General features: G+C 74.1%; 56 protein-coding genes. 28 read left to right on the top strand and 28 right to left on the bottom strand.

Features of this window, described 5'->3' with window-relative positions:
* Positions 1-79: 79 nt before the first annotated feature.
* Both ACI8AP_RS19140 and ACI8AP_RS19135 read right to left on the bottom strand, forming a co-directional pair.
* Positions 80-913 (bottom strand): flagellin N-terminal helical domain-containing protein, encoded by an 834-nt coding sequence (locus ACI8AP_RS19140; protein ID WP_456590958.1) that lies wholly within the window; start codon positions 911-913, stop codon positions 80-82.
* 128 nt (positions 914-1,041) lie between these two features.
* Positions 1,042-1,962 carry a sigma-70 family RNA polymerase sigma factor gene (locus ACI8AP_RS19135; protein ID WP_456590957.1) on the bottom strand — a complete coding sequence of 307 codons (921 nt, stop codon included), beginning with the start codon at positions 1,960-1,962 and terminating at the stop codon, positions 1,042-1,044.
* Positions 1,963-2,215: 253 nt separating this feature from the next.
* Here ACI8AP_RS19135 and ACI8AP_RS19130 point away from each other — a divergent pair, with 253 nt between their 5' ends.
* The 9 genes from ACI8AP_RS19130 (at position 2,216) to ACI8AP_RS19090 (ending at position 9,166) form a co-directional block, all read left to right on the top strand.
* Positions 2,216-2,710 carry a flagellar protein FlgN gene (locus ACI8AP_RS19130; protein ID WP_456590956.1) on the top strand — a complete coding sequence of 165 codons (495 nt, stop codon included), beginning with the start codon at positions 2,216-2,218 and terminating at the stop codon, positions 2,708-2,710.
* 1 nt (position 2,711) lies between these two features.
* Positions 2,712-4,112 (top strand): flagellar hook-associated protein FlgK, encoded by a 1,401-nt coding sequence (flgK, locus tag ACI8AP_RS19125; protein WP_456590955.1) that lies wholly within the window; start codon positions 2,712-2,714, stop codon positions 4,110-4,112.
* Between the two features lie 5 nt (positions 4,113-4,117).
* Positions 4,118-5,008 (top strand): flagellar hook-associated protein FlgL, encoded by an 891-nt coding sequence (flgL, locus tag ACI8AP_RS19120; RefSeq protein ID WP_456590954.1) that lies wholly within the window; start codon positions 4,118-4,120, stop codon positions 5,006-5,008.
* Complete coding sequence (fliW, locus tag ACI8AP_RS19115) at positions 5,008-5,451, top strand: flagellar assembly protein FliW (RefSeq protein ID WP_456590953.1); 444 nt, start codon at positions 5,008-5,010, stop codon at positions 5,449-5,451. The genes flgL and fliW overlap by 1 nt, the downstream gene beginning before the upstream one ends.
* Positions 5,452-5,543: 92 nt before the next feature.
* Complete coding sequence (gene csrA / locus ACI8AP_RS19110; RefSeq protein ID WP_456590952.1) at positions 5,544-5,846, top strand: carbon storage regulator CsrA; 303 nt, start codon at positions 5,544-5,546, stop codon at positions 5,844-5,846.
* A 201-nt stretch (positions 5,847-6,047) separates the two neighbouring features.
* Positions 6,048-6,554: a hypothetical protein gene (locus ACI8AP_RS19105; protein ID WP_456590951.1), complete on the top strand. Its 507-nt coding sequence runs from the start codon at positions 6,048-6,050 to the stop codon at positions 6,552-6,554.
* A gap of 71 nt (positions 6,555-6,625) precedes the next feature.
* The gene (locus ACI8AP_RS19100; RefSeq protein WP_456590950.1) at positions 6,626-7,726 is read left to right on the top strand and encodes a flagellar biosynthesis protein FliA; all 1,101 of its coding nucleotides are present in this window, start codon (positions 6,626-6,628) and stop codon (positions 7,724-7,726) included.
* A gap of 328 nt (positions 7,727-8,054) precedes the next feature.
* Complete coding sequence (locus ACI8AP_RS19095; protein WP_456590949.1) at positions 8,055-8,402, top strand: hypothetical protein; 348 nt, start codon at positions 8,055-8,057, stop codon at positions 8,400-8,402.
* Positions 8,399-9,166, top strand: a complete 768-nt coding sequence (locus ACI8AP_RS19090; protein WP_456590948.1) for a hypothetical protein — start codon at positions 8,399-8,401, stop codon at positions 9,164-9,166. Before ACI8AP_RS19095 ends, ACI8AP_RS19090 begins: the two co-directional genes overlap by 4 nt.
* A gap of 21 nt (positions 9,167-9,187) precedes the next feature.
* On the opposite strand, the gene ACI8AP_RS19085 is transcribed toward ACI8AP_RS19090, so the two are convergent.
* The 4 genes from ACI8AP_RS19085 to ACI8AP_RS19070 form a co-directional block, all read right to left on the bottom strand.
* A complete protein-coding gene (locus ACI8AP_RS19085) occupies positions 9,188-11,323 on the bottom strand; it encodes an NlpC/P60 family protein (protein ID WP_456590947.1) in 2,136 nt (711 codons plus the stop codon).
* A gap of 169 nt (positions 11,324-11,492) precedes the next feature.
* The gene (locus tag ACI8AP_RS19080; protein ID WP_456590946.1) at positions 11,493-11,684 is read right to left on the bottom strand and encodes a hypothetical protein; all 192 of its coding nucleotides are present in this window, start codon (positions 11,682-11,684) and stop codon (positions 11,493-11,495) included.
* 140 nt (positions 11,685-11,824) lie between these two features.
* Positions 11,825-13,126, bottom strand: coding sequence for a citrate synthase (locus ACI8AP_RS19075; RefSeq protein ID WP_456590945.1), 1,302 nt, complete (start codon positions 13,124-13,126; stop codon positions 11,825-11,827).
* Between the two features lie 127 nt (positions 13,127-13,253).
* Complete coding sequence (locus tag ACI8AP_RS19070) at positions 13,254-14,684, bottom strand: class II fumarate hydratase (protein ID WP_456590944.1); 1,431 nt, start codon at positions 14,682-14,684, stop codon at positions 13,254-13,256.
* Between the two features lie 171 nt (positions 14,685-14,855).
* Here ACI8AP_RS19070 and ACI8AP_RS19065 point away from each other — a divergent pair, with 171 nt between their 5' ends.
* Positions 14,856-15,518 (top strand): hypothetical protein, encoded by a 663-nt coding sequence (locus ACI8AP_RS19065; protein WP_456590943.1) that lies wholly within the window; start codon positions 14,856-14,858, stop codon positions 15,516-15,518.
* 58 nt (positions 15,519-15,576) lie between these two features.
* Positions 15,577-16,242, top strand: a complete 666-nt coding sequence (locus ACI8AP_RS19060) for a DUF1707 domain-containing protein (protein ID WP_456590942.1) — start codon at positions 15,577-15,579, stop codon at positions 16,240-16,242.
* A 71-nt stretch (positions 16,243-16,313) separates the two neighbouring features.
* Here the strand turns inward: ACI8AP_RS19060 and glpX are convergent, their stop codons facing one another.
* Positions 16,314-17,366 carry a class II fructose-bisphosphatase gene (gene glpX / locus ACI8AP_RS19055; RefSeq protein WP_456590941.1) on the bottom strand — a complete coding sequence of 351 codons (1,053 nt, stop codon included), beginning with the start codon at positions 17,364-17,366 and terminating at the stop codon, positions 16,314-16,316.
* 173 nt (positions 17,367-17,539) lie between these two features.
* Here glpX and ACI8AP_RS19050 point away from each other — a divergent pair, with 173 nt between their 5' ends.
* Entirely contained in the window at positions 17,540-18,166 is a 627-nt protein-coding gene (locus ACI8AP_RS19050; protein WP_456590940.1) for a DUF4245 domain-containing protein, read from the top strand.
* 206 nt (positions 18,167-18,372) lie between these two features.
* A complete protein-coding gene (locus tag ACI8AP_RS19045) occupies positions 18,373-18,555 on the top strand; it encodes a hypothetical protein (protein WP_456590939.1) in 183 nt (60 codons plus the stop codon).
* Positions 18,556-18,605: 50 nt separating this feature from the next.
* Here the strand turns inward: ACI8AP_RS19045 and ACI8AP_RS19040 are convergent, their stop codons facing one another.
* The 3 genes from ACI8AP_RS19040 to ACI8AP_RS19030 all read right to left on the bottom strand — a co-directional run bounded on the left by ACI8AP_RS19040 (position 18,606) and on the right by ACI8AP_RS19030 (position 21,419).
* On the bottom strand, positions 18,606-18,824 hold the full coding sequence (locus ACI8AP_RS19040) for an exodeoxyribonuclease VII small subunit (protein WP_456590938.1): 219 nt from the start codon (positions 18,822-18,824) through the stop codon (positions 18,606-18,608).
* Positions 18,821-20,083: an exodeoxyribonuclease VII large subunit gene (gene xseA, locus ACI8AP_RS19035; protein WP_456590937.1), complete on the bottom strand. Its 1,263-nt coding sequence runs from the start codon at positions 20,081-20,083 to the stop codon at positions 18,821-18,823. The genes ACI8AP_RS19040 and xseA overlap by 4 nt, the downstream gene beginning before the upstream one ends.
* 76 nt (positions 20,084-20,159) lie before the next feature.
* Positions 20,160-21,419: a hypothetical protein gene (locus tag ACI8AP_RS19030; RefSeq protein WP_456590936.1), complete on the bottom strand. Its 1,260-nt coding sequence runs from the start codon at positions 21,417-21,419 to the stop codon at positions 20,160-20,162.
* Positions 21,420-21,564: 145 nt separating this feature from the next.
* Between ACI8AP_RS19030 and ACI8AP_RS19025 the strand changes: the two genes are divergently transcribed.
* On the top strand, positions 21,565-22,536 hold the full coding sequence (locus tag ACI8AP_RS19025) for a 4-hydroxy-3-methylbut-2-enyl diphosphate reductase (protein ID WP_456590935.1): 972 nt from the start codon (positions 21,565-21,567) through the stop codon (positions 22,534-22,536).
* A 15-nt stretch (positions 22,537-22,551) separates the two neighbouring features.
* Here ACI8AP_RS19025 and ACI8AP_RS19020 read toward each other — a convergent pair whose 3' ends face one another.
* From ACI8AP_RS19020 to ACI8AP_RS19000, 5 genes are all read right to left on the bottom strand, one after another.
* Positions 22,552-22,752 (bottom strand): hypothetical protein, encoded by a 201-nt coding sequence (locus tag ACI8AP_RS19020; protein WP_456590934.1) that lies wholly within the window; start codon positions 22,750-22,752, stop codon positions 22,552-22,554.
* Positions 22,753-22,805: 53 nt separating this feature from the next.
* Positions 22,806-23,468: a DUF6542 domain-containing protein gene (locus ACI8AP_RS19015; protein ID WP_456590933.1), complete on the bottom strand. Its 663-nt coding sequence runs from the start codon at positions 23,466-23,468 to the stop codon at positions 22,806-22,808.
* 186 nt (positions 23,469-23,654) lie between these two features.
* Entirely contained in the window at positions 23,655-24,737 is a 1,083-nt protein-coding gene (locus ACI8AP_RS19010; RefSeq protein ID WP_456590932.1) for a DNA recombination protein RmuC, read from the bottom strand.
* Positions 24,738-24,778: 41 nt separating this feature from the next.
* Positions 24,779-25,318 (bottom strand): methylated-DNA--[protein]-cysteine S-methyltransferase, encoded by a 540-nt coding sequence (locus ACI8AP_RS19005; protein WP_456590931.1) that lies wholly within the window; start codon positions 25,316-25,318, stop codon positions 24,779-24,781.
* Positions 25,318-26,799 (bottom strand): DNA-3-methyladenine glycosylase 2 family protein, encoded by a 1,482-nt coding sequence (locus tag ACI8AP_RS19000; RefSeq protein WP_456590930.1) that lies wholly within the window; start codon positions 26,797-26,799, stop codon positions 25,318-25,320. Before ACI8AP_RS19000 ends, ACI8AP_RS19005 begins: the two co-directional genes overlap by 1 nt.
* 154 nt (positions 26,800-26,953) lie before the next feature.
* On the opposite strand from ACI8AP_RS19000, the gene ACI8AP_RS18995 reads away from it, so the two are divergent.
* The 6 genes from ACI8AP_RS18995 (at position 26,954) to ACI8AP_RS18970 (ending at position 32,238) form a co-directional block, all read left to right on the top strand.
* The gene (locus ACI8AP_RS18995; protein WP_456590929.1) at positions 26,954-27,853 is read left to right on the top strand and encodes an ABC transporter ATP-binding protein; all 900 of its coding nucleotides are present in this window, start codon (positions 26,954-26,956) and stop codon (positions 27,851-27,853) included.
* A complete protein-coding gene (locus tag ACI8AP_RS18990) occupies positions 27,850-28,692 on the top strand; it encodes an ABC transporter permease (protein WP_456590928.1) in 843 nt (280 codons plus the stop codon). The genes ACI8AP_RS18995 and ACI8AP_RS18990 overlap by 4 nt, the downstream gene beginning before the upstream one ends.
* Positions 28,689-29,936 (top strand): sensor histidine kinase, encoded by a 1,248-nt coding sequence (locus ACI8AP_RS18985; RefSeq protein ID WP_456590927.1) that lies wholly within the window; start codon positions 28,689-28,691, stop codon positions 29,934-29,936. Before ACI8AP_RS18990 ends, ACI8AP_RS18985 begins: the two co-directional genes overlap by 4 nt.
* Positions 29,933-30,580: a response regulator gene (locus ACI8AP_RS18980; RefSeq protein ID WP_456590926.1), complete on the top strand. Its 648-nt coding sequence runs from the start codon at positions 29,933-29,935 to the stop codon at positions 30,578-30,580. The genes ACI8AP_RS18985 and ACI8AP_RS18980 overlap by 4 nt, the downstream gene beginning before the upstream one ends.
* A gap of 271 nt (positions 30,581-30,851) precedes the next feature.
* A complete protein-coding gene (gene ychF / locus ACI8AP_RS18975; protein WP_456590925.1) occupies positions 30,852-31,925 on the top strand; it encodes a redox-regulated ATPase YchF in 1,074 nt (357 codons plus the stop codon).
* A gap of 115 nt (positions 31,926-32,040) precedes the next feature.
* A complete protein-coding gene (locus tag ACI8AP_RS18970; protein WP_456590924.1) occupies positions 32,041-32,238 on the top strand; it encodes a hypothetical protein in 198 nt (65 codons plus the stop codon).
* Positions 32,239-32,245: 7 nt separating this feature from the next.
* Here the strand turns inward: ACI8AP_RS18970 and ACI8AP_RS18965 are convergent, their stop codons facing one another.
* From ACI8AP_RS18965 to ACI8AP_RS18925, 9 genes are all read right to left on the bottom strand, one after another.
* A complete protein-coding gene (locus tag ACI8AP_RS18965; protein ID WP_456590923.1) occupies positions 32,246-33,400 on the bottom strand; it encodes an RNA polymerase sigma factor in 1,155 nt (384 codons plus the stop codon).
* The gene (locus tag ACI8AP_RS18960) at positions 33,397-33,804 is read right to left on the bottom strand and encodes a YciI family protein (protein WP_456590922.1); all 408 of its coding nucleotides are present in this window, start codon (positions 33,802-33,804) and stop codon (positions 33,397-33,399) included. Before ACI8AP_RS18960 ends, ACI8AP_RS18965 begins: the two co-directional genes overlap by 4 nt.
* A gap of 114 nt (positions 33,805-33,918) precedes the next feature.
* Positions 33,919-35,103 carry an NAD(P)/FAD-dependent oxidoreductase gene (locus tag ACI8AP_RS18955; RefSeq protein WP_456590921.1) on the bottom strand — a complete coding sequence of 395 codons (1,185 nt, stop codon included), beginning with the start codon at positions 35,101-35,103 and terminating at the stop codon, positions 33,919-33,921.
* Positions 35,104-35,137: 34 nt separating this feature from the next.
* A complete protein-coding gene (locus ACI8AP_RS18950) occupies positions 35,138-36,007 on the bottom strand; it encodes an RNA polymerase sigma-70 factor (protein ID WP_456590920.1) in 870 nt (289 codons plus the stop codon).
* Positions 36,004-36,597: a carboxymuconolactone decarboxylase family protein gene (locus ACI8AP_RS18945; RefSeq protein WP_456590919.1), complete on the bottom strand. Its 594-nt coding sequence runs from the start codon at positions 36,595-36,597 to the stop codon at positions 36,004-36,006. Before ACI8AP_RS18945 ends, ACI8AP_RS18950 begins: the two co-directional genes overlap by 4 nt.
* Positions 36,598-36,681: 84 nt before the next feature.
* Positions 36,682-37,014 carry a hypothetical protein gene (locus tag ACI8AP_RS18940; RefSeq protein WP_456590918.1) on the bottom strand — a complete coding sequence of 111 codons (333 nt, stop codon included), beginning with the start codon at positions 37,012-37,014 and terminating at the stop codon, positions 36,682-36,684.
* Positions 37,015-37,125: 111 nt separating this feature from the next.
* Complete coding sequence (locus ACI8AP_RS18935; protein ID WP_456590917.1) at positions 37,126-37,626, bottom strand: hypothetical protein; 501 nt, start codon at positions 37,624-37,626, stop codon at positions 37,126-37,128.
* A 124-nt stretch (positions 37,627-37,750) separates the two neighbouring features.
* Entirely contained in the window at positions 37,751-37,987 is a 237-nt protein-coding gene (locus tag ACI8AP_RS18930) for a hypothetical protein (RefSeq protein WP_456590916.1), read from the bottom strand.
* Between the two features lie 71 nt (positions 37,988-38,058).
* The gene (locus ACI8AP_RS18925) at positions 38,059-38,598 is read right to left on the bottom strand and encodes a dihydrofolate reductase family protein (RefSeq protein WP_456590915.1); all 540 of its coding nucleotides are present in this window, start codon (positions 38,596-38,598) and stop codon (positions 38,059-38,061) included.
* A 149-nt stretch (positions 38,599-38,747) separates the two neighbouring features.
* Here ACI8AP_RS18925 and ACI8AP_RS18920 point away from each other — a divergent pair, with 149 nt between their 5' ends.
* The 6 genes from ACI8AP_RS18920 (at position 38,748) to ACI8AP_RS18895 (ending at position 44,828) form a co-directional block, all read left to right on the top strand.
* On the top strand, positions 38,748-39,200 hold the full coding sequence (locus tag ACI8AP_RS18920) for a nuclear transport factor 2 family protein (protein ID WP_456590914.1): 453 nt from the start codon (positions 38,748-38,750) through the stop codon (positions 39,198-39,200).
* Between the two features lie 94 nt (positions 39,201-39,294).
* Positions 39,295-39,636 carry a PspC domain-containing protein gene (locus ACI8AP_RS18915; RefSeq protein WP_456590913.1) on the top strand — a complete coding sequence of 114 codons (342 nt, stop codon included), beginning with the start codon at positions 39,295-39,297 and terminating at the stop codon, positions 39,634-39,636.
* Between the two features lie 109 nt (positions 39,637-39,745).
* Positions 39,746-40,363, top strand: coding sequence for a hypothetical protein (locus ACI8AP_RS18910; RefSeq protein ID WP_456590912.1), 618 nt, complete (start codon positions 39,746-39,748; stop codon positions 40,361-40,363).
* Between the two features lie 142 nt (positions 40,364-40,505).
* The gene (locus tag ACI8AP_RS18905; RefSeq protein ID WP_456590911.1) at positions 40,506-41,495 is read left to right on the top strand and encodes an LLM class flavin-dependent oxidoreductase; all 990 of its coding nucleotides are present in this window, start codon (positions 40,506-40,508) and stop codon (positions 41,493-41,495) included.
* 46 nt (positions 41,496-41,541) lie between these two features.
* Positions 41,542-42,447: a DUF1028 domain-containing protein gene (locus ACI8AP_RS18900; RefSeq protein ID WP_456590910.1), complete on the top strand. Its 906-nt coding sequence runs from the start codon at positions 41,542-41,544 to the stop codon at positions 42,445-42,447.
* Positions 42,448-42,539: 92 nt separating this feature from the next.
* Positions 42,540-44,828 (top strand): putative bifunctional diguanylate cyclase/phosphodiesterase, encoded by a 2,289-nt coding sequence (locus ACI8AP_RS18895; RefSeq protein ID WP_456590909.1) that lies wholly within the window; start codon positions 42,540-42,542, stop codon positions 44,826-44,828.
* Here ACI8AP_RS18895 and ACI8AP_RS18890 read toward each other — a convergent pair.
* The 4 genes from ACI8AP_RS18890 to ACI8AP_RS18875 all read right to left on the bottom strand — a co-directional run bounded on the left by ACI8AP_RS18890 (position 44,812) and on the right by ACI8AP_RS18875 (position 49,319).
* Positions 44,812-45,771 (bottom strand): hypothetical protein, encoded by a 960-nt coding sequence (locus tag ACI8AP_RS18890; protein WP_456590908.1) that lies wholly within the window; start codon positions 45,769-45,771, stop codon positions 44,812-44,814. The genes ACI8AP_RS18895 and ACI8AP_RS18890 overlap by 17 nt on opposite strands.
* Positions 45,772-45,878: 107 nt before the next feature.
* Positions 45,879-46,676, bottom strand: a complete 798-nt coding sequence (locus ACI8AP_RS18885) for a succinate dehydrogenase/fumarate reductase iron-sulfur subunit (RefSeq protein WP_456590907.1) — start codon at positions 46,674-46,676, stop codon at positions 45,879-45,881.
* Positions 46,677-46,696: 20 nt separating this feature from the next.
* Positions 46,697-48,643, bottom strand: a complete 1,947-nt coding sequence (locus ACI8AP_RS18880) for a fumarate reductase/succinate dehydrogenase flavoprotein subunit (protein ID WP_456590906.1) — start codon at positions 48,641-48,643, stop codon at positions 46,697-46,699.
* A 13-nt stretch (positions 48,644-48,656) separates the two neighbouring features.
* Positions 48,657-49,319, bottom strand: a complete 663-nt coding sequence (locus tag ACI8AP_RS18875; RefSeq protein ID WP_456590905.1) for a succinate dehydrogenase cytochrome b subunit — start codon at positions 49,317-49,319, stop codon at positions 48,657-48,659.
* A 207-nt stretch (positions 49,320-49,526) separates the two neighbouring features.
* On the opposite strand from ACI8AP_RS18875, the gene ACI8AP_RS18870 reads away from it, so the two are divergent.
* On the top strand, positions 49,527-50,135 hold the full coding sequence (locus ACI8AP_RS18870; RefSeq protein WP_456590904.1) for a sulfite oxidase-like oxidoreductase: 609 nt from the start codon (positions 49,527-49,529) through the stop codon (positions 50,133-50,135).
* Positions 50,128-50,949: FAD-binding oxidoreductase (locus ACI8AP_RS18865; protein ID WP_456590903.1), on the top strand; the 822-nt coding region annotated here is incomplete at its 3' end. The genes ACI8AP_RS18870 and ACI8AP_RS18865, both read left to right, overlap by 8 nt.

Below are 50,949 nucleotides of genomic sequence, written 5' to 3'. Positions count from 1 at the left end.
AGTGAGGGGGGAGGCCCGAAGGCCTCCCCCCTCACCGGGGTGGTGCTGAGGGGCGTGCCTCAGCTGCTCGGTGCTGGGATCAGCGGAGCAGCGAGAGGACGCTCTGCGAGGCCTGGTTGGCCTGGGCGAGCATGGCGGTGCCGGCCTGGGACAGGATCTGGGCGCGGGTGAACCCGACCATCTCCTGGGCCATGTCGGCGTCGCGGACGCGGCTCTCGGAGGCGGAGAGGTTCTCGATCGCGACGTTGAGCGAGTTGATGGTGCTCTCGAAGCGGTTCTGCGAGGCACCCAGGGTCGCCCGAGCGCTCGACACCGTCTGGATCTCGGCGTCGATGGCGTCGAGGTCGGCATCCGAGGTGGTGTAGGTGCCGGCCTTGAGGTTCGTCACGACTGTTCCGATGGCGGTCGCGACGTCCTTGATGTTCTCCAGGCTGACCGAGACGGTTTCGCCGCCGTTGGCGCCTGTCTGGAAGCTGAGCGTCGCAGCGCTGCCGTTGAGCAGCTTGGTGCCGTTGAAGTCCGTCCGGTCGGCGATGTTGTCGAGCGCGCCCTGCAGCTCCTCGACCTCTTCGGCGATGTAACCGCGGGCGGTCGTCGTGACCACGCCGGTGTTGGAGGCCTGCACGGTGAGGTCACGCACCCGCTGGAGGATGGAGTGGACCTCCGTCATGGCGCCTTCTGCAGTCTGGACGACCGAGACACCGTCCTGGGCGTTGCGGACGGCCACCTTGAGCCCGCCGACCTGCGAGCGCAGGCCCTCGGAGATCGCCAGGCCGGCCGCGTCGTCGGCGGCGCGGTTGATGCGGAAGCCGGAGGAGAGCTTCTCCAGCGACTTGCTCATCTGGCTGTCGGTGATCGACAGGTTGCGGTGAGCGTTGAGCGCCGCGATGTTCTGGTTGATGCGCAGACCCATGGTGATCCTCCTTGGACGGGGTCGTACTCGTCGGTCCCGCTGCGTCCGTGCTGCGGGTGAGCAAGGAGGATCACGGCAGGAAGGGCCCGCAACTTGAGGAGGGCTGCGTGTCTACCCGCAAAGGTCACTCATGCGGGTTGTGCGACCGCCCCCGACGGCCCCGACGGCCACCCGGCCGCCCGGGGGTGGGGGAGTGGCGTGTGTCGTGCAGCCCCGGTAGCCGTTCGGCCGGTCACGCGGTCGACGTACGCGCGTTGCTGGTTGCGTGCGCGCACCCCGCCGTCCGCGGGGACCGTCCTGCCTTCCCAGATCTCGCTCATGGCGGCGTGCAGGAGGGTGAGTGCCCGTGCGCGCATCTGGGAGACGCGCGACAGCGTCACTCCGAGGTCTTCCGCGATGTCGGTCAGTGATTCATCACCGAAGAAATTCCGCTCGACGACCTCGTCGAGCCGGTCGGGCAGCGCCCGGATCGCCGCGTGCAGGTGCCGGGCGCGTTCCCCCCGCAGGACCGCGCGTTCGGGCGACTCGCCGCTGTCGGGCAGGTCGAGCGCCGTCCCGTCGGGGCCGGCCTCCGCGTCGATGCTGACCATCACGGCCCGGTGGACGTCGACCTGCAGGTGATCCAGCTCGCTGCGGGCGACACCCAGGCTCTGCGCGAGCTCCTCGCGCGTGGGCGGCCGGCCCAGGCTGATGGTCAGCGCGTCGGCGGCGGCGTCGGTCCGCCGGGCCGCGGCGCGCACCGATCGGCTGGCCCAGTCCCCGGAGCGCAGCTCGTCCAGGACCGCCCCCTGCAGCCGCGCCAGGGCGTAGGTGGCGAAGGAGGCGCCCGCGTCCGGGTCGAACCGTCGTGCCACCTCGACCAGGGCCACGTGGGCGCAGGACAGCAGGTCCTCCCGGCTGACGTGGCCGGGGAGCGAGATGCGGGAGGCGACGGCGTTGACGGCGAACGCCGCCAGCGGCAGGTGTTCGGTCACCAGCGCGTCGACCTCCTGCGGGGAGCGCCCCTTGACCGGGTGCGGGACCCGGCCGTTCTGGGGGCGTTCGCGCAACGGCCGGTCGTGGGCGGGCCGCTCACGGAGGGGTCGCTCGGTCGCGAGGGAACGGACTGGGGTCACGTCCGTATCTCTCGGCGGTCGGTACCGAGGTCGGCACCACCCGTCGGCACAAATCCTGTCGAACTTGAGCGCCAGTTCCGCCCTTCGGCTCAACCCCTTCCGGACGGGTGCCGATGCCAGCTCCGACAGCGGGTCGTCCTGGCCGGGGGCCGGGGGACCGCGAGCACGAGCGAGACGACGGAAGGCGGTGGACGGAGTGGACTACCAGCACCTGTCGACGTTGCTGTGGCGGGAGCAGGAGCTCCTGGACCTCCTGCTCTTCAAGGCCGAGGAGAAGCAGTACCTGATCCTCACGGGCAAGAGCCGGTGGCTGGCGCGCATCGCGCACGAGATCGAGGTGATCCTCGACCAGCTGCGCACCCTCGAGGTGGAGCGGTCCGCGGCCACCGAGGCGATCGCGGGGACGCTCGGCCTCGCGAGCGACCCCTCCCTGCGGCAGGTCGCCGACGCCGCCCCCGCCCCCTGGAACGACCTCCTGGCCCAGCACCACGAGGCGTTGCTGGTGCTGATCACCGAGCTGCGCAGCCTGTCCGACGCCAACCGGGAGCTCATCGAGGGCGGCCTGTCGGCCATCGGGGACGCGCTCACGCGGACGCGGTCGTCCTCGGCCGGCACCTACGGCGCGACCGGCCGGCACTCCGACGGCACCTACCGCGCGGTCACCCTGGACGGAGCACTCTGACGTGAGCACCTTCAGCCTCCTGAACACCGCGACCACGTCCCTCTGGGCGCAGCGCCGGGCGCTCGACGTCACCGGCCAGAACATCTCCAACGTCAACACCGACGGGTACTCCCGCCAGCGGGTCGACATGCAGGCGATCGGCGGCAGCGCGGTCCCGGCTTTCTACTCCACCGGCGACGGCATCGGTGGTGGGGTGAACGCCGACGAGGTGACGCGGATCCGTGACGCCTTCCTGGAGGGGCGCGGGCACACCGAGCACGCCAACCGGGCGCAGCTGACCGCCGAGACCGACGCGTACCAGCTCGTGGAGCAGGCCTTCCGCGAGCCGGGCACCACCGGCCTGCAGAACCTCATGGCCGACATGTGGCGCGGATGGCAGGACGTGGCCAACAAGCCGGAGGACCCGGCTGCGCGGGGACAGGTGCTCAAGCGGCTGGAGACGCTCGTCGGGGGACTGCACTTCAGCAGCGCGCAGCTGGACGGGCAGTGGCAGCAGACCCGCGAGAACCTGGGCGTCCTCGTGGACGACGTCAACGCGGCGGCCGACACGATCGCCCAGCTGAACACGGCGATCCTGCGCGCCTCGCAGAGCGGCCTGCCGGCCAACGACCTCACCGACCAGCGTGACCTGCTGGTCATGAAGCTCGCAGACCAGGTGGGGGTGTCGGTGCGGCCGCGGGACGGTGGCGTCGTCGACGTGCTGGTCGGCAGCGTCACGCTCGTCGCCGGTGGGACGGCGTCGAAGCTCGCCGTCCAGGGCACGATCGACCCCGCCGGTACCGCCGGCGACCCGCCGCGCATCGTGACCGCGACCGGGGGGCTCGCGGTCACCGTCGGAGGAGCCGCCGGAGGGCAGCTGCACGTGCTGAACTCCATCCTGCCGACCTACCGCACCGAGCTCGATGGCGTCGCCTCGTCCCTGGCCGCCGCGCTGAACACCGCGCACGCCGACGGCTACGATCTCGACGGCCTCCAGGGCGGTCCGCTGATCGGCTCCTCGGGCGGACCGGTGACGGCCTCGTCCATCACCGTGGTCCTCACCGACCCGCAGAAGGTCGCGGCATCGTCCATCGGCCCGGGCGTCCCGAACCTCGACCGCGGGAATGCGGACAAGCTCGCGCAGCTGGGCAACGGTGTCGCCTCACCGGACGCCGCCTACCGCAAGATGATCGTCGAGCTGGGTGTCCAGTCGGCGGTCTCGCAGCGCAACCTCGGCATCCAGTCGGTCATCACCGGGCAGGTGGACGCCGCCCGGGAGTCCGTGGCCGGGGTCAACCTCGACGAGGAGATGACCAACATGCTGTCCTTCCAGCACGCGTACTCGGCCGCGAGCCGGCTGGTCTCGGCGATCGACGAGATGCTCGACGTCCTGATCAACCGCACCGGCCGCGTGGGGCTGTGATCTGAGTGCGCATCACGCAGAAGGCCGTCGCCCTCACCAGTCTGCAGGGCCTCAACCGTAACCTCGACGCGTTCGGGAAGCTGCAGCAGCAGCTCACCTCGGGCAAGCTCATCAACGCGCCGTCCGACTCGCCGACCGGTACGAACAAGGCGATGCAGCTCCGGTCGGAGCAGGCCGCGGTCGAGCAGTTCGGCCGCAACATCTCCGACGCCGACAGCTGGCTGTCGATCACCGACTCCACGCTGCAGAACATGCTCGACGTGACCCGGCGGGTCCGGGACCTCACCGTGCAGGGGGCCAGCACCGGCAGCTCGTCCGAGGCCAGCCGGCGGGCGCTGGCCACGGAGGTGGCGTCGCTGCGCGAGAGCCTGCTCGGGCTGGCGAACACCACCATCCAGGGGCGCCCCGTGTTCGGCGGGGTGACCACCGGCACCACGGCCTACAGCGACGCCGGGGTCTTCCAGGGCATCGCGGGGGCCGACGGCGCAGACGTCATGCGGCGGGTCTCGTTCACCGAGGAGGTCCGTGTGGACCTGACCGGGCCGGAGGCCTTCGGGCCGGCCGGGGCCGACCTGTTCGCCCTGGTCGCCCGGATCGCCGACGACCTCGTGAACGACCCCGCCGCCCTGGACCAGGGGCTGGTGGACCTGGACGCGGCGATGAAGCGGATGCTCGGCGGGGTCGCCGACGTCGGTGCCCGGGCGGCGCGGGTCGAGCGCGAGCAGCAGATCAACAGCGACCTCGCGCTCAACCTGGAGACCCAGCTCGGCGGGGTCGAGAACGTGGACCTGCCGAACACCATCATGCGGCTGCAGATGCAGCAGGTCGGCTACCAGGCGGCGCTGCAGGCCACGGCGAAGGCCATCTCGCCGACGCTCATGGACTACCTGCGCTGATGACCATCCTCGCCGACAGCCCCGCAGTGGGCCCGATGACGACGGCGCCGGCTCCGCCCCCGGTGCAGGTGCTGTCGTTCACCGAGCCGCTGCCGGGGTTCCCGGACCACTCCGACTACGTGCTGGTCGCCGGGGACGCCGCCGGGCTGCTCTTCTGGCTGCAGGCGGTCTCGCCGGACGGTCCCCGGTTCCTCGCCGTGCCGGCGCGGGAGTTCTTCCCGGAGTACGCCCCGGTCGTCCCGGCCGACGTCCGGGCCGGTCTGGGTCTGAGCGACCCGGCCGATGCCCGGGTCTACTGCCTGGTCAGCGTGCCCGGTGGCGACGTCGCCGAGGCCACGGCCAACCTGCGGGCCCCGGTCGTCGTCGCCCCCGCGACGCACCGGGCGCAGCAGGTCGTGCAGACCGACGGTGCGCATCCTCTTCGTCGGCGCCTGCGCCGATAACCTCAGTGCCGCCGCGTCGGGGACGCGGCCCCGTGCCCGCAGCCGCGGGCACCGCCACGGACGGCCACCCACACACCCATGGAGGGGTACTCGTGCTCACACTCACCCGCAGCGTCGGCGAGACGATCCGCATCGGCGACGACATCGAGGTCCACGTCGTCGAGGTGCGCGGAGGCACCGTGCGACTGGGCTTCAAGGCCCCGCGCGAGGTCACCATCCACCGCGAGGAGGTCTACCGGCAGATCGCCGAGGCGAACCTGCTGGCGGCCCAGGTCACCGCGGACGCGCTCGGCGCGCTGGCGGCGTTCGCGCCCACGGCCCAGTCGGACGCCGACCCCGACGGCGCCGGCGCGGAGAGCCCGCGTCCGGCCGAGGCGGCGCGCCCCGGCGACTGACAGAACTGCACGGCTGTCGGGGGGTGCTCCTCGGCAGTCCGTGCCAATCTGACGGCCCGATGGGGCTGGGCGACCGCGACACGGGCAACTCTTGCCGAAGCTTCGCCCTGACTACTGCGATGGACACAGCGAGTTGTGTGCCGTGTCCGCAGCGTGCATGCGGCAGATTCCTCCCCAGGCAAGTGACAGGGGGCGATCAAGATGGCACGTAACGCATGCACCGCTTCGGTGGCGGGGGACCAGACCGGCGACCAGGAGTCCGTGGTGGTCCACGTGCAGCTGCGACCCCGCCGGGGCGCCACCCGCAAGTGCCTCGCGGCGCTCGCGGCGCTGGCCGCCGAGCACGAGGGCGTGGTCGTCGCGGTCACCGGCCTCAGCAAGGACGACCGCGTCGTCCGGGTGACCGTCGGCGTCGATCTCGGACCCCGGGCAGCGGTGGCGAAGTTCTCGCCGCAGGCCCAGGCGGCGTACGCGTTCGTGTCGGCGGTGTTCACCTCGCTCTACGACCACATGCCGGTCTACACGGCCGAGCCCAGCGGTGCCGAGCGCGCCGCGGCTACGACGCTGCTCGAGCACGCCGCCGTCGGTGCGGCCCGTGCCGACGCCCTGGGCGCCGACATGTTCGAGGCGCTGCCCGACGCCTCGGCGCCGGCCTCGCCCGTCCCCGCGCCGCGCCGCCCCGGCCCGGGGGAGCGCATCCCGGCCTGACGGCCTCCCGTGCAGTGCGGGGTGCCGGCCGCCCGGCACCCCCTTCTTCCCCGTAGTGCCCAGGAGTACCGATGCCCGACCGCGTCCCGTTCCCGACGTCCACCACCGACGACCGACCCCGTACCCGCGAGCCCCTCGTCTTCGGGGGGATCCCCGAGGCCGACGGGTGGGCGCTGGCGCCCATCACCCCGCGCGACCGGGTGCACTTCCGGGTGGACCACGAGCTGCCGCTCGACGAGTTCCGCCGGGACCTGCCCGAGGGCGTCACGGTCAGCTACGACCAGGGTGACGGTCTCTACCGGGTGGACGGCGCCTGCGGAACCGCCGCCGTGCTCGCCGACTGGGTCAAGGCCTGGTGTGCCGGCCGGGGCACCACCACCATCGGGCTGCGCGCGGAGACCGGCGTCCGCCGGCGCGCGCCGCGCGACCTGCCGCCGGCCTTCCTCGACGACCTGTGCCGGCACTACGGGCCGGTCAGCCTCAAGCGCCTGCAGCGCAACATGAGCACGATCCGCCTGCACCTGCCCGACCCCGACGACCTCGGCCAGCAGGTCTACGAGTGGATCCTCAAGGCGGTCGCGCAATACGACGAGAACAAGTCCGTTCCGTTCGGTGCCTTTTTGGCCACCCAGCTGTCCAAGTGGGTGCACGACCTGGGGCGCAACGCCCACGGGCGCACCGCGGCCGACACCGAGCACAAGCAGCAGAAGGCGATCGCGGCGTTCATGGCGGAGCACCAGCGCCGCCCCAGCGAGAAGGAGCTCGCCGCCTACATGGGGCAGAGCGTCGCCACCTTGCGGCGCAACTCCCAGACCGTCGCCACGCTGAACGGGCTGCGGAACCTGCAATCGCTGGACGGGGCGCCCGAGGCCACCGAGATCCTGCTGCCCGACTCCTCCGAGGCGCCGGACGAGATCATGGGGGAGGCCGAGCAGACGCTGCTCTCCCACGCCCTCACGGCCGCGTGCGCTCCCGACCCGGACGCCCGCCGCGATCAGCGGGCCGGCCAGCCCAACGTGCTCGGCTGGGCGACCTGGTACCTGACGACCTGGGGTGGGCAGACCAAGACCCAGCTGTCGGCCGACCTCAACACCTCGGTGCGCAACATGAACGTCTACGCCGACCGGGTCGAGAAGGCGCTCAAGGACCGGCTGGCCGAGCTCGCGGACTGAGGAAGGACCCCGGCCCTCGCACCCCGCGCAGACGCGGGGCGAGCCACCGGACAAGGCCATCGAGATCCCGTGATCTCGGCCGTCGCCCCGCAGGGGAGCGGTCGAGATCACGGGATCTCGGCATGTGCGCCGCGCAGAGCGGTGACGTGCGGGGCGGGGTGGCGTGGGCGGACACGCCCGGGAGAATCGAGCCGGAAAAGGACCCGTCGGCGGGTCGAAGTCGGTCCGAGCCTGCCGATATCCACCTCGTGACACCCCGCCCGAGGAACCGCCGCCCGGCCCATGCGCCGGGCCCGGGGCCCAGGGCGTGGTACCGGAGCGGTGCCCGGTGAGCGCGCTGCCCGCGGGCGACGCCGGGTGCCCGGCGCTCGTGCCGCACTGGCTGGACGCGACCGCCCGCGAGCTGCTCGCCGCATCCGTGCGCACCGCCCTGGACGACAGCGCCGTTCACCCGGTGGCCAGCATCCACCTGCACGACGTGCTGACCGAGCTGCACGTGGCCGCCGCGCGCGAGGCGGTCTGGCCCGCCTCCACCGCACGGGTCCGCCTGGCCACCGGGTGGGACGAGGACGTCCTCCCCGTCCGGCTCAGCCGGGCCGAGCTCGCCGCGGTCCTCGGCCTGCCGGCGCTGCCGGCCCGGCTGCGCGGCCTCCTCGGTGCCGGGGACCGCCCGTGACCCCCGGACCGTTCGGCACCACCTCGTCCACGCGTCTGCTGCAGCGGTTCCGGACCACGTCCGTCGACGTCGTCGACCTGCACGACGTGGCCGCGCAGCTGCTGCCGCGGCTGTCCTCGCAGCGCCTGCGCCTGGGGCTCGTCAGGCGACCGGGTGCGGGCACCGTGCTGCACGTCGAGGAGGACGAGCGGGTGCAGCGGGTGCCGCTGACCGACCTCGCCGAGGACATGAGCCGGGCGGGGATCCCGGGCACGACCGCGGGCATCGCCGCTGCGCTGGGCACGTGGGTGGCCCGTCGGCCCGTGACGGACGCGGCCGCCGCCGGCGAGGGGATCGCCGTGCTGGACTGGTCGGACCGGTCCGAGACGGCGGTGGGCTGGACCGTCGTCGTCGTGCGCGGTGAACTCGCCGTGCCCTGGGTCCCCTCACCGGCGGCGCGCACGGTCGAGCTGCACCGTGTCCGCTCCGCGGCGACCGGCCGGGCCCACGAGGTGTCACCGGAGCTGCGCGTCGAGGGGCCGTTGGCGCTGTGGTCGCACCGCGCGGTGCCGGTGCTCGCGTCGGCGGCCCTGGTCGCCCCGGAGCTGATGCGGCAGCGCATCGCTGCCGCGGGCCTCGCGCTGCCCGACATGCACGTGGTCGTGACCCCGCACCGGCCGGTGGTCTGCGCGGATCCCGGGGTGGCGCGACGGCTGGCCGGGCAGGCCAGCGAGGCCAGTGTGACGCTGCCCTGGCGGGACGTCGTCGACCTGCCCTGGATCTGAGCACCGCCGGCCGCCCGTCGCTCAGGAGATGTAGCCGTACTCCCAGTGCCAGGGCTCGGGCTTCTCCGCACCGGGCCGGGCCCACTCCGGCTGCACGAAGCCGAAGCGCGCGGCGTTGGCCGTCATCCAGTTCCACTGCGGGGTGTGGGCCACGTTGATCCCGCCGCCGAGGTCGATCGCCAGCGCCCAGCCGTGGTTGGACGTCCCGGGCACGGCCGCCAGGGTGGGCTTGGCGTAGTAGGCCGCCACCTGGCCGCCGAAGGAGCGGTAGGAGTCGGTGAGGTGCAGCGGGGTGCCGAACTCGGCGGTGAAGGCGGCGTCCAGCTGGGCGTAGGCGGCGGCCGCGTCGCACCGCAGCGCGTGCCCGGCCACCCCCAGCCGGCACAGCGCCTCGGCCGGGATCCGGCCGTTGGACCAGCCGCCCCACGCCGGGCTCACGGGGCCCGGCGCCGGAAGGGGAGCGCCGCACGCGCCGGTCCCGCCGCCGGCGGGGAGCGCCGGGCTGGGCTCGACCGGGCGGGGCAGGGTCACCCGTACCGCCGACGAGCCGGCCGCCATCGAGCGGACGGCCACCTGGTAGGAGGCGGCGGAGGCGCCGATGACCTGCCCGTCGCCCAGGTAGATGCCGACGTCCTGCCCGCCGGGGGCGAAGACCAGGTCGCCGATCTGCACGTCGCGCGCCGGCACCGGTGCGCCGGTTGCCCACTGGGCCGCGGGGTCACCGGGCAGGGCGTACCCGGCCAGCAGCCAGGTGCCGGCGGTGAAGCCACCGCAGTCGTAGGTCTCCGGCCCCGCGGTCCCCGCGACGAAGGGCTTGCCGAGCTGTGAGAGGGCGTTGCTGACCGCGGCCACGGTCTCGGCCGGCAGCACCGTCACCGGTTCGCTGCCGATGACGGCCCAGGCCACGCCCGGGATCGGCCGGCCGTCGGCGTCCAGTGCCGGGGACAGGCCCGGGGGGAACGTGGCGGCATCGGCCAGCGCGGCAGCCGGCGGCGGCACGAGCCCCGCACCGGCCAGGCGCCCGAGGTAGTCCTGCCAGCGCCGCGTGGCGGCCTCGTTGCGCTGCTGCTGGGGACCGGCCGCGGGGATCGCCCCGAGACCGGCGAGCCGGCCGGTGACCTCGGGGGGGAGCTCGCCCACCTCGTCGCGCACGGCGGCGAGGACGCCGGCGGCGCGCTGTTCGGCGACCCGCAGGGCGGCGCGGGCGTCCGCCACGCGGGAGGAGGCTGCCTGCAGCCGGGCGGCGGCGCGCTCCGCCCGGACCACGCTGCCCTCCAGCGCCCGCCCGGCCCGGTCGGCGATGGCCACCCGGGTGAACGTCGCGGAGGTGGTAGCGGGCCGGTCGAGGTCCAGGCCGAGCACCGGGTACCGGCTGGTGCCGTCGGCCCGGTAGAGCTGCGCCGCGCCGGCGCCGACGGCGTGCCGCATGGTGGCGAGCTCGGCGCGCACCGCGTCCTCGGCGGTCAGCGCGTCCGTCAGCCGGTCGCGGGCCCGTCCGGCCTCGTCGGCCAGCCGGTGGTAGCGGTCCGCCTGCTCCAGCAGGGAGCTGCGCGCGGTGAGCGCCAGCGCGGTGGGATCGAGGGCCGAGCCGCCACCGTCGGGCGACTGCGTCCCGGGCAGCAGCACCGCCAGGGCGGCCGGGATGAGGAGGGCGCTGGTGGCGATGACGCCGAGGCGGGCCGACCAGCGGGAACCGGGACGCCGGGTGCCGCCGGTGCGCCGCCGTCGGCTGGGGGTGCGTCGAGTCGCGGCCCGGCCGGTGGCGGGGCGCCCACGGCCGGCCGCGGACCCGGGCGCCGGGCGCCGCGCGCCGGCGCCACCAGAGCGGCTGCCGGTGCTACCGGAGCGGGTGCCGGTCCCGCCGGAGCGGGCGGCGACGGCCGCCCGGGCCGCGGCCAGCTGCTCGGGCGTGACGCCGGGGCGGGCGGCGGCCGCCTGGCGCAGGGCCAGCGCGTCGCGCAGTGCCGCGGCCTGCGCCGGGGTCAGGGGCGGTCGGGCCGGGGAGCGCTTCCCGCCGCTCGCGCTGCTGCGGGCCGACGAGGTGCGGGCAGCCGACGACCGGGGGGCGGTACGGGTGCCGGCCGCGGTGCGGCCGGCGCTGGTGGACCGCGCGGTGCGCGGGGCAGCCGCACGCCCGGGTGTCCGCGAAGCAGGCACTGCGTCCCCCGGGCGATCTCGTCGTGACGGATGGGGCTCCTGGTGCTGCTGTGGTCAGGAGCTCTCCGCACATCCATCGACACGCCGGGGGAGGTGCTTGAAGAACGAGGGGGAGCAGATCACCCGTTCGGGGTGGGGTGAACCTGGGGGGAGTCGCCGAGCAGGCGGCTCAGGGCGCCCACCAGGCGCCGTGCCGGTGTTCCAGGGGGATCCGCAGCTCGCCGCCGTCCTCTGTGGAGACGACGAACTCCAGCTTCGTGATGCGGACGGGCGGGCCGTCGCCGTCGGGCTCCAGCAACCGGCCGGTCGCCAAGGGCATGGGCGGCAGGACGAGGAGGTCCTCGTCGGGGAGCTCGGCCATGCGCGGTCCTTCCGAGAGCGGGGTCGCACCCACCGTAGGGATCGCGCCCGGGGACGCAACGGGCCGGGTGACCTGGAGGGTCACCCGGCCCGGTCAGGCCCCGTAACGGGCCGGCGAGGGACGAGGGGCGGGGTCCTCGCTCAGCGCGCGTCGAGGGGGACGTAGTCCCGTTCGGTCGCGCCGGTGTAGAGCTGCCGGGGACGCCCGATCTTCGTGCTCGGGTCGGCGATCATCTCGCGCCACTGCGCGATCCAGCCGGGCAGCCGGCCGAGCGCGAACAGCACGGTGAACATGCGTGTCGGGAAGCCCATCGCCTGGTAGATCAGCCCGGTGTAGAAGTCGACGTTCGGGTAGAGCTTGCGCTGGATGAAGAACTCGTCCTTCAGCGCGATCTCCTCGAGCTGGCGCGCCAGGTCGAGCAGCTCGTTGTTGCCGCCGAGCTTGTCGAGCACCGTGTCGGCCGTCGACTTCACGATGGCCGCGCGGGGGTCGTAGTTCTTGTACACCCGGTGGCCGAAGCCCATGAGCTTGACGCCGGGCTCCTTGTTCTTCACCCGCTCGACGAAGCGCGGGATGTCCCCGCCGTCGGCCCGGATCGCCTCCAGCATCTCCAGCACCGACTGGTTGGCCCCGCCGTGCAGCGGGCCGAAGAGCGCGTTGATGCCGGCGGAGACCGAGGCGAACAGGTTGGCGTGCGAGGACCCCACCAGCCGGACCGTGGAGGTCGAGCAGTTCTGCTCGTGGTCGGCGTGCAGGACGAAGAGCATGTCCAGCGCCTTGGCCAGGTCCGGGTCGACGTCGTAGGGCTCGGCGGGGAAGCCGAACGTCATCCGCAGGAAGTTCTCCACCAGGCCCAGCGAGTTGTCCGGGTACAGGAACGGCTGACCGACCGACTTCTTGTACGCGTACGCGGCGATCGTCGGCAGCTTCGCGAGCAGGCGGAGCGTGCTGATCTCCACGTGGTCCTCGTCGAAGGGGTCCAGCGAGTCCTGGTAGAAGGTCGACAGCGCGCTGACGGCCGAGGAGAGCACCGGCATGGGGTGCGCGTCCCGCGGGAAGCCGTTGAAGAACTGCTTGAGGTCCTCGTGCAGCAGCGTGTGGCGGCGGAGCTTGCCGTCGAACTCCGCCAGCTGGTCGGCGGTGGGCAGCTCGCCGTAGATCAGCAGGTAGCTGACTTCCAGGAAGCTCGACTTCTCCGCCAGCTGGTCGATCGGGTACCCGCGGTAGCGCAGGATCCCCGCGTCCCCGTCGATGTAGGTGATCGCCGACGTGCAGGCGGCGGTGTTCACGAAGCCGATGTCCAACGCGACCTTGCCGGTCGTCGCCAGCAGCTTGCTCGTGTCGATGCCGTCGGCGCCCTCCGTCCCGGTTTTCACGGGGAGGGGGAGCTCGCCGCCCGGCCAGCGCAGGGCTACGTCTGGGGTGCTCGCTGTCTCGGTCATCGTGGACGACGCTAGCGCGCCGGGGTCCCCGTCGCGGCTCGAGCCGCCGCGCCGGAGCGAGAGCTAGACCATTTCGTGTCCCAGCCGTCCCGGGCCGGCGCCGCGCCGGCCCGGGACGGTCCCCGGGTCAGGGGTGCGTCATGGAGAGGACGTCGAGAGCCTCGTCGAGCTGGGCCTCGGTGAGCCTGCCCTGCTCCACGTAGCCGCGCTCGACGACGACCTGGCGGATCGTCTTCTGCTCGGCCAGCGACTGCTTGGCGACCTTGGCCGCCTCCTCGTAGCCGATGTACTTGTTCAGCGGCGTGACGATCGAGGGGGAGGACTCGGCGTAGGTGCGGCACTGCTCCACGTTGGCGGTGATGCCGTCGACGCACCGGTCGGCGAGCAGCCGGCTGACGTTGGCCAGGAGCCGGATCGACTCGAGGATGTTGCGGGCCATGAGCGGCAACGTCACGTTGAGCTCGAAGACGCCGGTGGTGCCCGCGTAGGTGACCGCGGCGTCGTTGCCGATCACCTGGGCGCCGACCTGGATCACCGCCTCGGGGATCACCGGGTTGACCTTGCCCGGCATGATCGAGCTGCCCGGCTGCAGGTCGGGGAGGGCGATCTCGCCGAGCCCCGTGCGCGGGCCGGAGCCCATCCAGCGCAGGTCGTTGGCGATCTTGATCAGGCCGACGGCGATCGTCTTCAGCTGGCCCGAGCCCTCGACCAGCGCGTCGCGGGAGCTCTGCGCCTCGAAGTGGTTGCGGGCCTCCGTCAGCGGCAGCTCCATCTGACCGGCCAGCTTCTCGATGATCGCGGCGGCGAAGCCGGGCGGGGTGTTGATGCCGGTCCCGACGGCGGTGCCCCCGAGGGGCAGCTCGCCGATGCGCGGCAGCGAGGCCTCCAGCCGCTCGATCCCGTAGCGGACGGCGGCGGCGTAGCCCCCGAACTCCTGGCCGAGGGTCACCGGGGTGGCGTCCATGAGGTGGGTGCGGCCGCTCTTCACGACCTCCGCGAACTCCTCCGCCTTCCGCTCGAGCGAGGCCTCGAGGTGCCGCAGCGCCGGGATCAGGGTGACGACGATGGCGCGGGTGGCGGCGATGTGGATCGCCGACGGGAAGACGTCGTTGGACGACTGCGAGGCGTTGACGTGGTCGTTCGGGTGCACCGGCGCGCCGAGGGACTCGGTGGCCAGCGAGGCGATGACCTCGTTGGTGTTCATGTTGCTCGACGTGCCCGAGCCGGTCTGGAAGACGTCGATCGGGAAGTGCGCGTCCCAGTCGCCGCGGGCCACGGTCCCGGCGGCCTCGGTGACGGCGTCGGCGATCGACCGGTCGAGGACGCCGAGGTCGGCGTTGACGGCGGCCGCCGCTCCCTTGATCGCCGCGAGCGCCCCGATCAGCTCCCGCTCGATGGGCGTGCCGGAGATGGGGAAGTTCTCGACGGCACGCTGGGTCTGCGCCCGCCACTTGGCCCAGGAGGGAACGCGGACCTCTCCCATGGAGTCGTGCTCGATGCGGAAGTCGGGGGTGTCCTGACCGCTGCCGTCCTGCGCTGCGCCGTTCTGCTGGGCCACGCTGTGCTCCCGGTGGTGTGGATGGTGACAGTGCTCCGCACGGGACCCTAGACACCCCTGGGGGTCCCGGTCGGTCCCGCCCTCGCGCGGGCCGCCGAGGAGAGGGGTGCGCGCCGCAGTGCTGTGCGCTGCCACGGTGCCGAGCCGGCACGAGCCCCCGAGGAGGGCCCCATGTCCCAGCCGCCCCCGACGCCGGACGCCGGCGTTCCGTCGTCCCCGCAGCAGCCGGGCGATCCGAGCTGGCCGGCTCCGGCGGCGGACTGGCCGGCGCCGGGTGCCCAGCCGGTGCCGGACTGGGCGTCCGCCGCCGCCTGGCAGCCGACGCCGGCGCCGCTCGCGCCGGCCCCCGCTGCCGCGCCGTCGCACCGTGGCCGCTGGGCGATCGCGGGCGCGGCGGTGGGGGGGCTGGCCGTGGGGGCCGCGGCGACCACGCTGCTGCTGAGCGCCGTGGTGCTGGGTGGCGCGGAGGACGTCGGCCGGGCCGTGGCGGCGGAGCTCGGCCCGGCGCTGACCGACGGCATCCGCGAGGGGATGGTCGAGGGTTCGCGGGCGCAGATGGAGGACGCGGGCGAGTACCTGGACGAGGAGATGGGCGGCTGGTACGCCGGCGCGCCGGGCGGGGCCGTCGAGGAGTCCCCGCCGGTGGAGCCCGGCGACCTCGGGCCGGACCCGATCCTCGACGCCTACGCGCAGGGCTGCTTCGACGGGGAGCTGCAGGCCTGCGACGACCTGATGTACGAGTCGCCGCCGCTGTCGGCCTACGAGCAGTACGCGAGCACCTGCGGGGGCCGGGTCAAGGCCTACACGGTGATGGCCTGCACCGAGCTGGGCTGAACCGAGCTGGGCTGGACCGGGACCTGCGCGGCGATCTCCTCGGCTAGCGTCCCGGTGCGTGAGCTCTCCCGAGGACCCGTCCCCTCCACCGGCCGTGCGTGTCTCCGACGCCGAACGGGAGGCGGTGGTGGCGCAGCTGCAGACGGCCGTCGGCGAGGGCCGCATCGACCTCGACGAGTTCGGGCAGCGCGCGGAGGCGGCCTACGCGGCGATCACCCGTGCCGAGCTCGACCAGCTGGTGGCCGATCTGCCGCCCGACGCCTCGCCGCGCGTGGAGATCGTGGGGCAGCGTGCGGCCGAAGAGGTGTCGAGCGTCTTCGGTGACATCACGCTGACGGTCGCGACGACCCCGCCGCAGCGGGCCGGCACGGTCTTCGGCGACATCCGCATCGACCTGCGCGGTCTGCGGACCGGCGCCGACCGGATCGACCTGACGCTCAGCACCGTCTTCGGCGACATCGACGTCATCCTGGCCGAGGGGGTGGACGGGGAGCTGCACGGCCGGACCGTCTTCGGCGACCGCAAGGTCGAGCTGGCACCGGTGCCGAGGCTGGCGGGTACGCCGCTGGTCGTCGTCCACGCGAGGACGATCTTCGGTGACCTCCGGCTGCGCAGCCTCGCCCCGGGGGAGTCGGCGAGCCGGTGGGCCGCGCTGATGGAGCGACTCGCCGGTCGCCCGGGACAGCCGCCGCAGCCTCCGCCGCCTCGTCCGCCCTTGCCCTGACCGGCACGGCGTGGCCCTGCTGCAGGGGCCCGCCGCGAGCCCGCGAGCGGTGGGGGCAGCAGGGTCCTCTTTCAGTCCTCGCGGTCGAAGGGCACGGCGGAGTAGGCGCGCAGCTTCTCCAGCGAGTGCAGGCTGTCGATCGAGCGGATGGTGCCCGACCGGGAGCGCATGACCAGCGACTGGGTGGTGCACCCACCGGCGCTGTAGCGGACCCCGCGCAGCAGCTCGCCGTCGGTGATGCCGGTGGCCACGAAGAAGACGTCGCCGCGCACCAGGTCGTCGATGTGCAGGACGCGGTCGAGGTCGTGCCCGGCGTCCAGCGCCTTCTGCCGCTCGTCGTCGTCCTTGGGCCACAGCCGGCCCTGGAGCGCGCCGCCCATGCACTTGAGGGCGCAGGCGGTGATGATCCCTTCGGGCGTGCCGCCGATGCCGAGCAGCAGGTCCACTCCGGTGCCCTCGCGGGCGGCGGCGATCGCGCCCGCGACGTCGCCGTCGGTGATGAACTTGATCCGCGCCCCGGCCTCGCGCACCTCGTGCACCAGCTGCTCGTGCCGCGGGCGGTCGAGGATGCAGACGGTCACGTCACCGACCGAGCTGCGCTTGGCCTTCGCGATGCGCCGGATGTTCTCGGCGACCGGCGCGGTGATGTCCACGACGTCGGCCGCGGCCGGGCCGGTGGCCAGCTTCTCCATGTAGAAGACCGCCGACGGGTCGTACATGGCGCCCCGCTCGGCGACCGCCATGACGGCGATGGCGTTGGGCATGCCCTTGGCCATCAGCGTGGTGCCGTCGACCGGGTCGACGGCGACGTCGCACTCCGGCCCCTGCCCGTCCCCGACCTGCTCGCCGTTGTAGAGCATCGGCGCCTCGTCCTTCTCGCCCTCGCCGATCACGACGACGCCCTTCATGCTCACCGTGCCGATGAGCGCGCGCATCGCATCGACGGCCGCGCCGTCACCACCGATCTTGTCGCCGCGGCCCACCCAGCGACCGGCCGCCATGGCGCCCGCCTCGGTGACCCGCACGAGCTCCATGGCCAGGTTGCGGTCGGGCGCCGGTCGATCGGCGCTGAACGGGCGCCCGGAGGCCGGGGAGACGGGGGCGTCGGGGAAGGGGAGCGACACAGGACCTCCTGGAGAAGGACCCCGTCCTCCCCACCCCTCGTGAGCTCGGGGTGGGGCCCGGGACGGAGCCGGGGCGACCCTGCGACCGGCCGCTCCGGCAGAACCGGATCGACAGGAGGCCGCACGGGCGCTGGGCGGCGGTGGGGGGAGAGCTCACCTGCGATCCTAGGGGCATGACCGGATCCGGCCCTACGAGCCAGCGTCCCCAGCACCCCGATGACGTGGCCGGGCCCGAGGCCGAGGTCCCGCCGCCGTCGTCCGCCGCCGAGCGGGCCAACCGGATGAGCGCGGCGAACATGCTCCGCTCGCTCGTCCCGCTCGTGGTCATCTGCCTGCTGATCGTGGCCTGGCAGGCCTTCCGCAACAACCCGGACGACCCGGTGCGGGAGATCGACCCCACGAGCACGCTGCGGCTGGCCGAGGCGGAGTCGGAGTACGCCCTGCTGGTGCCCTCGCTCGGTGAGGACTACCGCCCGACGAGCGTGCGCACCGATGCCGGCACCGGCCCCGAGGGGGCGCCGGTCACCGTGCAGCTGGGGTACGTGACGCCGGCGGGTGACTACGCCGGATACGTGGTGAGCGACGACGCGGACGCCGACGCCGTCGACGCCGTGCTCGACGGCGCGACGGAGGACGGCGGGGCGGAGATCGACGGCGAGCGGTGGACCCGGTCGACGACGCAGCGGGGCGAGACGGCGTTCTCGCGGGTCGCCGACGGGGTCACGCTGGTCGTCACCGGCTCGGCCGCGGACGACGAGCTGCGCGAGGTGGCCGCGGCGGTCGCCCCCTTCCGGGGCTGACCCGCGAGGGGGTACAGCGTGCGACGCAGGTCACGAGAGGGTGACGCCCCGGTGCGTCGCGGGCCGGGACGGCCGGCAGGGGTGACGCTGTCGGGCATCAGCCACTGACCCGACCGTCCACGAGGAGACCCCGGATGCCGCCACACGAGGAGTGCCCCCGTAGTGATCACCGGGCCCCGGCCGAGGGTGGGTCGTGCGCCTGCGGCATGGTGACGCGCATCCCCGCCGCCCCCGCCGGGGTGGACGTGCGGGACGTGCTGGCCCGCTGCCTCGACGAGGGGGCAGTGGGGTCTTCCGCGCTCCAGCAGCGGGTCGACCGGGTGCTGGCGGCCTTCGCCGAGGCCGGCCTGGTGATCGCCCCGGACGCCGGCGTGCGTTCTCCCGCCTGAGCTCCTCCGTCGCGGGCCGTCGCGGCAGTGCGCGCCGGCCGAGGAGCCGCTCAGGGCTCCTCGCCGGGCGCGGCGGCGGCCAGGCGCTCGCGGGCCCGGTCGAGCCAGTGCTGGCAGACCCGGGCCAGATCCTCCCCGCGCTCCCAGAGGGTCAGCGACTCCTCGAGGGTCAGGCCGCCGGCCTCCAGCCGCCGCACGACGTCGGCCAGTTCCTCCCGGGCCTGCTCGTAGGTGGTCGTCGGCTCGGGGGTGCGCTCGTCGGCGCTCATGCGGGGTCCTCCTGGACGGTGGTGGCTTCGGTGCCGGGGGAGGCGGTCGCGCTCCGGTCGACGCGGACGGGGAGCCGGCCGCCGGCGACCCGCACCCGCAGCAGCTCGCCGTCGGCCACGTCGCCGGGATCGCGCACCAGCGCGCCGTCGGCCCGCTGCACGACGGCGTAGCCGCGGTCCAGCGTCGCGGCCGGGGAGAGGGCGGCCACCCGTGCCCGGGCGTGCTCCAGGTCGCGCTCCGCCGCCTCGACGCGGTGGGTGAGCGTCCGGCGGGCGCGGGTGCGCAGGCCCTCGACGTCGTCGGCCCGGCCGTGCAGCAGCCGGTCGGGGGAGGCGAGCGCCGGCCGGGTGCGGACCGACTCCAACCAGCGCTCCTGCTGCTCCAGCCGGGCGGCGACCAGGTGCCGGGCGCGGGCGCGAAGCCCGTCGACGAGCCGCCGCTGCTCACCGATCTCCGGCACGATCCGGTGGGCGGCGTCGGTAGGGGTGGCGGCCCGCACGTCGGCGGCGTGGTCGACGAGCGTCGTGTCGGTCTCGTGGCCGACGGCGGTGACGACCGGGGTGCGGCAGCCGGCGACGGCGCGCACCAGGCCCTCGTCGGAGAAGGGCAGCAGGTCCTCGACCGAGCCGCCGCCGCGGGCGATCACGATGACCTCCACGGCCGGGTCGGCGTCCAGCTTCCGCAGCCCCTCGATGACGTTCGCGGCCGCCTGTGGCCCTTGCACGACGCAGTGGTGCAGCGCGAAGCGCACCGCCGGCCACCGCCGGCGCGCGGTCACCAGCACGTCCCGCTCGGCGGCGCTGTCCCGGCCGGTGATCAGCCCCACGACGCCGGGTGCGAAGGGCAGCGGCCGCTTACGGGCCACGGCGAAGAGGCCCTCGGCGGCCAGCAGGCGGCGGATCCGCTCGATGCGGGCGAGCAGTTCACCCAGCCCGACGGCGCGGATCTCGGTGGCCCGCAGGGAGAAGGAGCCGCGGGCCACGTAGTAGTCGGGCCGGGCCCGCACGATGACGCGGGCGCCCTCGGTGAGCTCGAGGCCGGGGCGTTCGGCGACCTCGCGGTGGCAGGTGACCGGCACCGACAGGTCGGCCGCCGGGTCGCGCAGGGTGAGGAACACGGTGGCCGCACCGCCCCGCCGCGACAGCTGGGCGACCTGCCCCTCGACCCAGACCTCGCCCAGCCGGCCGATCCAGTCGGCCACCTTGCGAGCCACCGTGCGGACCGGCCACGGCGACTCGGGGGACGACGGGGCGGTCATGACCTGAGGGTGTCAGACGGCACCGACACCCCCTGGGCTGCCCCCGCACCGATCCGACCGGGGCAGGGGCCGTCCCTCAGGTGCCCCGCGGGGCCAGCGGGCTGGCCTCGACCGCCTGCTCCTCGAGCTTCTCCAGCCGGTTGCGCAGCATCCGCAGGTACGGCTCGCGCGCGCGGGTGGCCTGCTCGTAGGCCAGCAGGTCGGAGACCGTGTTGAGCTGGTAGCCGCGCAGACGGCCGCGCAGCTGGGCGATCGAGAAGCTGTCGTAGCCGTCGACGGGGGCCGCCCCGGCGGCCTGGGCGCCGGACAGCTCGCTGCCGCCCTGGGGGTCGTCGGTCGGTGCGGCGGAGCCCTCCCCGACGGCGCCGACGGCCGCTCCCTCGTCGATCGCGGCGTCGGTCCCGGCGGTGTCGGTGCCGCCCACGTCGGTCCGCACACCGGTGGCGGCGGCGACCGGGCTGCCGCTCTCGTCCACGGCGACGTCCGGGCCGGCGTTCGTGCCCGTCGCGGCGGTGGCGGTGCCGTCGGTGGCCGCGACCGTCTCGTCGGTGCCGGCGCCTTCCTGCGGCTCCTCGACGACGGCGATGCCCTCGTCGGTGACCGCCGCGTCGACGGTCGCCACCTCGCCGCCGGCGGTGAGCACGTCGACGCTCTCACCACCTTCGGGCTGCTCGGCAGCAGCCGCCGGAGCGGGCTCGGACTCCAGCAGCGCCCGCTCCAGGGCGCCGGCGTCCTCGGTGACCACCGCGTCGTCGGCGGCGAGCGCGTCCGCGGGCCCCTGGTCCAGCGGGTCGGTGTCGGGCACCTCGGGGACGACCTCGTCGATGGCGAGCTCGTCGAGCACCTCGTCGGTGCTCGGCGCCTCCTCCACCGGCAGGTCGGTGAGGGCCTGCTGGGCCTCGTCCGCGCCGTCGGCGAGCTCCTCGAGGCCGTCGGCGAGGTCCTCCACCAGCTCCTCCCCGAGGTCGTCGATGGCGGCGACCACCGCGTCGGCGGCCGGGTCGTCGGGGAGCTCGGCCACCTCCTCGTCGGTGATCGTGCCGCCGTCGGCGGCCCGGTCGAAGGCGGAGCCGCGGTAGCCGGTGGGCGGCTCCACGTCGTCGTCGAAGGTCGCCAGACCGGGCTCCGCCTCGCCGCGGAGCCCGACGAGGAGCTCGTCGCCGCGGGCGACGAACCCGGCGTAGGTCTGCTGCACCTTCATCGCGTGCTGCATCGCCATGCCGATCACGCGCACGGGAAGGCCGGGCAGGGTCTCGGGGAGCTTGCGCGCCTCGTCGAGCACGGTGGCCGCCAGACCGGCGGCGGCGCGGACAACCTCGGGGATCTCACGGGCCATGCTGCACAGCGTGCCCCAGAACGCCCCGCCCGACACCCCCGACCAGGGATGATGCGCCTGCAGGAGGGATGCGGCTGGTCACATCCGTGTCCGGGGCCACCCGTGCACGCCCGCCCGGCGGCCCTCACCCACCTACCATGGGCCCATGGCTGAACAGCGCGGACGTGTCCTGCTGGCCGATCCCCGGGGGTACTGCGCCGGCGTGGACCGGGCGGTGGTCGCCGTCGAGCGGGCGCTGGAGATCCACGGCGCCCCGGTGTACGTCCGCAAGCAGATCGTCCACAACAAGCACGTCGTCGCGACGCTGGAACGGCGCGGGGCGATCTTCGTGGAGGAGACGGACGAGGTGCCCGAGGGGTCGGTCGTCGTCTTCAGCGCGCACGGCGTCTCCCCGGCGGTGCACCAGGAGGCGGCCGACCGGCAGCTGCGCACCATCGACGCCACCTGCCCGCTGGTCACGAAGGTGCACCAGGAGGCCAAGCGGTTCGCCCGGGACGACTACGACATCCTGCTGATCGGCCACCGCGGCCACGAGGAGGTCGAGGGCACCTCCGGCGAGGCCCCGACCCACATCCAGCTCGTCGACGGGCCCGAGGACGTCGCGAACGTCCAGGTGCGCGACCCGGAGAAGGTCGTGTGGCTGTCGCAGACCACGCTGTCGGTCGACGAGACCCTGGCCACCGTCGACCAGCTGAAGAACCGGTTCCCGGGGCTGCAGTCGCCGCCCAGCGACGACATCTGCTACGCCACGCAGAACCGGCAGCAGGCCGTGAAGCAGATGGCCGGCGAGTGCGACCTGGTCCTCGTGGTGGGTTCCACGAACTCGTCGAACTCCGTGCGGCTGGTGGAGGTCGCCCTGGAGGCCGGCGCCCGCGCCAGCTACCTGGTCGACTACGCCGCGGAGATCGACGAGGCCTGGCTCGAGGGGGTCGGCACCGTCGGCGTCACCAGCGGTGCGTCGGTGCCCGAGATCCTGGTGAGCGAGGTGCTGGACTGGCTCGCCGTCCGCGGTTACCCCGACGTGGGGACGGTGAAGGCCGCCGAGGAGCGGCTGGTGTTCGCGCTGCCGCACGAGCTGCGCCGGGCAGAGAAGGCGAAGCGGGACACCACCGACTGAGCACGCCCGCCGGCCTCAGCCGACGCCACCCCCGAACGTCCAGTCGTTGCTGCTGGGGGAGCCGTGGGATGGGGCGCCGTGCCTCGTCGACAGGTGCGGGGCGTCCGACCGGCCGCTGCGCCGTTGGCGCCGCACGACGATCAGTGCCAGGACTGCGAGGAGGGCGCCCCCCGCGGCCAGCCAGAGCAGCAGCTCCATGACGTCGTCCTCCTCCATCCCCGGCCCACCGTCGGGGCGAGCGTGTCAGGGCGGCTGTAGGGCCGCCGTGGTCAGCGGCGGGTGACCAGCCGCACGACGCTCAGCAGGAGGGCGATCGCGGTCGCGACGGCCATCGTCGGGAACCCGCGGACCAGCAGGGTCGCCATGGTGGGCAGGTTCAGCGTCGCCGAGGGGGCGAGGACGATGTTCACGACCGCGACCAGCGTGAAGACCAGTGGCGGCGCGACGATGACGGTCAGCAGGTCCCGGCGCCGGACGAGCAGGGTGGCCGCCGAGACCCCGATCGCCAGCGCGACCAGCGTGATCAGACCCAGGCCGATGCCGAAGAACGAGTCGACCGCACCGCCGGCGAGGGTCAGCAGGAAGACGCCGAGCACGGCGAGGGAGCCGCGCAGCCGACTCCCCGGTGCGGCGGCGGGCGACGCGGTCTGCGCACGGCCGCGCTCCTGCGCGGGGCGCCCAGCGCTCGGCCGCGGCGGGCCGGGCTCGCGACGGCGGGGACCGGCCGGCTGTGACCGGTCATCCGCGTACTCGCGCTCGGCCGCGCGCAGGCGCTCGCCGGCGCGACCGGGTGCGGGTGCGCCGGCACGGGACGGGCGCGCGGGGCGGGCCGGGCGGTCGCTGGCGACGGGGGGACGCGGTGCGCGTGCGGGGTACGGCCGATCGGGCCGTCCTCCGCTCTGCCATGCGCCCGCCGTGCTCGCCGTGGCCATGGCGCACCTCCGTCCCGCTCCCGAGGACGACCCGGCTGGCCGACCTCCGGGGCAACGGTAGCGACCCGAGCTGGCAGTTCGCGGGAGGAGGCCATCGCGTCGCAGGCATCCTGTGGTGGCCCAGTAGCGCAGGGTGATGGTTGTGACGGGCGGGGTGGACGAGTCCGTCCGGCGGTCCGGCCCGCGTCAGCCCGCGGTGCCGTCGCGCTCCTCCACCCCGGCCGGGTCCAGCCGCCCGAGGTCGTCGGCCGGCCGCAGCGTGCGGATGGTCGCTTCCACCGGGGCAGGCTCGGGTACGGGGGCCTCGGCGATCCCCAGGTCGTCGAACCGGCGCGCGGCGGTCAGCACCGAGCGCTCGTAGGAGCCGACCGTCTCGTTGTAGCGGGTGAGCGTGGTCGACAGCGCCGAGCCCAGGCGGGTGAGGTGCCCGGAGAGCGTGCTGAGGCGGGCGTGCAGCCGCCGGCCCACCTCGAGCACCTGGTCGGCGTCGCGGGCCAGCCGCTCCTGGCGCCAGGAGTAGGCGACCGTGCGCAGCAGAGCCAGCAGGGTGCTCGGCGTCGCGAGCACCACGTCGCGGGCGAAGCCGTACTCGAGCAGGCCGGGTTCGGCCTCCAGCGCCGTCGTCAGGAACCCGTCGGAGGGGACGAACAGGACGGTGAACGGGGCCGCCGGCCGGAAGGCGGTCGGGTACCGGCGGGCGGCCAGCTGGTCGACGTGGGTGCGCAGCTGCCGGGCGTGGGCCACCACCCGCTGGGCGCGGACGTCGCGGTCCTCGGCCTGCACCGCCTCGATGTAGCCGGCGAACGGCACCTTGGCGTCGACCACCACCTGCCGGCCGTCGGCCAGGGTGACGACGAGATCGGGGCGGACCCCGGCGCCCTCGTCGTTGGTGCCGCCCGGCTGCTCGACGAAGTCGCAGTGCTCGAGCAGGCCGGCGACCTCGACCACGCGCCGCAGCTGCACCTCGCCCCAGCGGCCGCGGACGTGCGGCGTGCGCAGTGCGGTGACGAGCGCGGCGGTCTCGTGCTTCAGCTGCGCCGAGGCCTGGCCGACTGTGCCCATCTGCTCGCGCAGCTCCCCGTGCGCGGTGGCCCGGGCCCGTTCCATGCCGGCCAGCAGCCGGTGCAGGTGGTCGAGCGACTCGTGCACCGGCTCCAGCCCCGTGTCCTCCGGGCGGCGGCGGGCGAGCAGGGTGACGACACCCAGCGTGATCGCGGCACCGAGCAGCGCGCCCAGGAGGAGCCCGAGGATGAGAGAAGCGGCGTCCATGGGCGCGACCCTGCCGGAGGGGTGCGACAGTTCCGGGGAGGTCAGCCGGCGGGCACGCCGGCGTGCGCCGCCTCGTGGTCGAGCAGCCAGCGCTTGACCGGCGTCCCCCAGCGGAAACCGCCCAGCCCGCCGCCGGAGCCGAGCACCCGGTGGCACGGCACGAACAGGGCCGTCGCGTTGCGGGCGCAGGCGTTCGCCGCCGCGCGCACCGCCGCGGGGCGGCCGCACCGGGCGGCGAAGGCCGCGTAGGTGTCGGGCGCCCCGGCCGGCACTGTGCGCAGCACGTCCCAGGCCTCCTGCAGGAACGGTCCGGAGCGCTGCCGGACCGCGACGGCGTCGATCGCGCCCACCCGGCCGTCGTGGAACTCCTCGACGGCGTCGAGCACGTCCAGTCGGGGGGCGAGCGCGCTGGACACCGGACGGAGGGACGGGTGCACCACGGCCAGCAGGTCGGCCACCTCGGCGGTCCAGCCGCTGGCGAGCACGACCTCCCGGCCGTCGGGGTCGGTGTCCACCACCACGGTGAAAGGGCCGGGTGCTGTGGCGACGGTGGCGTGCCGGGTGCGGGTCGGGACGGTCATCAGGCGCTCCTCGGGAGGGCGGGCGTGCGGGTGAACAGGGACGGCGCGGCGAGCGCCCACAGGTGCATCACGGCGTAGGAGCGCCAGGGCCGCCAGCGGGTGGCGGCCTCGACGTCGGAGCTGCCGAGCGCGGCCAGCGACCGGCGCAGCGCGAGGTCGCCGGGCAGCCACACGTCGGGATCGGCGAGGCCGCGCAGGGCGACGAGGGCCGCCGTCCAGGGGCCGATGCCGGGGACGGCGAGCAGCGCCCGCCCGGCCGCCTCCCGGTCGGCGCCGGGGTCGAGCGCGATGTCGCCCCGGTCCAGCGCGGCGGCCAGCGCGGTGACCGTGCGGCGCCGTGCGCGGGTCAGCCCCACCGCGCCGAGGTCGGCGTCGGCGAGGGCGGCGGCCCGGGGGAAGGCGTGGGTGAGCGAGCCGACCGGCTCGGCCAGCGGTGTGCCGGCGGCCAGCAGCCGCGCGGTGAGCGTCCGTGCGCCCGCGACCGACACCTGCTGCCCGAGCACCGCGCGGACCGCGAGCTCCTCGGCGTCCGGCGAGGCGGGCACCCGCCGCCCGGGAGCGGCGGCGACGAGCGCGGCCAGCGCGGGGTCCCCGCCCAGGGCCTCGTCGACGGCAGCCGGGTCCGCGTCCAGGTCGAGCATCCGCCGGCAGCGGGTCACCGCGGCGCCCAGGTCGCGCAGCTCGGTCAGCCGCAGGCGGGCGGTCACCGCGGCGCTGCCGTCGGCCGCCGGGGACAGCCGGACCACCGCCGGGCCGTGCGGCAGGTCGAGCACTCGCGAGAAGGTGCTCCCGTCCCACTCCTCGAGCCCGGGGACGGCGTGCGCGCCCAGGAAGAGCAGGACCTCGTCGGCGGCGTACGGCGCCCGGGCGGCCAGCCGCAGCGTCAACCAGCCGGGCTGCCCGGCCGGGGCGCCGCGGCGGGCGCGGCGCAGCTCGGTCGGGGTGGTGGCGAACACCTCCCGCACCGTGTCGTTGAACTGGCGCACGCTGGCGAACCCGGCCGCGAACGCGATGTCGGTGACCGGGAGCCCGGTGGTCTCCAGCAGCACCCGGGCGGTCTGCGCACGCCCGGCCCGGGCCAGGGCCAGCGCGCCGACGCCGAGCTCCCCGACGAGCAGCCGGTGCAGCTGCCGCTCGGAGTACCCCAGCCGGGCGGCCAGGCCCGGCACCCCGGAGCGCTCCACCTCGCCGTCGGCGATCAGGCGCATCGCCCGCGCGACGACGTCGGCGCGCACGTCCCACTCGGGGGATCCGGGGACGGCGTCGGGACGGCACCGCCGGCACGCCCGGTACCCGGCCCCCTGGGCGGCGGCGGCGGTGGAGAAGAAGGTGACGTTGCGGGCGAGCGGTGTGCGGGCCGGGCACGAGGGGCGGCAGTAGATGCCGGTGGTGCGCACCGCGGTGACGAACCATCCGTCGAATCGTGCGTCCCGGCCGGCGACGGCGCGGTAGCGGCGTTCGTGGTCCAGGAGCTCGGTCACGTCGTCGAGCATGCCAGTGCAAGGGGACGGCTCCTGGCGGTTTTCGGACGCCGCCGTGGGGGTGGGCGGGGCCGTCCGCCGTCCACCGGTCGGTGGACGGCGGATCAGCGCTCCGGTCGTTCCCCCGGGGTGGCTCTCCGGCGATGCTGGCTGCATGACGACGATCCACGAGGCGCCGGACGTGCCCGGTGCGGCAGCCGGCGAGCGACCGGCCGTGCGGGTGCGCGGTCTGGTGAAGCGGTACGGGGGGCGGGCCGTCGTGGACGGCGTCGACCTCGACGTCCGGCGGGGCGAGGTGTTCGCCCTGCTGGGCCCGAACGGGGCCGGCAAGACGACGACCGTCGAGATCCTCGCCGGCCTCCGGCGGCGGGACGGCGGGACGCTCGAGGTGCTGGGGGAGGACCCGGCCGGCGCCGACCGGCGCTGGCGGGACCGCGTCGGTGTCGTCGGGCAGAGCACCGGGGCGGGTGACGCCCTCACCGTGCGCGAGACGGTCGACCACTACGCGCACTACCACGCGACCCCGCAGGACAGCGTCGAGCTGCTCGCCGCCGTCGGTCTGGAGGGGGCGGCGGGCACGCGCGTCGACCGGCTCTCCGGCGGGCAGCGGCGGCGGCTGGAGGTCGCGCTGGGCGTGCAGGGGCGGCCGGAGCTGCTCTTCCTCGACGAGCCGACGACCGGGCTCGACCCGGTCGCCCGCCGGCAGTTCTGGTCGCTGGTCGAGGGGCTCCGCGACCGCGGCACCACCATCGTGCTCACCACCCACTACCTCGACGAGGCCGCGCACCTGGCCGACCGGGTCGGGGTGATCGCGGCGGGCCGGCTGGTGGAGGTGGCCGCGCCCGGGGCGCTCGGCGCTGCGCTGCGGCAGGAGGCCACCGTGCGCTGGACCGAGGACGGCGTCGTGCGCGAGGTCGTCACCCGCACGCCGGCCGGCGTCCTGCGCGACCTGCTGGCGGCGACCCCAACCGGCGAGATCCCCGACCTGACCGTGACCCGCCCCGGCCTGGAGGACGTCTACCTCCGGCTCGTCTCCGAGGGAGCTCCCCGATGACCGCCCTGCTGCCCACCCCGCCGCCGGCCGCCCGCCGTCCGGCGCCCCCGGGGGCCTGGGCGATCGGGCGGGCCAGGGTGGCCCTGGAGCTGCGGCTGTTCGTCCGCGACCCGGGCCAGCTGGTGTTCTCGTTCGCCTACCCGGTCGTGATGCTGGTGATCTTCGGCTCGATCTTCGCCGGCCGCGAGGTGGCGCCCGGGGTGGACTTCCGGCAGTACTTCCTCGCCGGCATCGCCGCGACGGGGATCATGCTGACCAGCTTCCAGGCCGTCGGCCTCGCGATCACCGAGGAGCGCGACCGCGGCGACCTGCTGCGGCTGCAGACGCTGGGCACCCCGCCGCTGGCGTACGGGATCGGCAAGGCCGGCCAGGTGCTGCTCACGACCGTCGTCCAGCTGACGGTGCTGCTGGTGGTGGCGGCGACGGTCTACGACGTGCCGATGCCCGGCGACGCCGGCCGCTGGCTGACCTTCGCCTGGGTGGCGGTGCTGGGCATCCTCGCCGGCACGGTGCTCGGCATCGCGGTGTCGTCGTTCGTCGGCAGCGCGCGGGCGGCGGGCGCGGGCATCCCGGCGGTCGCCGTCGTCCTGCAGTTCTTCTCCGGCGTGTTCTTCGTGTTCTCGGAGCTGCCGGGGTGGATGCAGCAGCTGGCCGCGGTCTTCCCGCTCAAGTGGATGACGCAGGGCATGCGCTCGGTCTTCCTGCCCGACGCGGCCGCGGCCGCGGAGCCCGCGGGCAGCTGGGAGCACGGGACCACTGCCGTGGTGCTGGCCGCATGGGTGATCATCGGCGTCGTGGTCTGCGCCCGGACGTTCCGCTGGCGGCGGAACGCCGGATGAGCGTCCGCAGCCGGCTCGGCGCCGCCTTCCTCCCGCCCGCGGACGAGGAGGGCGGCGCCGAACCGCTGTCCGAGCGCGGCTGGCGGGCGACCGTCGTCGGGATGCACGTCATCTCGGCGGCGTTGTGGGGGCTGGCCGTGGCGACGGCGGTCGCCGACCACGACGGCGGGCGGCTGACCGCCGTCCTGGGGGTGCTGGCGGGGTTCGCGCTGGCGTACGTGCTGGCCGGTGCGCCGGCGCTGAGCGGTGATGCGCCGGTCCGTGCGGTCGTCTACCTGGCGGTGCTCGTCGCCGGGTTCTGCGCGCTCGGGTTCCTGTCCCCGGAGCTGTTCTTCCTGCTGTTCCTCGCCTATCCGCAGGTGTGGTTCGTCGTGCACGGCCGGACGACGGGTGTGGCGTGGACCGTGCTGCTGGCAGCCGCCACCGCGGCCGGCCCGCTGGTGCGCGCGGTATCGGGGGAGCTGGCACGGGAGGTGCTGGTGCAGACCGCCATCAGCCTGCTGTTCAGCCTGGCGCTGGGGCTGTGGATCAGCCGGGTGCTGCACCAGAGCGCTCACCGCGCCGAGCTCATCGAGCAGCTGGAGCGCACCCGGGCGCAGCTGGCCCGCGCCGAGCACGAGCGCGGTGTCCTGACCGAGCGGGAGCGGCTGGCACAGGAGGTGCACGACACCCTCGCGCAGGGCTACACGAGCATCGTGGTCCTGGCGCAGACCGCGGCCGCCCAGCTCGCCGCCGACCCGGTGGTCGCCCGCGAACGGCTGACGCTGATCGAGGAGGTGGCGCGGGAGAACCTCGCCGAGGCGCGCGCCATGGTCGCCGCCTTCCGGCCGGTGGCGCTGGACGGCTCGACCCTGGTCGAGGCGCTGGCCCGCCTGGCCGAGCGGTTCGGGCGCGAGACCGGCCTCCCGGTGCGCGTGGACACGTCGGCGCTGGACGGCGGTCTGGCGCTGCGCCGCGACGAGGAGGTCGTCCTGCTCCGGGGAGCGCAGGAGGCGCTGACCAACGTGCGCCGGCACGCGGCGGCGCGGGCGGTGGTGATCCGGGTGTCGGTCGTCGGCGGTGAGGGGGCGCGGCAGGTGTCGGTGCACGTGGAGGACGACGGGGTGGGTTTCGAACCGTCCCGCGCGCGCGGTGCGGGGCTGGAGGGGCTGCGCGACCGCGTCTCCTCGGTCGGTGGCGAGGTCGACGTGGTGTCGGCGCCCGGTGAGGGCACGCGGGTGACGGTGTGGGTGCCGGCCTCGTGAGCGGCAGCGCGGTGATCCGGGTGGTGGTGGTCGACGACCACCCCGTGGTCCGGGGCGGCCTGGTCGGGTGGCTCGACGCGCAGCCCGACCTCGACGTGGTCGGGGAGGCGGGCGACGGGGCCGAGGCGCTGGCGCGGGTGGCCGAGCTGGCGCCGGACGTCGTCCTCATGGACCTCCGCATGCCACGGATGGACGGCGTCACGGCGACCGGGCGCATCCTCTCCGCGCACCCGGACGTCCGCGTGCTGGTGCTGACCACCTACGACACCGACGCCGACATCGTGCGCGCGGTGGAGGCGGGGGCGACCGGCTATCTGCTGAAGGACACGCCACTGCCGCAGCTGGCCGACGCCGTCCGGGCCGCGGCCCGCGGGGAGACCGTGCTGGCGCCGCCGGTCGCCGCGCGGCTGGTCTCGCGGCTGCGGGCCCCGGCCGCCGAGGCGCCGACCGCGCGCGAGCTGGAGGTGCTCGCGGGCGTGGCGCGGGGGCTGACGAACGCCGAGATCGGCCGGCAGCTGTTCATCGGCGAGGCGACGGTGAAGACGCACCTGCTGCGGGTCTTCGCGAAGCTCGGGGTGGACGACCGGACCCGGGCGGTGCTGGTGGCGGTGGAGCGCGGGTTGCTGCCCTCGCCGGGGCGGTGACCGGATCGTCATCGGCCCCGAGGGGCAGCCCTGGACCTGGGCCGCACCACGGCCGCTCCGCAGGGACCCGCCGCGAGCTGCGTCCGTGCGGTGCTTGCCCACGCTGTATCCCTTCGACCGATCCATCACGGTCGTCGGCCGGCGGCGGGGGGAACTGGAGCACGGACCTCATCAGGGCGGGGAGGCCCACGGTGGTGGGCGCCGCCGCGCGGGTGCCACCACGATGTCGGGCGTCCGGAGGCGGTGCGCCGGGGCCGTACTCTGAGCTCCCGTGAGCCTCACCATCGGGATCGTCGGCCTGCCCAACGTCGGCAAGTCGACCCTGTTCAACGCCCTGACCAAGAACGACGTCCTCGCGGCGAACTACCCGTTCGCGACGATCGAGCCGAACGTCGGCGTGGTGGGGGTGCCCGACCCGCGGCTGGAGAAGCTCGCGGAGATCTTCGGCTCGCAGAAGATCATCCCGGCGACGGTGTCCTTCGTGGACATCGCCGGCATCGTGCGCGGCGCCAGCGAGGGTCAGGGCCTGGGCAACAAGTTCCTGGCGAACATCCGCGAGAGCGACGCGATCTGCCAGGTGATCCGGGTCTTCAGCGACCCCGACGTCGTGCACGTCGAGGGCAAGGTGAGCCCGGCGGACGACATCGAGACGATCAACACCGAGCTCGTGCTGGCCGACATGCAGACGCTGGAGAAGGCGATCCCGCGGCTGGAGAAGGAGGCGAAGAAGGACAAGGAGCGCGCCGCGCTGCTGTCCGCCGCCCAGGACGCGCAGAAGGTGCTGGACGAGGGGAAGACCCTCTTCTCCGCCGGCGTCGACCCCGAGCCGCTGCGCGAGCTGACGCTGCTCACCACCAAGCCGTTTCTCTACGTGTTCAACGTCGACGCCGACGAGCTCGCGAACAGCGAGAAGCTCGACGAGCTGCGGGCGCTGGTGGCTCCGGCGGAGGCGATCTTCCTCGACGCGCAGACCGAGTCGGAGCTGATCGAGCTGCCGGCCGACGAGGCCGCCGAGCTGCTCGAGTCGATCGGGCAGAGCGAGCCCGGGCTGGACCAGCTGGCGAAGGTCGGCTTCCGCACCCTGGGGCTGCAGACCTACCTCACCGCCGGGCCCAAGGAGTCGCGCGCCTGGACGATCCCGGTCGGCGCGACCGCCCCGCAGGCTGCCGGGGTCATCCACACCGACTTCCAGCGCGGCTTCATCAAGGCAGAGATCGTCAGCTTTGACCAGCTGGTCGAGGCAGGGTCGATGGCCGAGGCAAAGAGCAAGGGCTGGGTGCGCATGGAGGGCAAGGACTACGTCATGGCCGACGGCGACGTCGTGGAGTTCCGCTTCAACGTGTGACCTCCGGGCGCACCCCACGGTGGACGCGCGGAACAGGGGTTACAGGAGCAACGTTCTGGTGTCGATGTCCCCGATGGCCGGTGTCGCCGGGGTGCCCCACGACCGAGGAGACCTGATGGACTACCTGCGACAGCTGCAGGCGGAACGGCCGCTGCTCTTCGGGATCCTGCTCCTGGTGGGCTTCATCGTCGCCTTCCAGCTCGCGATCTTCGTGATCCAGCTGATCGTCGGGCCCTTCGGCCTGCCGGGCTGGGCGCCCCTCGTGATCCTGGTGGGCGGCCTCGTCCTCGTCGCCCGCCGGCAGCAGCGGTAACCCCTCGTCAGCCCGGTCGGGCGTTGAGCCGGGCCGCCTGCCGCGTGAGGTGGTCGCGCTCGGGCAGGTTCGGGGCGGCCCGGGCGGCCTCGGCGTAGAGCCGCGCCGCCGTCGCCGGGTCGCCGTCGCGCTCGTGCAGGTACGCCGCGACGGCGGAGTAGCGGGGGAGCGAGGGGTCCAGTTCGGCCAGGGCGGCCAGACCGGCCCGCGCACCGTCGGCCTCGCCGACCGCGACGGCCCGGTTGAGGCGGGCGATCGGACTGCCGGTGAGCCGCACCAGCTCGTCGTACCACTCCACGATCTGCACCCAGTCGGTCTCCCCGGCGGTGCGTGCGTCGGCGTGCAGCGCGGCGATCGCGGCCTGCGCCTGGAACTCACCCAGCCGGTCGCGGGCCAGCGCGGCCTGCAGCACCTCGACGCCCTCGGTGATCGACCGGGTGTCCCACGCGGTGCGGTCCTGCTCGGCCAGGGGCACGAGGCTCCCGTCGGGGCGGGTTCGTGCCGGGCGGCGCGCGGAGTGCAGCAGCATGAGCGCCAGCAGCCCCGACACCTCGGGGTGGTCGCTGACGGCGGCGAGCTGCCGGGTGAGGCGGATGGCCTCCGCGGCGAGATCGACGTCGCCGGAGTAGCCCTCGTTGAAGACCAGGTAAAGGACCCGCAGCACGGTCGCGATGTCCCCGGGCTGGTCGAACCGGACGCCCGACACGGTCCGCTTGGCCCGGCTGATCCGCTGCGCCATGGTCGCCTCCGGCACGAGGTACGCCTGGGCGATCTGCCGCGTGGTGAGGCCGCCGACCGCGCGCAGCGTGAGCGCGACCGCCGAGGCCGGGGTCAGGGACGGGTGGGCGCACAGGAAGTGGAGCCGGAGGGAATCGTCCAGGACCTCGGCCGGCCCCGGCGGCGGTTCGGCCTCGACGCGCAGCTCGCGCTGCCGCCGGGAGGACTCGGCGCGGGTGGCGTCGAGGAACTTGCGCCAGGCCACCGTGACCAGCCATCCCCGCGGGTCGCGCGGCGGGTCGTCCGGCCACACCCGGACGGCTTCGACCAACGCTTCCTGGACGGCGTCCTCGGCCGCCGCGAAGTCGGCTCCGCGGCGGCCGAGGATCCCGATCACGGTGGGGATGAGCGCCCGGAGCAGGGTCTCGTCCACCGGTGCGGTCACTCCGTGACGGTGGGCGGCGCCGTCAGGAAGGGGCGCAGCTCCAGCCACTCGTGGATCGGCTCCCCACCTGCGCCAGGAGCCGCGGAGAGCTCACCGGCCAGCTCCACCGCCCGCTCGTGGCTGTCGACGTCGATCACCATCCAGCCGGCGATGAGGTCCTTCGTCTCCGCGAACGGGCCGTCGGTGACCGGCGGCCGCCCCTCGCCGTCCGAGCGGACCCACGTGCCCTCGGGCGCGAGCGCCTGCCCGTCGACGAACTCGCCGGTGCCCTCCAGCCGCTCGGCGAACTCCTGCATGTACCGCACGTGGGCCGAGATCTCCTCCGGCGTCCACTTCTCCATCGGGACGTCGTTCACCGCCGCCGGCGCGCCGCGGTAGTGCTTGAGCAGCAGGTACTTGGCCATGGTGTTCTCCCTGGTGAGGTACGGCCCATTCTGGCCGTTCGCACCCGGGGGACGGAGCCGCGCTCGGATTCTCGACATGGGGCGCGGGCCCTGTCGAGGACCTTCAGGACGGGGTCAGACCCGGCCGCGGAGGATGCGGTGCCAGTAGACCTGCGGCAGCCCGTAGCGGTCGAACAGCCACTGCCAGCGTCGCGGCACGAACGGGTCGAGGAAGGGCACCGACGGCTGGGACCGGTTGTCGCGGTCGACCTCGTTCAGCATCAGCTTCCGGCGCGTCACGGTGATCGGCATGACCGTGTAGCCGTTGTACTGCTGCATCGGCTTGCCCGTCGCGGCGGCCGACAGGTTCTCGCTCAGCACCTTCACCTGCTTCCGCAGCGCGCCCCCCGACGGGCGGGTGGCGAGGTCGGCGGCGTCGCCGAGGCCCCAGATCGACCCGTGCCGGCGGTGCCGCAGCGTCCCGGGGTCGACGTCCACCAGGCCGGGGGAGGCATCGACGGCGAGGCCGGCGTCGGCGATCCAGCGCGGCGCCCGGTAGTGCGGGACGGCGTGCGCGAACGCGACGTCCTCCAGCACCCGCCGGCCGCTCGAAGAGGTGATCGTGACCGAGTGCAGGTCGCCGTCCACCCGCTCGATCCGTGACTCGCGCAGCACCTCGATGCCGTAGCCGGCGAACACGTCCTCCAGGTACCGGTCCGCTTCCGGGATGCCGGTCCCCGCCGCCGCCGGCAGCACGAGGCGGACCTGCAGGTCGTCCAGCACGCCGGCGCGCCGCCAGTGGTCGCACGCCATCAACAGCGGCTTGAGCGCGGTCGGCCCGCAGGACGCCGGCTCCGGGGGCACGGTGAAGACCACGGAGCCGGCCCGCAGCGACGTCACGCCCGGCCACACCAGCGGGGCGCTGCCCGGCACGTACGAGGACGCGGCCCACCCCTCGGTGTAGGCCCGCTGCAGCCCCGGCGTCGCGTCCCAGTCCTCCACGAGGCCGGGGCAGAGCACGAGGGTCGAGCAGTGCAGGGTCCGGCCCCCGCGGGTGCGCACCGTCATGGCGGCGGGGTCGACGGCGTCGACGGCGTCGCGGATCCACGTGCACCCGTCCGGCACGACGTCGGCCATCGGGCGCTCGAGCTCCGCCATCGACGCCTCGCCCGCGGCGACGTAGTTCAGCAGCGGCTTGTACCGGTGCACCGGGGACGGCGCCACGACGGTGACGTCCTCCACCCCGTCCCGGAGCAGCCGCGCCGCCAGGGAGATGCCGGCGTTGCCGCCGCCCACGATGAGCACGTTCGTTCCCGCCACGTCCGCTCCCCAGGATCAGGCCGCGGACCTCTGGTCAACGCCGCAGCTCGGCCACCGTGTCGAGCCTGCCCAGTTTGTGCGGGTTCCGAACCGCGTACATGCGGCTGATCCGGCCGTCCTCGACGACGAACGTGACCACGGTGTCGAACTCGCCGCCGGGGTCGATCCGCGCCCCGACCGCCCCGTTGACCAGCGGGGTGGTGATCCGCACGCCGGGCGCGAGCTCGGCGAACCGGGACAGCGCGTTCGCCACCCGCGCCCGGCCCGCGAACGGTCGCCGGGCGGCGGGCGCCAGACCGCCGCCGTCCGCGACCACGACGACGTCGGGCGCCAGGACGTCCAGCAGCGCCTGCACGTCGCCACCGGTGAGCGCGGCGAGGAACCGGTCCACGACCTGCTGCTGCTCGGTGCGGCTCACCGTCATCCGCGGTCGCCGGGCCGCCACGTGCTCGCGGGCCCGGTGCGCGATCTGCCGCGCCGCGGCGCTGGACCTGCCCACCGCCTCGGCGATCTCGTCGTAGGGCACGTCGAACACCTCGTGCAGCACGAGGACCGCGCGCTCGACCGGTCCCAGCGTCTCCAGCACCGTGAGCACCGCGATCGAGACGCTCTCCGCGAGCTCGACGTCCTCGGCGACGTCGGGGCCGGTCAGCAGCGGCTCCGGCAACCACTCGCCCACGTAGTCCTCGCGCCGGCGGGAGATCGTCCGCAGCCGGTTCAGCGCCTGCCGGGTGACGATCCGCACCAGGTAGGCGCGCGGGTCCCGCACCGTCGCGGGGTCCACCTCGGCCCACCGCAGCCAGGTCTCCTGCACCACGTCGTCGGCGTCGGCGGCCGAGCCGAGCAGCTCGTAGGCGACGGTGAAGAGCAGGCCGCGGTGGGCGGGGAAGGGGTCGTCGGTCATGCCGGGGTGAGGCCGTCCCGCGAAGGGGTGGCCAGCGGCGGCAGGCCGCAGGACGCCGCGAACTCCTGTGAGCGGATGCCGAGTGCGACGTTGGCCCGCGCCGTGAGGTTCATCGCGCCGACCCGGGCGGTCAGCTCGACGAGCGCGGGCGCGCCGAGGTCGGTCAGCAGCGCGGCCGACAGCTCGTCGGTCACGGCCGGCGGCGTCTGGCTCATCGCCTCGGCGTACTCCATCACTCGCCGCTCCAGGGGCGTGAACACCGTCGACTGCCGCCAGCGCGGCACCTCGCGGGCCTTCGCCTCGTCGAGCCCGCGGTTGCGCGTCATGAAGTAGTGGAGATCCAGGCAGAACCTGCACCCGACGGCCGCGGCCGCGGCCATCGACGCGAAGTTCGCGAGCTGGGGGTCCAGCCGGTGCCACGCGTCGGCCTTGCGGCCCAGGCCCATCAGGTCCTTGACCACGGCCGGGTGGTGCCAGAGCACGCCGACGGACTCCGGTACCTGGCCGAACATCCTCCGGCACATCGCCTTCACCAGGCCTCCGTAGATGCCGGTGACCTCGGTCGCGGGGACCCGCGTGCTGCTCGCCATGTCTCCTCCTCCAGGTGTGTCGATCCGACGACATGGAGACACCGGCCGCGCCGCCGGTGTGACAGGGCGAGGAAGTCCACGGAGTCACACGGCGACGGCGAGACCGGCGGCGGTCGCGAGCAGCGCCAGGCCGCCCAGCCACGCCGACCGGACCCCGGTGCGCCGGCCGGCGGGGCTCCCTCGCCCGGCCAGCACGGCGCCGCCGACCACCGCGGCCGCCCCGGCTGCCACCGCCGCGAGCTCCATGACCAGCCACGGCGACGCGGTCGGGTGGAGCCACCGGGTGGGCGGCGTCCACCCGAGGAGCCAGCTGTAGGAGGCGGCCCAGCACACGACGGCGAGGACCGCCAGGGTGCGCACGGGCCACCGCCACCGGTCGGCCCGGACCGGTCGTGAGCTCTCGCGGGCATCGAGCACGCCGGGAGAGTAGGGGAGGAGGCCACCCAGCGGCGGTGGACCGGACCCCGTGCGTCGGCGAGGGGCGCCCGGGGGGTGACCCGGCGGCCCTCGCCGACGGAGCGCGTCCCGTCAGGTCGTGACGAGCCCGCGCACGCTCTCGGTCAGGGTCAGCGCCAGCCGGCGGGTCACGCGCAGCCCCTGGTCGGCCAGGGCGTAGGTGGTCTCGATGACCTCCTCCGGCCGGACGAACACGGCGGGCACGAAGCTGCGCACGATCGTCGTCACCCCCTGCACGAGGCCGACGACGGCGTCCTCGCTGCTGTCCGCCGCCGCGGCGAGCTGCCGGCGGGCCTGCTCCTGCTCCTGCTCGCGCAGCTCCACGAGGAGGTCGCGGCGGACGGCGAGGACCAGCTGGCGGGCCCGCTCGTCGTGGGATCCGTTGCGGGCCTCCTGCAGGACCTGGGCGGCCAGCAGCTCCCGGGCCCGGTCCTCGGCCTCCTCGCGGGTACGGGCCAGCTCGTCGAGCTCCGGCGTCGTCGGCTCGGTGCCGGCCGCGTCCTCGTCGGACTGCTTGCGGTTCTTCGGCTCGGTGGTGGACGTGGCCGGCGGCTTGGCTGCGGGCGTGGTCATGGCTTCCTCCTGGATCGTCTCCGTCCGGACAGCACCAGGCTCCGGCCGGAAGGTGACCCGTGGGGGAGCAGCGCGCGCACGGCAGGGGAGCGACCCGGTAACAGTCGTACCGCGGCCGCCGGGATCAGCCGGCGAGGCGGGCGCACTCCCCGCACCGCGCCGTGCCGTGCTGCGTGGGCCAGTCCTGCGCGGCGGTCGCCCGCACCAGCTGCCCGCACAGCGACGCCTCCAGCCCGTCCACCACCGGCTTGGCGACCGCGTGCACGACGTCGTCCGCGCGACCGGCCCCGGCGTCGTCCGACCGGACGTCACGCCCGATCCAGCCGACCCGGATCCCGATCACGAAGAGGCTCGCCGTCATGGCGCCAGCGTGGGCACCGAAGGTGTCCGCCCGGTGACGCGGTCCGGAACACCTGGCGGCGACCGGGCGTCTCACCCCTTCCGGGCGGGCCGGTAGACCAGGTGCAGGACGCCGGTCGGGAAGGCCTCCGAGGACAGCAGCTCCAGCGGGGTGCGGCCCAGCTCGTCGGTCCAGCGGCGCTCCCCGGCGACCACGACCGGGTCCACCAGCAGCACCAGCTCGTCGAGCAGGCCGGCCTCCAGCAGCGACCGCACGGTCGTCAGGCTGCCGGACATGCCGATGGTGCCGGCGGTGCGCTCCTTCAGCGCCCGCACCTCGTCGAGGGAGCGCAGCACCGTCGTCCCGGCCCAGTCGGAGCCCTGGAGCGTCGTCGACAGCACGTACTTGGTGGCCGGGTTGATGAACTCGGCGAACTCGTCGCTGTCGTTGCCGGGCCAGTACCGGGCCCACTGGTCGTGCAGGACGCGGCCCATCAGGTAGGCCTCGCACCGGCCCAGGTGCCGGTCCATGGCCGCGCCCATCGCCTCGTCGAAGTACGGCCCGTGCCACTGGTCCGGGCGCTCGGCCGAACCGTCGACGGTGGTGAACAGGGCGGCGGCGATGCGTCCCACGGGATCTCCTTCGGTGAACCGGTCGTCGAGAACCTAGACGGGCCGGCCGCGGCGAACTCATCGGCCGGCGTGCGAGGGGGCCCGCACCCCCGGCAGGCTGGCACCCGGTGGCCGGCAGGCGGCCGCCGCTGCGCCCGAGGAGGCACCGCGTGTCCCGACCACCGTTCCCGCCGTTCACCCTGGAGACCGCCCAGCAGAAGGTGCGCGCCGCGGAGGACGCGTGGAACACCCGCGACCCGGTCCGGGTGGCGCAGGCCTACACGGAGGACACCGTCTGGCGGAACCGCGCCGAGTTCCTGCGGGGCCGTGACCAGGTGGTGGACTTCCTGACCCGCAAGTGGCAGCGCGAGCTGGACTACGCGCTGCGCAAGGAGCTGTGGGCCTTCACCGACGACCGCATCGCGGTGCGCTTCCAGTACGAGTGGCAGGACGCCGAGGGCCGCACGTGGCGCTCCTACGGCAACGAGAACTGGGAGTTCGCCGCCGACGGCCTGATGCGCCGGCGGGAGGCCAGCATCAACGACGTGCCCATCGCCCTCGAGGAGCGCTGGATCCTCGGCCCGCGGGAGGACGGCGACACGACGCCGCTCCCGCTGCGGTGAGGTCCGGCCGGGGGAGACCCCGAGCGCCGTTCTCGGGGACGGATCCGGGTGTCACCGGATGTCGCGCCGGCGGCGCCGCGCGCAGGCTCGTGGCATGACGAACTCAGTTCCCCTCCCTCCGCCCGCGGACGCCCCCGACGGCGGGCAGCAGCTCCCGCCGCGGCGACCGGAGCTCCGGCGCAGCACCACCGACCGCATGGCCGGCGGGGTGTGCGGCGGGCTCGCCGAGTACACCGGCATCGACGCCGTGCTGTGGCGGGTCGGCTTCGTCGGCCTGACCGTCGCCGGTGGTGCCGGCATCCTCGTCTACCTGCTGCTGTGGGTGCTGATGCCCGCGGGGCCGATGCGGGACGACGAGAACCCCAGCCCTCTGGAGCGGCAGGTGCAGCGGCTGCACGACGTCCTCACCGGTGGGCGGGCGGCGTCCCCGCGGTGAGCCCGGTCGCCCTCCCGCGGGCCGGCCGACGGTCGGCACCGGCCCGCGAGGGGCGCCGATCCGACAGGATGGGCCGACCCCAGCCGTCGACCACTGTTGGAGCACCGTCGTGACCGTTCCCCCCGCGCCCCAGCCGGCCCCTGTGGTCGTGCCGAAGTTCTTCGTCCGGCAGCGGGTCACGATGATGGTCAACCGCTACGAGGTGCGCTCGGCGAACCCCGACGGCAGCGAAGGGCAGCTCCTCGCCCTCGCCGAGCAGAAGCGGATGAAGCTGCGGGAGGAGGTCACCTTCTTCGCCGACGAGTCCAAGAGCCGGCGGGTGTTCTCCTTCAAGGCCCGCCAGCGGCTGGACGTCGGCGCCGAGCACGACGTCCTCGACGAGCACGGGCAGCCCGTCGGCTACTTCCGGAAGGCGTTCGGCGCCAGCCTGCTGCGCTCCACCTGGCATCTGTCGGCGCCCGGCATCGACGCCGTCGGCCAGGAGCGCAACCGGTTCATCGCGCTGCTGCGCCGGGTGTGGGGCCTCATCCCGTTCCTCGACAGCATCCCGGTGCCGTTCCTCTTCCACTTTGACTTCACCGACAGCCGGACCGGGGCGCTGGTGATGAGCAGCGAGAAGCGGATCGCGCTGCGCGACCAGTACACGGTGACCGTTCCCGACGACCGCCTGGACTTCCGGGTGGCGGCGGCGATGGCCGTCGCGCTGGACGCGCTGCAGAGCCGCTGACCCACGCTCTGGGGGTGTTCGCGGCGCTCCACGGCCACTGCAGGACACGCGGCGCGGCCGGAACGCTCCCAGGGCGCAGGGGAAGGTGCGGCGGGCCGGCGGCGTTGCGCCAGGCAACCGACGTGAAAGGCCCGTACCGCACATGAGCATCACCCTGTCCGTCCTCGACCTGGCACCCATCCCGCGCGGGGAGACCGCGAACAGCGCCATCGCCGCGAGCGTGGCCCTCGCCCAGCGCGCGGAGGAGCACGGTTACGCGCGCGTCTGGTACGCCGAGCACCACAACATGCCCTCGATCGCCTCGTCGGCCACCAGCGTGCTGATCGCGCACGTCGGCGCGCAGACCAGCAGCATCCGGCTGGGTGCCGGCGGGGTCATGCTGCCCAACCACTCGCCGCTGACGATCGCCGAGCAGTTCGGCACGCTCGACGCGATGTACCCCGGCCGCATCGACCTGGGGCTGGGCCGTGCCCCGGGCAGCGACCAGAACACCATGTACGCGCTGCGCCGCGACCCGCGTTCGGCCGACAGCTTCCCGCAGGACATCCTCGAGCTGCAGGCCTACCTGGCCGGTGAGAGCCGGGTGCCCGGTGTCGACGCGATCCCCGGCAAGGGCTCGCGGGTGCCGCTGTACGTGCTCGGGTCGTCGATGTTCGGCGCCACGCTCGCCGCGGCGCTCGGGCTGCCCTACGCGTTCGCCTCGCACTTCGCGCCGGCCATGCTCGAGCCGGCCGTCGCCGCCTACCGCCGGGAGTTCAAGCCCTCCGAGCAGCTGGCGGAGCCCTACGTCATCGCCGGGGTCAACGTCGTCGCCGCCGACAGCACCGCGGCCGCGCAGGAGCAGCTGCAGGCCGTCCGGCGGAACCTGGCCGTCGGCCTGTTCGGCCGTGGCCGGGCGCTCACCGACGAGCAGGCCGACCAGCTGCTCGCGCAGGGAGCCGGTCAGCACGTCTCCACCATGCTGACCCACACCGCCGTCGGCACCCCGGCCGAGGTGCGCGAGCACCTCGAGGGGTTCGCGAAGCTGGCCGACGCCGACGAGCTGATCGTCGCCCACCAGTCGGCGTCCCTCGACGGACGGCTGCGGTCGGTGGAGCTCCTGGCCCAGGCCATGGGGGACCGCGCACTGTGACGCACCGGGGTTTCGGGTCCCGGGGAGCCGCGGGTAGGCCGCCGCGGTGACCTACTCGATCGTGGCCCGCGACCCCGAGACGGGGGAGATGGGCGTCGCCACCCAGTCCCAGGCCTTCGCGGTCGGCAACAGCGTCCCCTTCGCCCTCCCGGGGCACGGGGTCATCGCCACGCAGTCGATGGCCGAGCCCATGTACGGCTCCGTCGGTCTCGACCTCCTGCGCGGCGGGTTCACCGCGCAGGAGGTGCTGACGGCGCTCAGCAGCGTCGACCCCCAGCCCGAGCGCCGGCAGGTCGCCGTCCTCGGTCTCGCCGGCGACTTCGCCGTGTACACGGGCACCAGCTGCGTCGACGCCGCCGGTCACCTCGTCGGCGACAACTGCGTCGCGCTGGCCAACATGGCGAGCTCGCCCGCGGTGTGGGAAGCGATGGTGGAGCGGTTCGAGGGCTCCGCCGGTCTGCTCGCGCAGCGCCTGCTCAGCGCGCTGGTGGCGGGGGAGGAGGCCGGCGGTGACTTCCGGGGACGCCGGTCGGCCGCGATCATGGTCGTCCGCGCGACCACGACCGGGCGTCCCTGGCACGACATGGTGGTCGACCTGCGGGTCGACGACTCCCCGGACCCGCTGGGCGCCCTGGCCGAGCTGACCGTGACCCGCGCCCGCTACCAGGACGTCGTCCGCGCCTTCCAGCAGGCCATCGACGGGGACCCCGTCACGGCCGACCGGGAGCTGGAGCTGCTGCGCCCCATGGACCCGGTCACCGAACCCGACCAGCTGATGTGGCGGGCCGTCGTCGCGGCCCTCGCGGGCCGGGAGGACGACGCCCGGGCGATGCTCGTCGAGCTTGCCGCCTCCGCGCCGCAGTTCATCGAAGCGGCCAGCCGCTTCGGCAAGGCCGGGCTGATGCCGGCCGACGTCGTCGACCGGATCATCCCGCCGGTGCCTCCCGCCTGACGCTCCCGGCGCGGCCCCGGCCTCCCCCCGGCGGGGGAGGAGGGACGTGAGCTGCGTTTCAGCCGATCTCGTACCGCGCCGATCGTCCGGTCATGGATGAGCGGCGCACCGGGAGCACGCGGGGGCGCGACGCGGACCGGGCGCTGCGTGCCGTGCGGGTCACGGCCGCCGTCGCGTCCGCCGCCTGGGTGCTCTGCCTGGTGATGGCCGCCCTCGGGATCCCGTACGTCGGGGAGTACCTGGCCGCGGGCGGGAAGCTGGTCTTCCTCGCCGCCCTCACGGTCGTGCTCGTGCTGCGGGCACGCGTGACCTCGGTCGCACGCCGGGCGTGGCTCTGCTTCGCCGGCGCGGTCGGGGCCTACCTGCTCGGTGGCGCGGTCTACGAGCTGCACTACCGCGGGCTGGAGACGGTGCCCCGGCCGTCGTGGGCCGACGCCCTCCAGCTGGGGTTCTACCCGCTGGCCTTCCTCGCGCTGCTGCTCATGATCCGCGGCCGGGTGCGGCGGCTCACGGCCGACCTCTGGCTCGACTGCCTGGTCACCGGGCTCACCGCCGGGGCCCTGGCCGCGTCCCTGGCCCTCGGGGACCTGCTCCGCACCGCGGCGGACGGGCACGGCGCCGCCTTCGTCGGCATCGCCTACCCGGTGGGTGACCTGCTGCTGCTCAGCCTGCTGGCCGCCGGCCTGGTCGTCATCGGGCGGCGCGGCGGGGGCGGCTGGTGGTGGGTCGTCACCGGGCTCCTGCTGTTCGTCACCGGCGACACCGTGTACGCCTACCAGGTCGCCCACGACACGTACTCCGTGGGCAGCGCGCTCGACGTGGTCTGGGGTCTGGCGTTCCTGTGCTTCGGGTTCTCGGCCTGCCACGCCCCCGCCGGGGGCATCTCCGACCCCGCCGCGGTCCGCGCGCCGCTGCTCGTCCCCGCGGTGTGCACCCTGACCGCGGTCGGGCTGCTCGTCCACGGGTACTTCCGTGGCGGCGACCCGATGACGGGGGCGCTCGCCTTCGGCGCGGTCCTCGCCGCCCTGGCGCGGACCGCGCTCACCTTCCGCGCCGTCCGCGCGCTGGCCGACAGCCGCCGCCAGGCGCGCACCGACGAGCTGACCGGGCTGCCCAACCGGCGCTGCGTCTTCGAGGCGCTCGACGCCCTGGACACGCGGCTCCTCGCCGGTGAGGAGCTCGCCGTCCTCGTCCTCGACCTCGACCGGTTCAAGGAGATCAACGACTCGCTGGGCCACGGTGTCGGCGACGCGCTGCTGCGGGAGGTCGGCACCCGGCTGCGGGCGCAGGTGCGCGACGGTGACCTGCTGGCCCGGCTGGGCGGGGACGAGTTCGTCGTCCTGGCCCAGGACCTGGACGTCGACGGCGCCCTCGTCCTGGCCGACCGCCTCCGCGACCACCTGCGGCGCCCGTTCCGGCTCGCCGGCATGGAGCTCGGCCTGGACGCCGCCGTCGGTGTCGCCGTGGGCCCCGAGCACTCGCGCAGCGCCGCGGAGCTGCTGCAGCTGGCCGACCTGGCGATGTACTCGGCGAAGTCCGGCCGCCTCGGCGCCGCCGTGTACGACGAGGACCGGGACGGGCACGGTCGGCACCGGCTGGAGGACGTCTCGGCGCTGCGGCGGGCCCTCGAGACCGGTGAGCTGGTGCTGCACTACCAGCCGAAGCTCGATCTCCCCACGGGCACGGTGGCAGGCGTCGAGGCGCTCGTCCGCTGGCAGCACCCGACGCGGGGGCTGCTCTACCCGGACGCGTTCATCGACCTGGCGGAGTCGGCCGGGCTCATGGGCCAACTGACCGCCCGGGTGGTCGACATGGCCCTGGCCCAGTGCCGCCGCTGGGCCGACCAGGGCCGGTCGCTCACCATGGCGGTCAACGTCAGCCCCTCGAACCTGGTCGACCAGTCCTTCCCGGACGACGTCGCCCGCCTGCTCGCCGCGCACGGGCTGACCGCGGGCAGCCTGGTCCTCGAGGTCACCGAGAGCCTGCTGATGGAGGACCGGGAGCGCGCCGTCGGGGTGCTCGGCCGGCTGCGGGACGACGGCGTCGGCGTGGCCATCGACGACTACGGCACCGGCCACTCCAGCCTGGCCTACCTCGCCGCGCTGCCGGTCACGGAGCTGAAGCTGGACCGCACGTTCATCGCGGCGATGACCGGGAGCGCCCGAGCGGCTTCGATCGTCACCTCCACCCTGCAGCTGGCGCACGCGCTGGGCCTGGTGCTGGTGGCGGAGGGCGCGGAGGACGCGGCGACGGTCGCGGCCCTCGCGGAGCTGGGCTGCGACGTCGTCCAGGGGTACCACCTGAGCCGGCCGCTACCGCCGGACGAGCTGTGGAGCTGGCTGGACGAGCGGGAGCAGGCGCCGCTCACCAGCCGGGCGTGAGCCCTTCGTCGAGCCAGGTCTCGTACTCGTCCTCGGTCATCGGGCGAGCCGCGGCCAGCGCCGCCTCGAGCACCGGCAGCGCGACGACCGGGTCGGCCGTCACGCCGATCCGGACGTCGGGGTCGAAGCGGACCAGCTCCTGCCAGTACCCGGACGAGCGCAGCCAGCGCCCGTCGCCGAGGGCGGTGCAGGAGGTCATCGGCTGGTCGCCGCCCGGCGTCCAGAGCGAGGTCGCTGCGCACGGGTCGGCCGCCGCGGGATCCACCGGCTGGGCGCGGAACAGCCAGAGCACCGCGTCGGCCCGGTGGTCGGCGCGTTCCAGCCGCGTCCAGATCAGCGGGCTGCCGGTCGCCTGGGACGCGGAGACCCGGTAGCCGTCGACCGCGGTGACCCACGGGTGGTCAGTGGTGCCCACCTCCGTGAGGATCCGCTGCTGCTGGGCGTCCTGGGCCGCCTCCGTCCCGCGCGGCACGAGGACCGCCGCGGCGCATCCCGCGAGGAGCACCGCCGTGACGATCCGGACCACGCCGGGCCACTGCAGGCCGGCGACCGCGGCGAACGGCAGACCGGCGGCCGCGTAGCGGAGCAGCACGGGCACGCCGTCGCCGACGTCCAGGCGCAGCGCCACCCCCGCGAGCACGACGACGGCACCGGACGCGACCACGCCCAGGGTGACGCCCCGCAGCACCGAGCCGGGCCGGCCGCAGCCACCCGGTCCCGCGGTGCGGTCCACGGCGACGGCGAGCCCGCAGGCGACGGCGGTGAGCACGGCGACCGCGATGCCCACGGCGGTCCAGCCGCCGAAGAGCGAGGCGATGACGACGGGCGCGCCCACGACCGCCATCAGGATGCCGAGCCCGCCGGCCAGCAAGACGTGCAGCAGCGCGCGGACCGGGGACGCCGTCGGGGGTGCCACGCGGTCTTCGGCGGTCGTGGGCAGCACGCGCGCAGTGTGCCAGCCGGCGTGCGGCCTCGGAGTGCACGAGAGCCCCCCTCCGGTGTCCGGAGGGGGGCTCTCGTGCAGTTCCGCGCCAGGGGGGCGCGGTGAGGTCAGCTCTTCGGCCGCGCCCCGGCGCGCAGGGCGCCGAGCAGGTCGTGGTTCAGCCGGGAGATCGTCTCCATCGAGATGCCCTTCGGGCAGGAGGCGGAGCACTCGCCGATGTTCGTGCAGCCGCCGAAGCCCTCGCGGTCCTGCTGCGCCACCATGTTGACCACGCGGTCGTTGCGCTCGGGCTGGCCCTGGGGCAGCAGCCCCAGGTGCGTCACCTTGGCGGCGGTGAACAGCATCGAGGAGGCGTTCGGGCAGGCCGCCACGCAGGCACCGCAGCCGATGCAGGTGGCGGCGTCGAACGCGGCGTCCGAGTCGGCCTTCGGCACCGGGGTCGCGTGCGCCTCGGGCGCGGTGCCGGTGGGCACGCTGATGTAGCCGCCGGCCTGGATGATCCGGTCGAACGCCCGCCGGTCGACGGCGAGGTCCTTGATCACCGGGAACGCGGTGGCGCGCCACGGCTCGATGTCGATCGAGTCGCCGTCCTTGAAGGAACGCATGTGCAGCTGGCACGTGGTCGTCTGCTGCGGGCCGTGCGCCTGACCGTTGATCATGACGCCGCACATGCCGCAGATGCCCTCGCGGCAGTCGTGGTCGAAGGCGACCGGGTCGTCACCCTGCATGATCAGCTGCTCGTTGAGCACGTCGAGCATCTCGAGGAACGACATGTCGGGGGAGATGTCGGTGATCTTGTAGGTCACCATCTTGCCCTTGGCCGTCGGCCCCTGCTGGCGCCAGATGCGCAGCGTCAGGTTCATCCCGCGCTTCTCGGCCGCGGGGTTGCCGACGCTGGAGCGCATCGGGCCTTCGTGTGTGGCTGTCACTTGTAGCTCCGCTGGGCGAGGTGGACGTACTCGTACTCGAGGTCTTCCCGGTGCAGGACCGGGGGCTGGCCCTCCGGCGTCCACTCCCAGGCCGCGACGTAGGCGAAGTTCTCGTCGTCGCGCAGCGCCTCCCCGTCGGGCGTCTGGCTCTCCGCGCGGAAGTGGCCACCGCAGCTCTCGCGGCGGTGCAGGGCGTCGATGCACATCAGCTCGGCGAGCTCGATGAAGTCGGCGACCCGGCCGGCGTGCTCCAGCGTCTGGTTGAACGAGTGCCAGTCGCCGGTCACCTTCAGGTTGGTCCAGAACTCCTTGCGGATCTCCTGGATGCGGTCGATGGCCTTGCGCAGGCCCTCGTCCGTGCGCTCCATGCCGCAGAGGTCCCACATCAGCTGGCCGACCTCGCGGTGGAAGGACGCCGGGGTGCGGTTGCCGTTGATGCTCAGCAGCTTCTGCACCTGCTCCTGCACACCGGTGAGCGCCTCGACGGCGGCGGGGTGGCTCTCGTCGACCTTCTCGAACGGCCCGTCGGCGAGGTAGCTGCTGATCGTCGACGGGAGCACGAAGTAGCCGTCGGCCAGCCCCTGCATCAGCGCGGAGGCGCCGAGCCGGTTCGCGCCGTGGTCGGAGAAGTTGGCCTCCCCGATCACGAACATGCCCGGGATCGTCGACTGCAGGTCGTAGTCGACCCACAGCCCGCCCATCGTGTAGTGCACGGCGGGGTAGATCCGCATCGGGACCTCGTAGGGGTCCTCGCCCGTGATCTGGGCGTACATGTCGAAGAGGTTCCCGTACTTGGCCTCGACGGCCGGACGCCCGAGGCGCTCGATCGCCTCGGCGAAGTCCAGGTAGACGCCGAGCCCACCCGGGCCCACGCCGCGGCCCTCGTCGCAGACGTTCTTGGCCTGGCGCGAGGCGATGTCGCGGGGCACCAGGTTGCCGAACGAGGGGTAGAGGCGCTCGAGGTAGTAGTCGCGGTCGGACTCGGGGATGTCCCGCGGGTCGCGGTCGTCGCCGCGCTCCTTGGGCACCCACACGCGGCCGTCGTTGCGCAGCGACTCCGACATCAGGGTCAGCTTCGACTGGTAGTCGCCCTTGACCGGGATGCAGGTGGGGTGGATCTGCGTGTAGCAGGGGTTGGCGAAGTACGCGCCCCGCTTGTGCGCCCGCCAGATCGCCGTGGTGTTGGAGCCCTTGGCGTTGGTGGAGAGGTAGAAGACGTTGCCGTAGCCACCGCTGGCGATGACCACCGCGTCGGCGAAGTGCGTGCTGATCTCGCCGCTGACGAGGTCGCGGGCGACGATGCCGCGGGCGCGGCCGTCGACGACGATCAGGTCGAGCATCTCGGTGCGCGAGTGCTCCTCGACGGTCCCGGCCGCGATCTGCCGCTCCAGCGCCTGGTAGGCGCCGTAGAGCAGCTGCTGGCCCGTCTGGCCGCGGGCGTAGAAGGTGCGCGAGACCTGGGTGCCACCGAAGGAGCGGTTGTCGAGCAGGCCGCCGTACTCGCGGGCGAAGGGGACGCCCTGGGCGACGCACTGGTCGATGATGTTGACGCTGACCTCGGCGAGGCGGTGCACGTTGTTCTCGCGCGAGCGGAAGTCGCCGCCCTTGACCGTGTCGTAGAACAGCCGGTGCACGCTGTCGCCGTCGTTGCGGTAGTTCTTGGCGGCGTTGATCCCGCCCTGCGCGGCGACGCTGTGCGCGCGGCGCGGGCTGTCCTGGTACCAGAACGACTTCACGTTGTAGCCGGCCTCGCCCAGCGTGGCGGCGGCGGAGCCACCGGCCAGGCCCGTGCCGACGACGATGATCGTCATCTTGCGGCGGTTGGCGGGGTTGACCAGGCGGCCGCGGAACTTGCGCTCGCTCCAGCGCTCGCCGATCGGGACGTCGGTGGGGGCCTTGGTGTCGGCGATGGGCTCGCCGACGGTGAACAGCTCGAGAGGCATCTGGGGGAGCTCCTTAGTCGATGAGCCCGAAGAGGACGGAGAACGGCACCAGCAGGAATCCGAGGGTCAGGACGGTCGAGAACCCGAGGGCGAACAGGCTGACCGTCTTCTCGCGGCGCCGGTTGCTCTGGCCCAAGGTCTGCGTGGCGCTCCAGATGCCGTGCCGCAGGTGCATGCCCAGCAGGATCACCGAGATGGCGTAGAAGATCGTGACGAACGGGTTCTGGAAGCTGGCGACGAGCCGGTCGTACGGCGTGCTGTCGAAGCCCTCGGCGTTCACCGCACCCAGGGTGAGGTCGAGGACGTGGTAGATGATGAAGGCGCCGACGATCACGCCGCCCCAGCGCATCGTCCGCGAGGCGTAGCTCTGGGCGGTGGCCTTCTTGGTCACGTAGCCCGACGGGCGCGCACGCTTGGCCTGGCGCCACAGCGAGACGGCGGCCCAGAAGTGCGCCACGACGGCGACCAGCAGCACGATCCGGATGACCCAGAGCGTGGTCTGCCCGGGCAGCGCCGGGTTGCCGACCGTCCGGATCCAGCCCGAGTACGAGTTGAACGCCTCGGCGCCGGAGAAGGCCTTCAGGTTCCCGATCACGTGCGCGATCAGGTACAGCACCATGATGATGCCGCTGACGGCCATCACGGCCTTCTTGAAGACCGAGTTGGTCTTCGCCACCTTCGGGGTCCTGCGCTGAGTGTGCTCCACCGTCACCACAAGTCCCCACGCTAGGACTACACGGTGCTTGCCACCAAGCCAACACGAGGTGACACGGCTCATGTAAGGCGACCCTCACCGCAGGTCGGAGGGGAGGCTCCCGGCATCCGTGCACGTCGGGGGCGCGCGGTGGTGGTCCAGGCGCCTCCGGTGGGGGATCGTGTCCTCGTGCCCACCCCCACCCGTGGATTCCTCGGCCGCCGCCGCGAGCGCGACCCGCGGCTGCCGCCCGGCCAGTACGACGTCGGCGCCGACTGGCCGGTGCTGACCGCCGAGCCGACCCCGCGCATCTCACCCGAGACCTGGAGCATCACCGTCGACGGGAAGGTGGAGTCGCCGACGACGTGGTCGTGGGAGGAGGCGCACCGGCTGCCGCCGTCGGAGTACCGCGGCGACATCCACTGCGTCACGACCTGGTCGAAGTTCGACACCCGGTTCTCCGGCGTCAGCGTCGACACGCTGCTCGATGCCGCCCGGCCGACCGCCGAGGCGCACTTCGTCATGGCGACGTCGAAGACCGGCTACACGACCAACCTGCCGCTGGCCGACGTCACCGGCGGCAAGGCGTGGTTGGTCTGGGACTTCGACGGTCGCCCGCTGACCCCGGAGCACGGTGGTCCCGTCCGGCTGCTGGTGCCGCACCTGTACTTCTGGAAGAGCGCCAAGTGGATCAGCAAGCTGACCCTGCTGGCCCGTGACCAGCCGGGCTTCTGGGAGCAGAACGGCTACCACGACCGCGGGGACCCGTGGCGGCAGCAGCGGTACCAGGGTGACTGAGGCCCCGGACCCGGTCGTGCTCGGCGCCGGGGTCCCCGGTGCCCCTGCCGGTGGCTGGCGGACGGCCACCGTCGCCGGCGTCCGTCGGCCGGTGCCGCGCTCGGTGCAGCTGCGGCTGGACGTCGCCGACCGGGTCGACCACCTGCCCGGGCAGCACTACGTGGTCCGGCTCACCGCCCCCGACGGGTACACCGCGCAGCGCTCCTACTCGGTCGCCTCCGCGCCCGGCGATCCGCTGGTGGAGCTGTTCGTGGAACGGCTGGACGACGGCGAGGTCTCCACCCACCTGGCCGACGTCGTGGAGCCGGGCGACGTGCTGGAGGTGCGCGGCCCCATCGGTGGCTGGTTCGTGTGGGACACGGAGAGCCCGGCGCTGCTGGTCGCCGGCGGCACCGGCGTCGTCCCGTTCGTGTCGATGCTGCGCACCGCCCGGGCGCTGGGACGCGCCGACCGGCTCCGGATCGCCGTCTCGGTCCGGACGCTGGAGCTGCTGCCCTACGCCGACGAGCTGCTCGCCGCCGGCGCGCTGGTCGTCACCACGCGGGAGCCGCACGGCATCCGGCCCGCCGGCCGGCTCACCGCCGCGGACCTCGTGCCGCTGTGGGAGCCGGGTCAGACGGCCTTCGTCTGCGGCTCGGCCGCGTTCGCCGGCGCGGCCACCCGGCTGCTGGAGACCCTGGGCATCCCGGCGGCGGACATCCGGGTGGAGCAGTTCGGGGCGCGGGGGGGGGGGGGGGGGGGGGGGGGGGGGGGGGGGGGGGGGGGGGGGGGGGGGGGGGGGGGGGGGGGGGGGGGGGGGGGGGGGGGGGGGGGG

The sequence above is a fragment of the Blastococcus sp. SYSU DS1021 genome (assembly GCF_054050995.1).
This window is presented reverse-complemented; position numbering and strand designations above follow the sequence as displayed.

What these genes read in the sequence shown, in the direction of transcription:
- ACI8AP_RS19140 (WP_456590958.1), bottom strand. Translation starts at nt 913, where the DNA reads ATGGGTCTGCGCATCAACCAGAACATCGCGGCGCTCAACGCTCACCGC.
- fliW (WP_456590953.1), top strand. Translation starts at nt 5,008, where the DNA reads ATGACCATCCTCGCCGACAGCCCCGCAGTGGGCCCGATGACGACGGCG.
- ACI8AP_RS19105 (WP_456590951.1), top strand. Translation starts at nt 6,048, where the DNA reads ATGGCACGTAACGCATGCACCGCTTCGGTGGCGGGGGACCAGACCGGC.
- ACI8AP_RS19100 (WP_456590950.1), top strand. Translation starts at nt 6,626, where the DNA reads ATGCCCGACCGCGTCCCGTTCCCGACGTCCACCACCGACGACCGACCC.
- ACI8AP_RS19080 (WP_456590946.1), bottom strand. Translation starts at nt 11,684, where the DNA reads ATGGCCGAGCTCCCCGACGAGGACCTCCTCGTCCTGCCGCCCATGCCC.
- ACI8AP_RS19075 (WP_456590945.1), bottom strand. Translation starts at nt 13,126, where the DNA reads ATGACCGAGACAGCGAGCACCCCAGACGTAGCCCTGCGCTGGCCGGGC.
- ACI8AP_RS19065 (WP_456590943.1), top strand. Translation starts at nt 14,856, where the DNA reads ATGTCCCAGCCGCCCCCGACGCCGGACGCCGGCGTTCCGTCGTCCCCG.
- ACI8AP_RS19050 (WP_456590940.1), top strand. Translation starts at nt 17,540, where the DNA reads ATGACCGGATCCGGCCCTACGAGCCAGCGTCCCCAGCACCCCGATGAC.
- ACI8AP_RS19045 (WP_456590939.1), top strand. Translation starts at nt 18,373, where the DNA reads ATGGTGACGCGCATCCCCGCCGCCCCCGCCGGGGTGGACGTGCGGGAC.
- ACI8AP_RS19040 (WP_456590938.1), bottom strand. Translation starts at nt 18,824, where the DNA reads ATGAGCGCCGACGAGCGCACCCCCGAGCCGACGACCACCTACGAGCAG.
- xseA (WP_456590937.1), bottom strand. Translation starts at nt 20,083, where the DNA reads ATGACCGCCCCGTCGTCCCCCGAGTCGCCGTGGCCGGTCCGCACGGTG.
- ACI8AP_RS19030 (WP_456590936.1), bottom strand. Translation starts at nt 21,419, where the DNA reads ATGGCCCGTGAGATCCCCGAGGTTGTCCGCGCCGCCGCCGGTCTGGCG.
- ACI8AP_RS19025 (WP_456590935.1), top strand. Translation starts at nt 21,565, where the DNA reads ATGGCTGAACAGCGCGGACGTGTCCTGCTGGCCGATCCCCGGGGGTAC.
- ACI8AP_RS19020 (WP_456590934.1), bottom strand. Translation starts at nt 22,752, where the DNA reads ATGGAGGAGGACGACGTCATGGAGCTGCTGCTCTGGCTGGCCGCGGGG.
- ACI8AP_RS19015 (WP_456590933.1), bottom strand. Translation starts at nt 23,468, where the DNA reads ATGGCCACGGCGAGCACGGCGGGCGCATGGCAGAGCGGAGGACGGCCC.
- ACI8AP_RS19010 (WP_456590932.1), bottom strand. Translation starts at nt 24,737, where the DNA reads ATGGACGCCGCTTCTCTCATCCTCGGGCTCCTCCTGGGCGCGCTGCTC.
- ACI8AP_RS19005 (WP_456590931.1), bottom strand. Translation starts at nt 25,318, where the DNA reads ATGACCGTCCCGACCCGCACCCGGCACGCCACCGTCGCCACAGCACCC.
- ACI8AP_RS18995 (WP_456590929.1), top strand. Translation starts at nt 26,954, where the DNA reads ATGACGACGATCCACGAGGCGCCGGACGTGCCCGGTGCGGCAGCCGGC.
- ACI8AP_RS18990 (WP_456590928.1), top strand. Translation starts at nt 27,850, where the DNA reads ATGACCGCCCTGCTGCCCACCCCGCCGCCGGCCGCCCGCCGTCCGGCG.
- ACI8AP_RS18985 (WP_456590927.1), top strand. Translation starts at nt 28,689, where the DNA reads ATGAGCGTCCGCAGCCGGCTCGGCGCCGCCTTCCTCCCGCCCGCGGAC.
- ACI8AP_RS18970 (WP_456590924.1), top strand. Translation starts at nt 32,041, where the DNA reads ATGGACTACCTGCGACAGCTGCAGGCGGAACGGCCGCTGCTCTTCGGG.
- ACI8AP_RS18960 (WP_456590922.1), bottom strand. Translation starts at nt 33,804, where the DNA reads ATGGCCAAGTACCTGCTGCTCAAGCACTACCGCGGCGCGCCGGCGGCG.
- ACI8AP_RS18950 (WP_456590920.1), bottom strand. Translation starts at nt 36,007, where the DNA reads ATGACCGACGACCCCTTCCCCGCCCACCGCGGCCTGCTCTTCACCGTC.
- ACI8AP_RS18945 (WP_456590919.1), bottom strand. Translation starts at nt 36,597, where the DNA reads ATGGCGAGCAGCACGCGGGTCCCCGCGACCGAGGTCACCGGCATCTAC.
- ACI8AP_RS18935 (WP_456590917.1), bottom strand. Translation starts at nt 37,626, where the DNA reads ATGACCACGCCCGCAGCCAAGCCGCCGGCCACGTCCACCACCGAGCCG.
- ACI8AP_RS18930 (WP_456590916.1), bottom strand. Translation starts at nt 37,987, where the DNA reads ATGACGGCGAGCCTCTTCGTGATCGGGATCCGGGTCGGCTGGATCGGG.
- ACI8AP_RS18915 (WP_456590913.1), top strand. Translation starts at nt 39,295, where the DNA reads ATGACGAACTCAGTTCCCCTCCCTCCGCCCGCGGACGCCCCCGACGGC.
- ACI8AP_RS18905 (WP_456590911.1), top strand. Translation starts at nt 40,506, where the DNA reads ATGAGCATCACCCTGTCCGTCCTCGACCTGGCACCCATCCCGCGCGGG.
- ACI8AP_RS18895 (WP_456590909.1), top strand. Translation starts at nt 42,540, where the DNA reads ATGGATGAGCGGCGCACCGGGAGCACGCGGGGGCGCGACGCGGACCGG.
- ACI8AP_RS18885 (WP_456590907.1), bottom strand. Translation starts at nt 46,676, where the DNA reads ATGCGCTCCAGCGTCGGCAACCCCGCGGCCGAGAAGCGCGGGATGAAC.
- ACI8AP_RS18880 (WP_456590906.1), bottom strand. Translation starts at nt 48,643, where the DNA reads ATGCCTCTCGAGCTGTTCACCGTCGGCGAGCCCATCGCCGACACCAAG.